The following is a 41,490-nucleotide window of genomic DNA, read 5'->3' as shown; positions in this document are numbered from 1 at the left end:
CGCCCCGCCGCCCGCCCCGCCGCCCGCCCCGCCGTCCGCGCCGCCGCCCGCCCCGCCGCCCGCCCCGCCGGTGCCCACCCCGCCGCCGACCCGCGGCGGCGCCGGCCGGTGGATCGCGCTGGCCGCAGTCGTGGTGCTGATCGTGGCCGGCGCGGGTCTCGCCTTCGCCCTCCTCCGGCCCGGCGGTGACCCCGACCGGGCCGGCGGCGACCACAAGCAGGCGAGACCCGCCGCCGCGGTCCAGGGCGACCTCGACGGTGACGGCTACGGCGACGCGGTGTGGATCGTCAACCTCACCTACGACCAGGCCGAGCAGATGACCGGCACCAGCGACGGGAAGGTATTCACGACGAAGGGCCTCACCGTCGAGCCGTACGGCGACGCGCACCAGGTCTGGTTCGACTGGGACGCCGACGGCCGCAACGAGCCGCTCACCTGGACCTACGACGACGACACCGACCGGCTCGCGCTGACCTCCACCGACCCCGACTTCCCGGGCGACCAGAGCATGGCGCTCGACCTGTCGTCCCTGCGCGACTACGGCCTCGACGTCCAGGTCGTTTCGGGGGACTTCGACGGCGACGGCGACCTCGACCTGGCCGTCGCGGGGCCCGACGACAAGGTCGTCGCGATCGCCGTCCTGCGCAACGACGGCACCGGGCGCTTCGCCGATCCGGAGCGCTGGCTGAGCCTGCCCAACGCGACGATCGACAGCACCACGCTCCACGCCGGCGACTTCGACGACGACGGCGACGCGGACCTGTGGGCGCAGCTGCCGTCGGAGCGGCTCGACGCCGACGACTACAGCGGCTACTACAGCGGAGCCGGCGGCCAGGCGCTGCTCACCTCGACGGGCACGGCCTTCGAGGAGGGCGCGGTGAGTGTCCCGCGTGACCGGGCCGACGCCTACCTGGTCGGCGACGTCGTCGGCGACGGCAGCGTCCGGCTGGTCGGCGTCACCGCCGACACCTACCGCGAGACGCTCAAGGTCACCGTCTACGACGTCAGCACGGGCAGCCTCGAGGCGGTCACCGGCTTCACCGGTCAGAGCAGGGTCGGCAAGCGCGCGCTGCAGGGCGCCACCCTGAGCGACGTCGACGGCGACGGCAAGGCCGACGTGGTCTTCGTCGTCAAGGGCTACGACGAGTCGGCGTTCGGCGGCGTCCAGGTGATGCGCTCGACCGGGTCGGTCTACGAGCCCGCGACGCAGTGGGCCGCGACGCCCGCGTGTCCGGAGGACACCTGCCGGATCGTGTTCCCCGACACGGCCGCCAACTGAGCGGCTAGAGCGAGGCCTTCAGCTCGGTCACGACCGAGTCGACGACCGCGACCAGGTCGCCGGAGGTCCGCTCGGCGACCGCCCGCTGCCGGACGTACGACGGCCCGCGGGTCGCGATGTCGAGCACCGACGCGAGCTCGTCGGTGCAGCCGAGCCGCTCCGCGGTCGGCATCAGTCGGGGGATCAGGTCGGCGAGGTCGTCGGTGACCAGTCGCTCGTTGGACTCCTCGTCGAGGATGACGATCGCGTCGACGCCGTACCGGGCGGCGCGCCACTTGTTCTCCTGCACGTGCCACGGCGGCATCGTGGTCAGCGTCTCGCCGGCCGCGACCCGGTCGTCGAGCCAGATCACCAGGCAGTGCATGAGGGCGACCAGCGCCTGCATGTCGTCGAGCGTGGAGACGCCGTCGCAGATCCGGTTCTCGAGGGTGCCGTGCTTCATCGCCGGGCGCAGGTCCCAGCGGATCTCGCTCAGCTCGTCGATCACGCCGGTGGTCATCTGGTCCGACGCGAACGCCTCGAACTCCTCCCACCGCTCGAACTGGAAGGGCAGCCCCGCCGTCGGCAGCTGCTGGAACATCAGCGCCCGGTTCGACGCATAGCCGGTGTCGACGCCCATCCAGATCGGCGACGACGCCGAGAGCGCCTGGAGGTGCGGGTAGTAGGTGAGCAGTCCGTTGAGCACGGCCAGCACCCGGCTCTGCTCGGGCAGGCCGACGTGGACGTGCACGCCCCAGATCAGCATCTGCCGCCCCCACCACTGGGTGCGGTTGATCAGCTCGGCGTAGCGATGGCCCTCGGTCAGCTGCTGCCCGGTCCAGGACGCGAAGGGGTGCGTGCCGGCGCCGTACAGGTCGAGGTCGAGGGCGTCCGCGGCCGCGGTGACGTAGCCGAGGGTGTCGCGCAGGTCGGTCATCGCGTCCGCGACCGTGTCGCAGACGCCGGTGACGACCTCGACCGTGTTCTTGAGCAGCTCCTTGTGGAGCTTGCCCGGGTCGGGCATCCGCGGCTTGGCGCGGGCGAAGAGGTGCGCGGCGTCGTTGCGCAGGTCGCGGCTGCGGCGGTCGACGAGCGCGAACTCCCACTCCACGCCCAGCGTGGGCTTCTCCGAGCCGTGGAAGTCGATGCGCACGCGCTCAGCGTAGGGGCTCATGCCTCGTCGAGCCCACGCACGAAGGCGCCGAAGCCCGGCAGCGTGAACCGGACCAGCCCGTGCCCCACCGGCTCGATGACGCCCTTCTCGATCAGCCGCTCGCGCGGGCCGCTGATCGAGCGGGAGTCCTTGCCCATGCCCGCGGCGATCGCGGCGCGGGTGACGTTGTCGAGCCCGGTCGCGGCCATCGCGGCGAGAAAGGCCTTCTCGGTCGGGGTCGCGACGCCCCAGCGGGCGCGGTGCATGGCGGTGAGCTGGCGCTGGGCGGCGGGCAGGCCCCGTCGTACGTCGGCCAGGCCGAGCTGGGCGCCCTGTGCGGGGGTGGCGGCGTCCCAGGTGCTGCTGCCGATGAGCTGCAGCAGGTAGGGGTGGCCCCGCGCCTCGTCGACGACGGCGTTGAGGGCCTGCGGGGACCAGGTGACGCCGGCGCTCGCGGCCGGGGCGGTCAGGACGGCGCGCGCGTCGACGTCGTTGAGGACGTCGAGCGGCACGAACGCGCTGCGTTCGCCGAAGGTCGCCGCGCGGGTGAGCGCCTCGGGCGTGACGGGCAGGCCGGCGGAGACGACGGCGAGGGGGTTGTCGGCGCGCTCGCCGTCGAGGTTCTGCAGGGTGTTGAGCAGGATCGACATGTCGTCGGGGAGGGCGACGTGGAGCTCGTCGACGAGCAGGAGCAGGCCGGCGCCGCCGCGCCGTCGTACCAGGGCGGCGGCGTCGTGGAGCAGCGCGCCGAGGGCGCCGACCGGCGCCAGGCCGAGCGTGTCGTCGGGCTTCTCGCGCGGGGGAGCGGCGACCTCCGCCTGGACCTTCGCGCCCGGCAGGCCGACCTCGAGGGTGACCCGCTCGAGTCGCCGGCGCCAGGTGCCGCCGGCGCTGCCGCGGGGCAGGACGTCGGCCCGCTCGAGGGCGGTGCGCAGGCTGCCGACCAGCTCGGGGAGCACCGGACGCTCGCGGGTGCAGGCCACCCAGGCCGTCACGAGGCCGAGCTCCTCGGCCCGGCGCTGGGCGGTGCGGAGCAGGGACGTCTTGCCGATGCCGCGCGGGGCATGGAAGACCAGCAGCGGCCCGCCGAGCTCGCCGAACGCCACGACCCGGGCGAGCATGCTCTCGATCTGGCGCAGCTCGGCGGCGCGGCCGGCGAAGACGCGTGGGACCTGGCCGGGCGTGTACGGGTTGGGGATCATCGCTCCTCCGAGCCGATACCTGTGGATACTTCGGCAAAGTATCAACTGGTATCGACAGATGGACGAACCCCCGGACGGCGTGCGTCAGGCGCCGGCGAGCGCGAGTCCGTCGCCGGAGACCAGCGCCGGATCGGGGCGTCGTCCCGACGCCAGCATGAGCAGCTCCTGGATCGGTCCGGTCACGGTCGGGCCGCGGCCGCGCTCCCAGTCGACGTCGGTGGCGACCATCCGCACGCCGCGGACCAGGCGGCCGGTGCCCATCAGCGGGGCGAGTCGTCGTACCCGATCGGCGGCGACGACCGCCGCCGCCGGCGCCATGGTGCGCTGCCGGCCGAGCGGCCGGACGATGTCCTGATGGTGGAGCAGCGCGTCGATGAGCGGCTCGACCGAGGTGGTGGTCGGCACGTGGTGGGTGCTCGTGGCGTAGCGCTCGAAGTCGGCGAGGATGCTCGCGCGGGTCTCCTGCGCGCCCAGCCGCTTCACCTCGCGGAAGATCATCGTGTTGTAGCCGCGGCCGAGGTTGCGGGCCAGCATCCCCGGCAGCTGGCGCCAGCCGATCTGCGGCGTGGAGATGACGTGGGCGGCGACGTCGTGCACCGACCAGCCCGGGCAGAGGGTGTCGTGGGCCCAGTCGGCCTCGTCGAGGTCGGCGAGCGTCGCGGCGAGCGCGGCCCGCTCGGCGTGGATGTGCGCCCAGATCGTCGCTCGGTCCATCTCCGCCTCCGCGCCCGCCTCGATGATGGTCAGTTTCCCTGACTGATATCGTCAGTCTGCCTGACCTGTTCGTCAAGGGCCGAGGAGGAGTCGATGGCTCGGAGGGACCCGCATCCGGGGCTGCTCATGTTCATCGGCGCCCGGTACGTCGAGCAGCGGGTCGCCGACGCGATCCTCGCCGCCGGCTACGACGACCTCACGCCCGCGATGGCGCGGATCGCCGCCCGGCTCGGCGACGACGGGATCCGGGTGACCGACCTGGCCGCGCAGGCGCGGGTGACCAAGCAGAGCGCGAGCGTGCTCGTCGACCAGCTCGAGCGGGCGTCGTACGTCGCGCGGGTGCCGGACCCGGCCGACGCCCGGGCCCGGCTGGTGGTGCTCGCGCCGCGGGGGCGCGCCGTCCAGCGCGTCGCGCGGCAGGTCGAGGCCGAGATCGAGCGCGAGTGGACCGACCACCTGGGGGCGGAGCGGATGGCCGCGCTGCAGGATGCGCTGGTCGCACTGCGTGAGGTCGCCGACCCCTATCGCTGACGTCGTCCCGGCCACGATTTCGCCGGGCCCGCCGCGCGAGGGTAATCTTCTCCGGTTGCCTCGGCGAGGGAGCACCCGCTTCTGTGACTCCGTGATCGACTGGGCCGGCTCGTGCTACGACGCCGCGCGCCCTGCCGATCATCGGGTGAGGGAAGCGCGGCGTTTCTCATTCTCCGCGGGCAGCCGCCACCCCAACGTCGAGAATCAGGAGTTCCCCATGAGCAGCGAGAAGATCACCGCCGAGGTCCGCACCGAGTTCGGCAAGGGCGCGGCCCGCCGCATCCGCCGCGAGAACAAGGTCCCCGCGGTCGTCTACGGCCACGGCAACGAGCCCGTCCACCTGACCCTCCCGGGCCACGAGACCATGATGGCGATCAAGCACGGCGGCGCCAACGCGCTCCTCGAGCTCGTCATCGACGGCACCGCGCAGCTCGCCCTGACCAAGCAGGTCCAGGTCGACCCGGTCCGCCGCGTTCTCGAGCACGTCGACTTCGTCGCCGTCAAGCGCGGCGAGAAGGTCACCGTCGACGTCCCCGTCCACGTCGTGGGCGACGCCGCCGCCGAGACCCTCGTCGTCACCGACACCCCGGCCATCCAGGTCGAGGCCGAGGCCACCCACATCCCCGAGCAGTTCGAGGTCGACGTCACGGGCGCCGAGGCCGGCACCCAGATCCACGCCAGCGACATCGCGCTGCCGTCGGGCGTCACCCTGCTCACCGACGCCGACGTCCTCGTCGTCAACGTGACCGCGGCCCAGACCGCCGAGGCCGCCGAGGCCGAGCTCGAGGCCGCCGAGGCCGAGGCCGGCATCGAGAAGGACGAGCCCGAGGCCGCCGCCGCCGAGGCCGCCGACAGCGAGTGATCCTCCGCCGACTCAGGTGGTTCCTGGGTCGACTGATCTCCCCGGCGCGGGCGACCGCGCCGGGGAGCACCGCCGTACCCGCTGAACCCGACGAGGAGAGCACCGTGAGCGACGCGACCAGCGCCGAGGTGTGGCTCGTCGTCGGGCTCGGCAACCCCGGCCCGACCTACGCCGGGCACCGGCACAACATCGGCTACCTGGTGGTCGACGAGCTCGCCCGCCGCATGGGCAGCGGCTTCCGCGCCCACAAGTCCGGCCGCGCCGACGTCGTCGAGGGCCGCCTCGGCGCCCCCGGCGTGCCCGCCCCGCGCGTGGTGCTCGCCAAGGCCCGCTCCTACATGAACGAGTCGGGCGGGCCGGTCAAGGCCCTCGCCACCTTCTACAAGGTGCCCGCCGAGCGGATCATCGCGATCCACGACGAGCTCGACATCGACTTCGGCACGCTGCGCATCAAGAAGGGCGGCGGCGACAACGGCCACAACGGCCTCAAGTCGATGCGCTCCTCGCTCGGCACCGGCGACTTCTACCGGGTCCGGGCCGGCATCGGCCGCCCGCCGGGTCGCCAGGAGGTGGCCGACTTCGTGCTGTCGAACTACTCGACCACGGAGCGCAAGGAGCTGCCGTTCCAGATCGACTCGGCCGCCGACGCCGTCGAGTCGCTGATCGCCGAGGGTCTGGAGAAGACCCAGTCGCGGTTCAACTCTTAGTTTGATGGCGCGAGCGCGGTCGAGGTCTCCGGTGGTCGCGGTCGCCTGGCGTCACGCGAGTCGGCTCCCGGAACGCCGCCTCCCTGCGCCTCCGGTCGCTCGTGCCTCGCTCCCTGCGGCTCCGGGCCGGCGACGCCCCGCGACGACCGACGCCGACGCGCGTCGCCGAGTCACCACCCCTCGGGCGCGCGTCTCGCGTAGCCGCCCCGTCGCTACTCTTGCGCCGTGACTTTCGAGCCCGGTACCCCCGCTCCCGAGGTCGTCGCCGACGACCATCTCTTCGCCGCCTGGCTGGCCGAGGCCGCGGGCCGTCGCCTGCTCGAGGTCCGCACCGAGGGCCTGGAGGGCAAGGAGCTCAAGGACGCCGGCGACCGCGCCGCCCACCTGCTCCTCATGGACCTGCTCGCCACCCACCGCCCCGACGACGCCGTCCTGTCCGAGGAGGCGCTCGAGAGCGCGGCCGACAAGGACGCCCGGCTCACCGCCGCCAAGGTCTGGATCGTCGACCCCCTCGACGGCACCCGCGAGTTCTCCGAGCCCCCGCGCGACGACTGGGCCGTCCACGTCGCCCTGTGGCAGGACGGCGAGCTCGTCGCCGGCGCCGTCGCCCAGCCCGCACTCGGCGAGACGTTCAACACCGGCCGCCCGCCCGTCATACCGGCCCGGACCTCGCAGCGTCCCCGGATCGCGGTCTCCCGCACCCGGCCCCCGGCCTTCGTCGAGGCGCTGGCCAAGGAGCTCGACGCCGAGCTGGTCCCGATGGGCTCGGCCGGGGTGAAGATGATGTCGGTCGTGCGCGACGTGGCCGACGCCTACGTCCACGCCGGCGGGCAGTACGAGTGGGACTCCGCCGCGCCCGTCGCGGTCGCCCGCGCGGCCGGGCTGTTCACCTCCCGCGTCGACGGCAGCGAGCTGGTCTACAACCAGGCCGACGTCTACCTGCCCGACGTCATCGTGTGCCGCCCCGAGCTCTCCGAGCAGATCCTCGCCTTCATCGCCACCCACGGTACGGACTGACCGGCGGGGAGATGACCGAGGCGGACGAGGAGGCGCGGCCAGGGCCGCGGATCGACTGGCCGGCGACCTTCGCGGGCGCCGGTGCGGCCGTCACGGTCGCCGTCCTGCTCTCCACGCTCGGCGCCGCGGGGACGCTCATCGGCGCCGCCCTCGGCAGCGTCGTCGCCACGGTCAGCACGGCCCTCTACAAGCAGGGCATCGAGTCGAGCCGGCGCCGGATGGCCGACGTCCAGGCGGCCGCGCTGCAGCGCGTCAACCTCGCCGACCAGAACGTACGACGGGCCGCCCGCCGCTCCGACCCGGCCGCGGCCGAGCGTGAGCTCGACCGTGCGCACCGCCACCTCGACGCCGCGGGCGACGAGCTGGCCGGTGGCGAGCCGGGCGGCGACGCGCCGGCCCTCGCGCAGCCGAGCCGTGGGCAGGCCCTGCCCTGGAAGCGGCTGGCCGTGGCCGCGGCGACCGTGTTCGTGATCGCGATGGTGGCGATCAGCGCGGTCGAGCTGATCGCCGGACGCAGCGTCTCGACGATCACCGGCGGCACGTCCGGGTCCGACCGGACGTCGATCAGCGGCGTGCTCGGCGGCGGCAGCGACAGCGGCCACAAGCCGCGCCGCCATCCGACCACCCCGACGCCGACGCCGACAGCGCCCGTGACCACGCCCACCGCCCCGGCCCCCGTCGAGCCCAGTGGTGCGGTCACCGGCCCCGAGACGCCCACGCCGACGCCGACGCCGACGCCGTCCGACTCGGCGAGCCCGGCGCCGTCCGACACCGCGACGCCGACGCAGAACCCGGCGCCGACGCCGTCCGACGCCGCGACGCCCTGAGCAACCGGCTTGCCTGAGGCGGGCCCGCGGGTGAGGGTGGAGGCGTGACGTCGTACATCTCGCACACCACCGTCGACTGTGCCAACGCCTACGAGCTCTCGGAGTGGTGGAAGCCGGTCCTCGGCTACACCGACCTCCCCGACGACCCGAACGAGCCGGGCCACGAGGAGTGCATGATCATCGACCCCGAGAGTGGCCACAAGCTGCTGTTCATCCAGGTCCCCGACCGCAAGGCCGCCAAGAACCGGGTCCACTTCGACCTGCGCCCGAGGCGCGGCACCGGCACCCGCGACGAGGAGCTCGAGCGGCTGCTCGACCTGGGCGCGACCCAGGTCGACGACCACCGCGGCATCTACGGGCCGGGCAGCGGGTGGGTCGTGCTGGCCGACCCGGAGGGCAACGAGTTCTGCATCCTGCGCTCGGACGCCGAGCTCGAGGGCTGAGCTCAGATCTAGAAGACGTTGAGGGGCCGGAACTGCACCGAGATGCGCGGGCCGGCCGCCGCGACCTTCGGTACGGCGTGCTCCCACGTGCGCTGGCAGGAGCCGCCCATCACGACCAGGTCGCCGTGGCCCATCTCGACGGCGAACGCCTCGTCGCGCCGCTCGGGGTCGCGCGGGCGCAGGTGGAGCCGGCGCGGGTCGCCGACGGAGACGATCGCGACCATGGTGTCGTGGGTGGAGCCCCGGCCGATGGTGTCGCCGTGCCAGGCGACGCTGTCGCGGCCGTCGCGGTAGTAGCAGCAGCCGGCCGTGCGGAAGGCCTCGCCGAGCTCGGGCGCATAGCGCTCGTTGAGCCGCTCGCGGGCCGCGGTGAGCGCGGGGTGGGGAAGCTCGTCGCCGATCATGTAGGTGTAGACGAGCCGCGGGACGTCGACGACCCGGTCGTACATCGCCCGGCGCTCGGCCCGCCACGGCACCTCGTTGACGAGGGTCGCGAGGACGTCGTCGGCGTCGGGCAGCCAGTTGCGTGCGACGTCGACCCAGGCGCCGGCGCTGAGGACGCGCCGCTCGCCGGTGTCGGCCGCGGGGGTGGCCGCGTCGAAGAGGCTGGTCTGGAAGTCGACCGTCATGGGCCTACGATAGCGCCGATTCGAACAGATGTTCGCACGCCGCGCGCTTCTTTCCGGCGAGCAGGCGAGGCAAAGAATCGGGCGTTTCCGGGACGCCCGCGACCGGCGCTCCTAGTCTCGAAGGGAGCAGCAGTCCAGGGGGGACGATGAGCCGGTCACTCAAGCATGTCGAGATTCGCGAATACGTCCGCGGTCTGGTCGAGGGCAGCGCCCCGGGGACGGCGGCGCCGTCCGAGCGCGATCTCGTCGACCGGTTCGGCGTGGCCCGGATGACGGTCCGCCAGGCGCTCGACGCGCTGGTGGGCGAGGGCGTGCTGGAGCGCTTCCCCGGACGCGGCACGTTCGTCGCCGGCCCCCGGCGTACGCCGACCGGGGTCGCCAGCTTCACCGAGGACATGGCCCGGCGTGGCATGGTCGCCGAGGCACGCACGCTCGCGGCCGAGCACGTCGTCGCCGGCGAGCGGCTGGCGCGGGCGCTGCAGGTCGTGCCCGGGACGCCGGTCGTGCACTGGCGGCGGCTGCGGATGGCCGACGGCCGCGTGGTCTGCCTGTCCGACGCCTACCTCGACCACGGCCGGATCCCCGGCCTGCTCGACGCCCTCCCCGCCAGCCTGTACGTCGAGCTCGGCGCCCGCGGCACCCGCCCGACGTGGGCCGAGGACGTGCTCACCGCCGGCATCGCGACGCCCGACGAGGCGACCCTGCTCGAGGTGCCCGGCGGCGCGGCCGTGCTGCGCCACAACCGCCGGGCGCTCGCCGGCGAGGTGGTGGTCGAGGTGTCGCGGACCGTCTACCGCGGCGACGCCTACACGATGAGCCTGCAGCTGAGCAGCTGACGCCCGCCGGCGTCAGGCGGGTCAGCGGGGTCAGGCGGGGTCAGGCGGGGTCAGGCGGGGGCAGGCGGGGTCAGGCGGGGTCAGGCGGGGTCAGGCGGGGTCAGGCGGGGTCAGGCGGGGTCAGGCGGGGCCGAGGCCGCCGAGCGGCGCGACGACCGCGCCGGACTCCTCGCACACCCAGGTCGGCTCGGGTCCGCCGAGGTCGGGCTCGATGTGCAGCGCGTGCGCCGGTCCGCCGTCGCAGGCGGTGCACACCGGCCACAGGCCCTCGCGCGCGCCGCGACCGAACTGGTCGGCGAGCGCGTCCTGGACGTCCTGGGCGACCAGCCCCGCCACGAACTCGGCTCCCGGCGGCCACTGACTCAACCACCACCGGCGCTCGGAGCAGGCCTCCTCGAGGGCGGTCACCGACGCCGGCGAGCCGAGCCCGCGGGCCTCGAGGTCGGCGAGCACCTGGGCCCGGGCCACGAAGATCGCGTTGTCGTCCACGGGCCCATTGTGACGGGCGGCACCTGAGGCGCAGCCCGGGCGTCGCGCTACAGCGACGCGGTGAGCTCGCTGAGCTCGCGGGCGACATTGGCGCGGGCCGCGTCCTCCCACTGCGCCCGGCCGTGCGGGGTGCAGAACAGCTCGGGGGCGTCGGTCAGCGCGCGCAGCACGTCGGCGCGGCCCATCGCGAAGACGTCGTCGGGCAGGTGCGCGTACTCGGTGCGGACGGCGGCGACGTACTCGTCGTAGCGCTCGCGGTCGGCGGCCAGGATCGACAGGTCGGCGTCGGAGAGCGCGTAGCCGTTGGCGTCGCCGGGCTCGGGCCGGTGGTGCTCGGTGAGGCGCACCAGCCGGACCACCTCGGCGACCGTGGCGGGGTCGGCGACCGCGGGCAGCGCCTGCTCGGCCCAGGTCGCCGAGCGCTCCTCGGCGTCGCGCTCGCCGTCGTAGACGGCGTCGTGGAACCAGGCGGCGAGCACCACGGGCGTGCGGTCGAAGGCCGTGCCCGCGGCGGCGAGCTCGTCGAGGCGCGTGAGCACCTCGACCAGGTGCCGGGTGCCGTGGTGACCGCGGCTCGGGTCGGCGTACGCCGCCCAGAGCTCGGCACGCAGGCCATCGGCGCCGGTCAGCGGCCAGGGCAGGTCGGCCTGGATGTTCGGGTCGGGATGGTCGTCCGCCATCGCTCCATTCAAACCGACCGCCCCGGCCGCTGTCATCGGCGGGTCGGCCTCACGCGCTCAGTCGCCCTTCACGTTGACGATCTGGCGCAGCGTGTGCCGGACCTCGACCAGGTCGGCGGCGTCGGCCATGACCCGGTCGATGTCCTTGTACGCCGCCGGGATCTCGTCGATGAAGGCGTCGGTGTCGCGGTACTCGATGCCGGCCATCGCCTCCCGCAGCTGCTCCCGGGTGAACGTCCGCCGCGCCTTCGACCGGGAGTACTCCCGGCCCGCGCCGTGCGGCGCGGAGTGGAGCGCCACCGGGTTGCCGAGCCCGCTGACGACGTACGACGCTGTGCCCATCGAGCCCGGGATCAGGCCCGGCCGCCCGAGCTCGGCGTTGATCGCGCCCTTCCGGGACAGCCACACCTGCCGGCCGAAGTGGGTCTCCTGCTCGGTGTAGTTGTGGTGGCAGTTGATCTCCTCGGCCCGCTCGACCTCGTCGGCCGACGCGAGGCCGACCCACTCGGCGAACTGCCGCACGACCCGGTCCATCATCTCCTCCCGGTTGAGCAGGGCGTACCGCTGCGCCCACCGCATCTCCCGGATGTAGGCCCAGAACTCGTCGGTGCCCTCCGCGAGGTAGGCGAGGTCGGGGTCGGGGAGCTTGATCCACCACTTCTCGCACAGGTCGCGGGCGACCTTGATGTGCCGCTGCGCGATCTTGTTGCCGACGCCCCGCGAGCCGGAGTGCAGGAAGAGCCAGACCCGCTGCTCCTCGTCGACGGTGACCTCGATGAAGTGGTTGCCCGACCCGAGCGTGCCCAGCTGCAGGTCCCACCGCTTCGCATAGCGGGCCGGCTCGAAGCCGGCCTGCTCGGCCAGCTCGGTGAGCTCGGCGAGCCGCCGCTCAGTGTGCTCCCTGCTGATCGTGCGATTGGCCGCGCCGGCCGAGAGCGGGACCGCCCGCTCGATGGCTTCCCGCAGCGGTCGCCGGTCGGCGGGGAGCTGGTCGGCGGTGTACTGGGTGCGCACGGCGATCATGCCGCAGCCGATGTCGACGCCGACCGCGGCCGGGATGATCGCGCCGAGGGTCGGGATGACCGAGCCCACCGTCGCGCCCAGGCCCAGGTGGGCGTCGGGCATCAGCGCGAGGTGGGGATGGATGAACGGCATCCGTGCCGTCGTCATCGCCTGGTCGCGCGTGCCCTGCTCGAGGATCGAAGCCCAGCTGAGGAGCTTCGGGGTGATCTTCTCCATCGTGTTTTCCTGCGTCGTAGCCCTTCTCGTGATCGTGGCCCGCAGGTGCGGGCCGACGAAAGACGCTACGGCCCGGGAAATGCGTTGCACACTGCATTTCCCGGGCCGTAGAAGGGCCTTGATCCGACGGGAGGTCAGACCACCGGTACGTGGGCGAGCGCCTCCGCGAGGTCGGCGTCCGACAGCGGGTCGTCCTCGAGCTGGCCGCCGAGGAAGGTCGCGTAGGCGCCCAGCTCGAGCAGGCCGTGGCCGGAGAGGCCGACGACGATCACCGGCTCGGCGCCGGTCTCGGCGGCGGCGAGCGCCTCGCGGCGGACCTGGGCGAGGGCGTGCGACGACTCGGGCGCCGGGACGATGCCCTGGGTGCGCGCGAACTCGACGGCCGCCTCGAAGCACTCGTTCTGGTGCAGCGCGACGGCGTCGATGTAGCCCTCGTTGACCGCGTGCGAGACCAGCGGCGCCATGCCGTGGTAGCGCAGGCCGCCCGCGTGGATGGGCGACGGGACGAAATCGTGGCCGAGGGTGTGCATCTTCATCAGCGGCGTGAGCCCGGCGGTGTCGCCGAAGTCGTAGCGGTACTCGCCGCGGGTGATGGTCGGGCACGAGCTCGGCTCGACCGCGAGGATCCGCGGGTCCTGGCTGCCGGCGAGCTTCTCGCGCAGGAACGGGAAGGCGAGGCCGGCGAAGTTCGAGCCGCCGCCCGCGCAGCCGACGACCAGGTCGGCGCCGGACTCGCCGGCCTTGGCGAGCTGGCGCAGCGCCTCCTCCCCGATGACGGTCTGGTGCAGCAGCACGTGGTTGAGGACGGAGCCCAGTGCGTACTTGGCGCCCGGGTCCTGCGCCGCGACCTCGACCGCCTCGGAGATCGCGATGCCGAGCGAGCCCGGGTGGCCCTCGGCGAACGCCTTGCCCGACTCGGTGAGCCGGCTGGGGGAGCGGTGCACCTTGCCGCCGAAGACCTCGATCAGCGTGCGCCGCTGCGGCTTGGTGTCGAACGACGCGCCGACCTGCCACACCTCGCAGGACACGCCGAAGAGCGCGGCGGCGTACGACAGGGCGGTGCCCCACTGACCGGCGCCCGTCTCGGTGGTGAGCCGGGTGATGCCGTTGAGCTTGTTGTAGTAGACCTGCGGCACAGCCGTGTTGACCTTGTGCGAGCCGGCCGGCGAGACGCCCTCGTACTTGTAGTAGATCCGCGCCGACGTGCCGAGCTTCTGCTCCCAGCGGCGGGCGCGGTAGAGCGGGCTGGGGCGGTACTGCCGGTAGACGTCGAGGACCGGCTCGGGGATCTCGACGTAGCGCTCGGTGGTGACCTCCTGCGCGATCAGCTCCGGCGGGAACAGCGGCGCCAGGTCGTCCGGCCCGACCGGCTCGCGGGTGCCCGGGTGCAGCGGGGGCGGCGGCGGGGTCGGGAGGTCCGCGACGATGTTGTACCAGTGGGTCGGCTGCTCGTCCGGGTCGAGGGAGTACAGGACCTGGTCGCTCATGGGGCGTCCTCTCAGTCAACGTTCTCGGGTGCTCGGATCCTAGGATCGATCCGTGACATCCGGGCGCTTACCCCTCATCCTCGTCCGCCTGGTGGTCGTGGCGGCGCTGCGGAGCGACCTGATCCGGGACGGCGCGCGGGCCGAGGTGGAGCCGCCTGCCTCGCCAGTCGGACAGTGACGTCGGCGATCGGCGCGGCGTAGGGCAGGATTCGGGGTGTGAGTGCAGAAGACGCCCGAGCCGAGCTCCACCGCCTCCGGTCGAGCATCGACAACCTCGACGCCGCCCTCGTCCACCTGCTGGCCGAGCGGTTCAAGTGCACCGAGACGGTCGGGCGGCTCAAGGCCCGCGCCGGGATGCCGCCAGCCGACCCGGCGCGCGAGGCGGTTCAGATCGAGCGCCTGCGCTCGATGGCGGAGAGCTCGGGGCTCGACCCGCACTTCGCGGAGAAGATCCTCAACGTGATCATCGCCGAGGTCATCCGCAACCACGAGCAGTTCGCTGAGGAGACCGAAGACTGAGCTCCGCCGCGGCGGCAGTGCTCTGAGGTCGCGGCGCGTTGATGCGTCTTCCGTTGTGACCCACGTTCTCAGAGGATGGGTGCCCCGGTGGTCGACGCGGAGCCCGAAGCCGTTCGGGCTGCGCCACTCGTAGGCGCCGGGACTCACGACTTCGTAGTGCCAGCGTGAATGGGTCTTGGCCCGGTGGTGGCGTCGGCAGAGCGGGACCAGGTTGCACGGGCAGGTCGGTCCACCGCGCCCGAAGGCCTTGGCGTGGTCGAAATCGCAGCGACGTGCTCTGCGGTTGCAGTGCTAGAACCCACCTGTGGTCGCGGAGCTCCACCTGAACGCGGTGGCGGGTCGGGGATCTCGTACGACGTGACGGGGATGTGGTCGGCGAGGTCGATCACCGGCCGCACGATGACGGTGGTTGCGGTCTGCAGCCACTCCTTGACCTGCTGGGCGCTCATGGGGCGGTCGTTCCACCGGCCCACGGGCCGATCGACGTAGGCGACGGCTTCGGCGTTGAGGCTCAGGGTCTGGGCGGCGATGCGCCCGGCACGCCACGGGGCCACCTTGCCGGCCATGACGGCCGCCCAGACGGTCGGGAGCCGCCAGGCGCAGGAGAGCACCTGCCCGACGTACGCCCGGCCGCCGTCGGACGAGCGCCCGGATGTCGGCCTCCTCGCGCAGCTCGTCGAGCACCGACGCGGTGCCGGAAGAAGCCGTCCCGAGAGCCATGAGAACATCCCATCACGACGGTCGGAGCCAATCCACTACCTACGCCACATACCCCTAGAAATAAGGGGAATCGACCCGAAAGCTGCCGGAACCGGCAACGCCGCCCGCGGCTGCGAACGTGAGGAGCGCGGCGACCTCCTCCGGCGCCTCGTACGGCGCCAGGTGGCCGACGCCGTCGAGCACCTCGAGGCGTCCGGTGGGCACGGCCGCGACCAGGTCGGCCATCACCGAGGGCGGGGTCGGCAGGTCGTCGGCGCCGGCGATCGCGAGCAGCGGCACGCGCAGGTCGCCGAGCCGCGGCCGGATGTCGAAGCCGGCCAGCGCCTCGCAGGCGCGGGCATAGCTCTCGGCGTCGACGGCGGCCAGGTCGGCGACCGCGTCGGCGATCCGCCGTTCGCGGTCCGCGGCCGCGAGGAGGGCCGAGCCGAACCAGCGGCCGGGCGACGACGCCACCATCGGCGCCATCCCCTCCGCGCGCACCAGGGCGGCCCGCTCGTGCCAGGCGGACGGCGCCCCGAACGCCGGCGCGCTGCACAGGACGGCGAGCGAGGTCACCCGGTCGGGGTGGTCGAGCGCGAGCTGCAGGCCGACCGCGCCGCCGATCGAGTCGCCGGCGTAGGCGAAGGGGACGTCGCCGACGACCTCGGCCACCGACGTCAGGACGGCGTCGGCCAGGGACGCCAGGGTGAATGCCGGCACCAGCCGGTCGACCGACGGGCTCGCGCCGTGGCCGGGCAGGTCCCAGCCGAGGATGTTCCAGCCGGGCAGAGCCGCGGCGACGCCCGACCAGAGCCGGTCGACCGTCGTACCGAGCGACGGGCCGACGACGAGCGGCGGACGCCCGGGAAGACCGCCGAGGTGCCGGATCCGCAGCGCGGGCAGCGGGGCCATCAGATCGCCGACGGATGCTCGGTCAGCGCGGTGACCTCGATCCGCATGTACGGGAACAGCGGCAGGGCCGAGAGGATCTCGTGCAGCCGGGCGTTCGACGCGACGTCGAAGATGCTGATGTTCGAGTAGTGGCCGACGATGCGCCAGATGTGCGCCCACTCGCCGCCGCGCTGGAGCTCCTGGGAGTAGGCGCGCTCCCGCGCGACCACGTCCTCGCGCAGGGCGGGGTCGAGGTCGCGCGGGATGTCGACGTCCATCCGGACCTGGAAGAGCATCAGCGGGTCGGGTCCAGCACGAAGCCGTAGTCGACGCTCACCGAGCCGTCGGCCTGCGGCACCGGCGCGAGCAGCAGCTCGGGCTTCACGGCCGAGGCGATGTCGTCGTCGTTGTGGACGTCGCCGGGGAAGTAGAGCTGTGCGGTGAGCAGCTCGTGGCCGGGCGCGGAGACCTTGACGTGCAGGTGGGCCGGACGCCAGGCGTGCCAGCCGGCGGCGGCGATGAGCTTGCCGCACGAGCCGTCGGTTGGGATCTGGTACGGCGCCGGCTGGATCGTGTGGATCTCGAAGGCGCCCGCGGCGTCGGTGCGGAAGTTGCCGCGCAGGTTCCACTCCGGGATGCCCGGGGCGAACTGCGAGTAGAAGCCGTCGGCGTCGGCGTGCCACAGCTCGACGAGCGCGTTCTCGAGGACGGTGCCGTCGGTGGAGGTGACGGTGCCGGTCCACACCAGCGGCGTGCCGGACTCGCCCTCGCGCATGTCGACGGTGCCCTTGCTGCCGTGCTCGGGAGCGTCGGGGACGTAGTAGGGGCCCTCGATGGTGCCCTTGCTGCCCTCGCGGTGGTCGGTGGCGACCTCCTCGACGACGTGCTCGACCCAGACGTCGAGGAAGAGCGGCCACTCGCCGTCCTCGCCGACGTTGATGAGCCACGCCTTCAGGGCGTTGTACTCGTCGTAGGTGACCTTCTCGTCGCGGATCGTGTCGTAGATCGCGTCGAGCACGCGGCGGGCGAGGCGGTCGACCCGCTCGGGCGCGGTGTGCGCGACGGCGGCGAACGGCGACTTGTCGGAGTGGAAGCGCTCGGTGGCGCTGGCGCCGGACGCGGCGGCGGTGGCGACCTCGGTGGTCATGGCGGTGTCCTCTCGGGTTGGGTGGTGCGGTTCAGATGTCGGTGCGGTAGCGGCGGAGCTTGTCGTTGTCGATCGCGACGCCGAGGCCGCTGCCGGGACGCAGCGCGAGCTCGCCGTTCTCGATGCGGAGCGGCTCGGTGAGCAGGTCGTCGCTCATGTCGAGGAAGTTCGACAGCTCGCCGGCGTGGAGGCTGCTGCGCTGGTGGGCGGCCCCGAACGCGACGGCGCAGATCGAGCCGAGCTGGCCGTCGATCTGGTTGCCCATCACCACCTCGAGCCCCAGGCCCTCGGCGAGATGGAGCACCCGCTGCGACCCGGTGAAGCCGGTGCGGGCGGTCTTGATGGAGACGGCCGTCGCGGAGCCGCCGAGCACCTCGCGGGTGACCTCGGCGGGCGTCGTGGCCGACTCGTCGGCGATGAACGGGACGTCGAGCTGCTGCACCAGCCAGCGCCGCCCGAGGACGTCGTCGGCGGGGCTCAGCTCCTCGGCGAACGCGAGGTCGAGGTCGCCCATCTGGCGCATCGCGCGGGCCGACTCGGACGCCGTCCAGCCGCGGTTGCCGTCGACGTACAGGACGACGTCGGGGCCGAGGCCCTCGCGCAGCGCGCGGACGACGTCGACGTCGAGCGAGACCGGCCGGCGGCCGACCTTGACCTTGAAGGTGGTGATGCCGTGGACGTCGCGCATCCGCTCGGCCTCCTCGACCATCGCGGCCGGCTGGTCGAAGCCGAGCATGTGGGAGACGCGCATCCGGTCGGTGTAGCCGCCGAGCAGCTCGGAGACCGGCAGCCCGAGGGTGTGGCCGAGGGCGTCCCAGACGGCCATGTCGATGGCGGCCTTCGCGGTCGGGTTGCCGACCGTGCGGCCCATCAGTGCGGCCATCTGCTCGCGGTCGGTGAGGGAGAGGCCCACGATCTGGGGCGCGAAGATCGTCTCGATCACGGCGATGATGCCGCGCTGCGTCTCGCCGTAGGTGAACGGACGCGGCGGCGCCTCGGCGACCCCGACCACCCCGTCGTCGGTGTGGACGCGGACCAGCACGTGGTCGGCGACGTGCACCTCGCCGCTGGCGAACTTCAGCGGCTTGACGTAGGGGATCCGGAACGGGATCGCGTCGATCGCGGTGATCTTCACGGGATGCCTCAGCTCGTGGGGGAGGGGTGCGGGGAGAAGAAGCCGTGCCGGTCGAGGACGTCGAGCGCGGCCGCCACCAGGGACGACGGCTCGTCGGCCCGCCAGGCGAGCGAGAGGTCGATGGTCGCGGCGTCGGCGACGTCGCGGAACACCACGCCCTTGAGCTGCATGCTGCGCACCGACTCGGGCACCAGGGCGACGCCGAGGTCGGCCGCGACCAGCGCGAGCAGCGCGGCGGTGCCGGGCGCGCGGTGGGTGACCTTGGGGGAGAAGCCGGCGCGCAGGCAGCTGGAGATCATCGCCTCGTTGACCGCCGAGCGGGTGTCGGCGTAGGCGACGAACTCGTCCGCCGAGACGTCGACGACCTCGAGCGCGGGCTCGTGCGCCAGCCGGTGGTCGGCGGGCAGGGCCAGCACGAGGGGCTCCTGGAGCAGGGTGCGGGTCTCGATCCGCGGCTCGGCGACCGGGCCGCGCAGCACGCCGAGGTCGAGCCGGCCGTCGAGCAGCCGCTCGACCTGGCCGGGCGTGAGCAGGTCGGCCTGCACCTCGAGGACGACGGCCGGCAGCGCCGCTCGCAGCATCCGCGACAGCCGGGCCAGCTGGGTGAACGCGCTGGTACCGGTGAAGCCGACGCGCAGCAGCCCGCGGCTGCCCTCGGCGATGCTGCGCGCGCCGAGCACGGAGGCGTCGAGGTCGCCGAGGATCCGACGCACCTCGCGGTGGAAGAACGCGCCGGCCGGGGTCAGCTCGACCTGGCGGGTCGTGCGCGCCAGCAGGACGACGCCCAGCTCGGCCTCGAGCCGTCGCACGGCCTGGGAGAGCGCGGGCTGGGCGAGGTGGAGCCGCTCGGCGGCCTGCCCGAAGTGCAGGGTCTCCGCGACGGCGTCGAAGTAGCGCAGCTGCTTGAGATCCATCGGGTCACCTCCTCCGGGCCGGGCCGACGTGGCGGTCGTCACGTCGTGCTTCCACGCTAGATCCGGGCAATCCAGAAGCACAAAGACCAAAAGCCGTCGCATTCATAACTCACGATTATGGATCGAGCCCCGGCCCAGGCCTAGGCAAACGTCTCGTGTGACGGCCGCCACGTCGTGCTTGAGTTCCCGGCATCGTCCGACGCAGACCCACCGGGAGGACCCCATGACCGAGATGCTGGACCGGATCGGCAGCGTGCTGGCCGACGCCGTCGTCGAGGAGCCGGAGGCCGGGATCTACCGCGCCAACCGGCGGATCTTCACCGACGAGGAGGTCTTCGAGCTGGAGATGAGGCACATCTTCGAGGGCAACTGGATCTACCTCGCCCACGAGAGCCAGGTGGCCGCCCCGGGCGACTACTTCACGACGTACATCGGGCGGCAGCCGGTCGTCATCACCCGCGACAAGGAGGGCGAGCTGCACTGCCTGGTCAACGCGTGTGCCCACCGCGGCGCGATGATCTGCCGGCGCAAGACCGACAACCGGATGACGCTCACCTGCCCGTTCCACGGCTGGACCTTCCGCAACGACGGCACCCTGCTCAAGGTCAAGGACCCGGACGGCGCCGGCTATCCGGCGTCCTTCGACACCGAGGGCTCGCACAACCTGACCAAGGTGGCCCGCTTCGACAGCTACCGCGGCTTCCTGTTCGGCAGCCTCAACGCCGACGTCAGCACGCTCGCCGAGCACCTCGGCGACACCACCAAGGTCATCGACATGCTCGTCGACCAGTCGCCCGACGGGCTCGAGGTGCTGCGCGGGTCGTCGACGTACACCTACGACGGCAACTGGAAGGTGCAGGCCGAGAACGGCGCCGACGGCTACCACGTCACCGCGACGCACTGGAACTACGCGGCCACCACCTCGCGGCGCAACACCGGCGAGTCCACCAACGCCACCAAGACGCTGGACGCCGGCCAGTGGGGCAAGTCGGGCGGCGGCTACTGGTCCTACCCCAACGGCCACCTGTGCCTGTGGACCTGGGCCGGCAACCCGCAGGACCGCCCGCTGTGGGACCGGATGGACGAGCTCAAGGAGCAGTTCGGCGACGCCAAGGGCGAGTTCATGGTCAAGGGCTCGCGCAACCTGTGCCTCTATCCCAACGTCTACCTGATGGACCAGTTCTCCACGCAGATCCGGCACTTCCGGCCGATCGCGCCGGACAAGACCGAGGTCACCATCTACTGCATCGCACCCAAGGGCGAGAGCGCCGCGTCGCGCGCGTGGCGGATCCGCCAGTACGAGGACTTCTTCAACGCCTCGGGCATGGCCACGCCCGACGACCTGGAGGAGTTCCGCTCCTGCCAGCTGACCTTCCGCGCCACCGCCGCGCCCTGGAACGACATGAGCCGCGGCGCCGAGCACTGGCTGACCGGGCCCGACGAGGTGGCCAAGAGCCTCGGCATGGACGGGGTGATCTCGGCGGGTGTGAAGAACGAGGACGAGGGTCTCTACCCCGTCCAGCACGGCTACTGGCGCGACACCATGCTCGCTGCCGTCGCGAAGGAGGCGGCCAAGTGAGCGCCACCCCCGTCGCCCCGATCACCAACGCCCTCGCCGCCGAGACGGGCGGGAGGCTGATCACCCAGAACGCGATCGAGCAGTTCCTCTACCGCGAGGCCCGCCACCTCGACGACCGCGAGTTCGAGAAGTGGCTCGAGTGCTACGCCGACGACGTCGTCTACTGGATGCCCGCGTGGACCGACGACGACGAGCTGGTGCAGGACCCGCAGACCGACATCTCGCTCATCTACTACCCCAACAAGGGCGGGCTCGAGGACCGGGTCTTCCGGATCCGCACCGAGCGCTCGTCGGCGACCTCGATCCCGGAGCCGCGGACCAGCCACAACATCAGCAACGTCGAGGTGATCGAGCGCCGCGGCGACGTGGTCGACGTGCGCTTCAACTGGCACACCATGTACTTCCGCTACAAGACGATCGACCCCTACTACGGCACGTCCTTCTACACCATCGACTTCTCCGGCGAGCGGCCGCTGATCCGCCGCAAGACCGTGGTGCTGAAGAACGACTACATCCACCACGTGGTCGACGTCTACCACTGCTGAGCCCTCCGACCCTGCCGATCCCTTCGATGCGGAGCTGACATGACTGTCGACACCGAGGTCACCACCCACCAGGTCGCGCTCTCCTTCGAGGACGGCGTCACCCGGTTCATCACCTGCCGCTCCGACCAGACGGTCGCGGACGCGTCGTACCGGCAGCGGATCAACATCCCGCTCGACTGCCGCGACGGCGCGTGCGGCACCTGCAAGGCGCACTGCGAGTCGGGGGACTACGACGGCGGCGCCTACATCTCCGACGCGCTGCCGGACGACGAGGCCGCGCGCGGCTACGTGCTGCCGTGCAGCATGCGGCCGCGCTCGGACCTGGTGCTGCAGATCGCGAGCACCTCGGAGATCGCGAAGACGCGGGCCTCGTCGTACCGGGCGACGGTGGTGGGCCTGGTCCGGCTCTCGGCGACGACCGTCGAGCTCGCCGTGGAGATCCCCGACCGCGGTGAGCTGGCGTTCCTGCCCGGCCAGTACGTCAACATCGCGGTGCCCGGTACCGACGTCACCCGGTCCTACTCCTTCAGCAGCGCGCCCCACGAGGAGCGGCTGACCTTCCTGATCAAGCTCACGCCCGGGGGAGCGATGTCGAGCTGGCTGGCCGAGCGCGCGGCCGTGGGCGACGAGCTGACCTTCACGGGGCCGCACGGCTCGTTCTTCCTGCGCGAGGCGTCAGCCGGCGGGGAGCGAAGCGACCGACGCCAGACGGAGCGTCCGGTGCTGCTGCTCGCCGGCGGCACCGGCCTGGCGCCGATCCTGTCGATGCTGCGCAGGATGCGGGCCGACGGCAGCACTCGCGCGGCGCACCTGGTCTACGGCGTCAGCACCGACGAGGACCTGGTCGCGCTCGACCAGATCGCCGACGTCGCCGCCGACCTGCCGGGACTCACCTGGGACCACTGCGTGTCCGACCCGGCCAGCACCGCGCTCAACAAGGGCTATGTGACGGGCCTGATCCGCCCCGAGCACCTGTACGACGGCGACGTCGCCGTCTACCTCTGCGGACCGCCGCCCATGGTCGAGGCGGTGCGGACCCACGTCGCCGACGCGGGCATCGAGCCGACCGGCTTCTACTACGAGAAGTTCGCGCTGGCCGTGCCGGAGAGTGCCGGGGTCGTCGCGGCGCCGGTCGGGGCGGACCCCGAGGACGAGCTGCTGTTCGCTCCCGCGGCACGGGGGATAGCGGGCCAGGAGCTCTTCGCGGCGCCGGAGCCCGCGCTGGAGCAGGCGTCTGAGCCGGAGTCGCCCACGGCGGCCGACGGCTACCAGATCGGCGAGGAGCACCCCGACGTCCAGTCCTCCGACGCGATCTTCGAGGCGCGCGAGGCGCTGGAGCTGGGTGCGCTGGAGCTGACGATCGGTCGCCTCGGATCGCAGCAGCTGGCGGGCTACCGGCTGCTCGCGGAGTCGACGCTGCCGTACGTCGACGGGGAGTGCTTCGTCGACGCGGCGGCCTACACCGAGACCAATGCGGCCTTCCACGACTACCTCTTCGTGCAGACCGGCAACGAGCACCTGCTGCAGGCCTACCAGGCGCTGGGCGTGAAGGGCCGGATGGCCGAGGTGCTGCGCAACGCGACCTGGTGCCATCCGCGCTGCGCGGTCGACCACGTCGACATCGTGACGGCCTTCGAGGCCGGCGATCGCGAGGCCGCGCGCGAGCTGATCGTGGCGCACGCGGAGCGGTCGAAGCAGACCATGCGGCGGGCGATGTCCGACGCGGTGGCGGCGACGAAGCCGCGGTTCGTCACGCCCGGCCGGTTCGCCGGCAAGGTGGTCGTGGTGACCGGCGCCGCGCAGGGGATCGGCGCGCAGGTGGCACGGCGGATCGCCGCCGAGGGCGGCACGCTCGTCCTCGCCGACCGCTCCGAGCTCGTCGCCGAGCTGGCCGGTGAGCTGGAGGCGCTGCCGGTGACGTGCGACCTCGAGACGTGGGCGGGCGCGTCGGCGCTCGCGACCGCGGCCGTGGAGCGGCACGGGCGAGTCGACGTCCTGGTCAACAACGTCGGCGGCGCGATCAACTTCAAGCCGTTCACCGAGTTCAGCGCCGAGGAGATCGCGGCCGAGGTCGACCGCTCGTTGATGACGACGCTCCTCGCCTGCCGCGCGGTGCTGCCGGGCATGGTCGACGCGGGCAGCGGTGTGATCGTCAACGTCTCGTCGGCCGCGACCCGCGGCATCCACCGGATCCCGTACTCCGCGGCCAAGGGCGGCATCAACGCGATCACCGCCTCCCTCGCCCTCGAGTACGCCGACCGCGGGATCCGGGTGGTCGCGACCGCCCCCGGCGGCACCGAGGCGCCGCCGCGGCGGATCTCGCGCGGCACGCCGGAGCCGCGCACCGACGAGGAGCGCGCCTGGTTCCAGGCCCACATCGACCAGACGCTCGGGTCGTCGTTGATGGGCCGCTACGGCACGCTCGACGAGCAGGCGGCCGCGATCACCTTCCTCGCGTCCGACGAGGCGTCGTACATCACCGGCACGGTGCTGCCCGTCGCCGGCGGCGACCTCGGCTGAGGCGCAAGCCCTACGGTGGCCCTGTGAGCCCTGGCCCGCCCCTGGTGCCGACCCGGCGTCGCGCGCTCGACGACCTGGTCGGGTCCGCGGCGCGGCTGGTGCTCGTCACCGCGCCGCCCGGCGGCGGGCTGAGCACCTTCGTGCGGGCCTATGCGGAGGCCGCGCCCGCGACGCACCGGCTGCTCGCGCTGCCCTGGGAGGACGCGCCGGGCGCGGCCCTCGCGGGTCGGACGCCGGCAGCGGGCGACGTCGTGGTGCTGGAGGACGCGCAGCACGCCGATCCCGCGTCGGTGCAGGCGTTGGTCAGCGCCGCCCGGGCTGCGGACGGTCCGGTCGTCGTGCTCGGCTGGCGGGTCCCCGGCGAGGGCCTCTTCGAGAGCGTGCGGTCGGCGGCCGACACGGTCGTCGCGCTCGACCGGCTCGCCGCGCAGGACGTCGCCGCCCTCGCCGAGCAGCGCGGTCTCGTGCTGCCGGCCAGCCAGGTCGACCGGCTGCTGGCCCACGCGGACGGGCGGATGCGCCATGTCGTCGAGCTGCTCGACGAGGTGCCCGCCGCCGACTGGACCGTCTCCTTCTTCGCCCTCCCCGCACCGGCGACCGCGGCGCGTGCGGTCCGCGCGCCGCTCGCCGGGCTCGCCGACGACGGGCGCGCGCTGGTCCGCGCGGCGGCGGTGCTGGAGGCGGCCGACCGGCAGGCGCGGGCGGTCGCCGTCAGCGAGGCCGGGCGGGTCGCGGGCCTCGACGCGACCGTGGCGGCCGTCGACGACGCCGGACGGGCGGGGTTGGTGGGCGTGCTCGACGAGCACGCGATGTGGATCCGCCTGCCCGATCCCGTCGTACGACGTGCGGTGCTCGACGAGCTCGGGCCGGCCGGCCGCGCCGAGCTGCACGAGCGGGCGGCCGGTGTCGTCGTCGATCCCGCGGTCGCCCTGCACCACCGGTGGTTCGCCGCGCCGCGGCCGGACGCCGAGCTCGCCGACCGGCTCGATGAGCTCGCCTCCGAGCGAGCCCGCCAGGGCGCGTGGGCATCGGCGGCCGACCTGCTGGTGCTCGCCTCGCGGGCGAGCGTCGATGCCGAGGCCCGCGGCGCCCGGCTGGTCCGCGGCGTCGATGCGCTCGTCGGTGCGGGGGAGGTGCCGCGGGCGTCGCGCTATCTCACCGAGCTGGAGTCGCTGCGCGAGACGCCGCTGCGCAACGCCGTCCTCGGCTATCTCGCCGTGGTGCGGGGCCGCCCGGCCGAGGCGGAGAGCCGGCTCGGCCGCGCGTGGGAGCTGGTCAACCCGCGCCGCGACGCCGACACCGCCTCGCTCATCGCGCAGCGCTACGTCCTCCACCACCTGGCCCGCTGCCGTCCGCGGGAGCTCGTCGCATGGGCCGACCGCGCGATGGATCTGGTCGAGCCGTCGGCGCCGACCGCCGTCGAGGCGGCCGCGATCCGCGGGCTCGGTGTCGCGCCGGTCGACGGCATCGACGTCGCGCTCGAGGGCTACCGGACGCTGGTCGGCGAGGTGCCCGAGGGCCCGGTCGCGCAGCGGGTCACGATGGCGTCCGGCTGGCTGCACCTGGCCGCCGACGACCCCGACCGGGCGCGCGAGGAGCTCCAGAGCGCCCTGACGACGGACTTCCTGGGCGGCTCGCGGCGCATCTCGCTCTGGGCGCACGGGTGGCTGGCCCGCGCGCAGTTCCAGACCGGCGACTGGGACGACGCGATGCGCACCGCCACCGCCGGCCTGGAGATGGCGCAGCGCTCCGGGATGAGCCTGCTCGTTCCGCTCCTCGCGTGGACGCGCACCCAGGTGCTCGCGCTGCGCGGAGACTGGGAGGCGGCCGAGCAGTCGCTGCGCGTCGGTGACGCCGCCGGCCGCGACTACGAGCTGATGCGGGTCCCGGCGGCACTGGCGCGGGCGGCCTACTGCGAGGCGCGTGCCGACTACGTCTCCGTCGTGCGCGCGCTCGCGCCGCTGACCCAGCCGTGGGCGCGGGAGTGGGTCGAGCAGCCGGGCTACTGGCCGTGGCCCGACGTCTACGCCAACGCGCTCGTCCTGGTCGGGCGTGAGGACGATGCCGACGCCTTCCTCGCCCGCCACGAGGAGCGCGCCGCCGACGCCGGACACGTCTCCGCCACGGCCCGCCTCGCCTACGCCCGCGGCCGCTGGCAGGGCGTCCGGGGCGACCTCGACGCGGCGCGGCAGTCGTTCCAGCGGGCGATCGCGCTGTTGGAGCCGCTGCCGCTGCGCTACGACCGGGCGCGCGTGCACTTCGCCTTCGGCCAGACCCTGCGCCGGGCCGGGCGCCGGGCCGAGGCCGACGCCGTCATCAGCACCGCACGCGACATCTACCTCGCGCTCGGCGCCGCGACGTACGTCGCCCGGTGCGACCGCGAGCTCGCCGCCGGAGGCGTCAACGCAGCGCGCAGCCAGCGCGAGTTCGACGACCTCACGCCCCAGGAGGAGGCCGTCGCCGGGCTGGTCGCGCAGGGCCGCAGCAACAAGGAGGTCGCGGCCGAGCTCTTCCTCTCGGTCAAGACCGTCCAGTACCACCTGACCCGCATCTACGCGAAGCTCGGCGTCCGTTCGCGCGCCGAGCTCGCCGCCCGGAGGCCGTGATGACCGCAGAGGTCGCCGACGACCGGGCCGAGGCCTTCCCGTCCTGATGCGGGTCTGGTTGTCTTCCGTCATGGGGCCGAGCGCGCGGGACGTGGCGCGCGACATCGGCCCGACCGAGGTCGCCGACGGCGTCGTCGGCGCCATCTTCGCGATGACCGGGCCGGTCGCCGTCATCCTGACCGCGGCCGCCGCAGCCGGGCTCGGACCCGACCTGGTCAGCTCGTGGATCTTCGGCGTCTTCGTGCTCAACGGCGTGCTGACGGTGGTCGCCTCGTGGGCCTACCGGCAGCCGCTGGCGTTCTTCTGGACCATCCCCGGCACCGCACTGGTCGGGCAGGCGGCCACACACCTGCCCTGGTCGGACGTCCTCGGCGCCTACCTCCTCACCGGCGTGCTGCTGGTGCTGCTCGGGCTGTTCGGGCGGGTCGACCGGCTGATGGCGGCGCTGCCGACGCCGGTGGTGATGGCGATGGTCGCCGGTGTCTTCCTCGGCTTCGGCACCGGCCTGGTCGCCGCCGTCGGTACGACGTGGCGCGTGGCGGTGCCGATGGTCGCGGCGTTCGTGGTGGCGGCACTGGTCCGGCGGATCGGCGCGCTGGTGCCGCCGGTCGTCGCCGCGGTGCTCGTCGGCGCGCTCGCCGTCGTCGTCACCGGCACGGGGCGGGCGGTCGCCTGGCCCGACAGCCCGTTCGCCGCGCCCGTCCTGCAGTCGCCGACCTTCTCATGGGCGGCGATCGCCGAGCTCGTGCTGCCGCTGGCCGTGACCGTCGTCTTCGTCCAGAACGCCCAGGGGATGGCGGTCCTGGCGGCAGCGGGCCACCGCGCGCCGATGCGCTTCGTGACCGTCGCGTGCGGTCTGTGGTCGCTCCTGGCGGCCGCGGTCGGGGCGGTCAGCAGCTGCCTGACCGGCCCGACGAATGCGCTGCTGACCGCGTCCGGCCGACGCGAGCGGCACTACGCCGCAGGCATCGTCTGCGGCATCGTCGCGACCTGCTTCGGCGTCATGGCGCCGGTCGCCGTCGCGCTCCTCGGCGCGGCGCCGGCGGCCTTCATCGCCGTCCTGGCGGGGCTCGCGCTGCTCCGTGCGCTGCAGGGCGCCTTCGCGACGGCGTTCTCCGGTCCGGACGTCACCGCGCCGCTGCTGACCTTCCTGGTCACCGCGTCGGGCGTGACCGTGCTCCACCTCGGCGCCCCGTTCTGGGGGCTGGTGACCGGAGTCGTCGCGACCTGGCTCGCCGGACGCGCGGCCCGCTCAGCGCAGCGTCAGCCAGAGCCCGACGACCGTCGGCAGCAGTCCGAGCAGTAGCCACGGGCTCAGCGGCGAGCGCTGGTGGATCGCGCGCCCGGCCGCGACCGCGAGCACGCCGAAGGCGCCCGCGATGACGTTGAGCCCGATGCGTGCGGCGCTCGCCGAGGCGGGCACCTCGACGGCGGCGACGACCAGGCCCGCGGCCAGGTGGGCGATCGTGAAGACCGCGAGGGTCGACATGACCCAGCGCTGCACGTGCGTGAGCGCGCGGTCGTCGACCGGCCGGACCGGGTGCGCCGGGTCCATCAGGTGCCGCCGCCGCCGCGGCGCGGTGTCCGTGGTCATCGTCAGACCTCCACCGGCGCGCCGATCAGCGAGCCGTACTCGACCCACGAGCCGTCGTAGTTGCGTACGTCGGGCAGGTCGAGCAGCTCGTGCAGCACGAACCAGGTGTGGGCGCTGCGCTCGCCCACGCGGCAGTAGACCGTGACCGGCCTGCCGTCGAGCGCGAGCCCGGCGCCGCCGTACAGCGCGCGGAGCTCGTCGTCACCACGGAAGCTGCCGTCGTCGGCGGCTGCCTGCGACCACGGCACGTTGACCGCGGTCGGCACGTGCCCCGGGACCTGCGGCTGCTCCTGCGGGAAGTGCGCCGGCGCGAGGATCTCGCCGCTGAACTCGGCGGGGGAGCGCACGTCGACGATCTCGCGCACGCCGATGCCGGCGATCACGTCGTCGCGGAACGCCCGCAGCGCGGGGTCCGCGAGGCCGGCCGTGTAGGTGGTCTCCGGGCGGTAGGTGACGACGTCGCGACGGGGCACCTGCCGCAGATCGGTCGACCAGTCGAGGCTGGTGGAGCCGGGGATGTGGCTGACGCCGTGGGCGGCGGTGTTCTCGTCGACCTCGATCACGATCGCGCCGGGCGCGCCGGGCGCGCCGGGGCGCTGCTCGAGCCAGTCGCCGTCGACGAGGACATCGGTGCGGGCCATGGTGCTCTCCTCTTGGTTTGTGTGGCAACAGTTTGTACACCAACTATTGCTACACTAACAACATGCCCACGCCCTCCGATTCCCGTCCGCGGCTCGAGAATCCCCTGGCGCTCGACCAGCAGGTCTGCTTCGCGCTGGCCATCGCCTCGCGCAGCGTGATCGCGCTCTACCGGCCGCTGCTCGAGCCGTTGGGCCTCACGCACCCGCAGTACCTGGTGATGCTCGCGCTGTGGGAGAGCGAGCCGCTGCGCGTCTCCGAGCTGTCCCGGCTGCTCGAGCTCGACCCCGGCACGCTGTCGCCGCTGCTCAAGCGGCTCGAGTCGGCGGGCTACCTGCGCCGCGAGCGCGACCCGCGCGACGAGCGCGCGCTCGCCGTCGTCCTGACCGAGAAGGGGAGGGCCCTGCGCGACGACGCCGAGGCGATCCCGCCGGCGATCGTCGAGCGGCTCGGCATGCCCGTCGAGGAGCTGATGGAGCTGCACGGCCGGCTCACGGCGGTGATCGCCGCCGCTACCCGCTGACCAGCTCGCGCAGCACCTCGAGGGTGCGCAGCAGGTGGGGCTCGGTGCGCTCGGCGCGATGGGCGACGGCGAGCTCGACCGTCGGCGCCGGCCGCGCGAGCGGGACGTAGTCGACGCCCGCGAGCGCGAGCGCCCGCACCGGCTCCGGTACGACGGCCACGCCCAGGCCGCCGGCGACGAGCGTGATGAGCGTCGAGGTCTCGCCGACCTCGTGCCGGATCCGCGGGGTCAGGCCGGCCTCGGTGAAGAGGGTCCGGACGACGCCGTACATGGCGGATCGGCGGCCCGCCGAGTGCACGATCAGGTCGGCGTCGGCGAGGTCGCCCACCCGCAGCCAGCGCCGCCGGGCCAGCCGGTGCGTCGCGGGCACCGCGACGACGAGCCGCTCCTCGCGCAGCGGCGTCACGCTCAGTGACCCGTCGGCGACCGGCGGCCGCAGCAGGGCGAGGTCGATCCCGCCGTCGCGCAGCGCGTCGACCTGGTCGGCGACGAGCATCTCGCCGCGGAAGGCGAAGTCGACGCCCGGCAGCTCGTCGGCCAGCCGTCGCGAGAGGTCGGGCAGCAGGCTGTACGTCGCCGACCCGACGCACCCGATCGCGAGCCGGCCGACCACGCCCGCCGCCACCTGGCGTGCCTCGTCGGCGGCGGTGCCGACCTGGGCCAGGATCTCGCGAGCGCGCGCGAGGTACGCCGTCCCGGCGGCGGTGAGGTCGACCCGGCGCGTGGTCCGCTCGAAGAGGGTGACGCCGAGCTCGGCCTCGAGCCGGCGGATCTGCTGCGAGAGCGGCGGCTGCGCCATGTGCAGTCGCTCGGCGGCGCGACCGAAGTGCCGCTCCTCGGCGACGGTCACGAAGTAGTGCAGGTGGCGCAGGAGATCCATATCGGCGGTCGTCTCAAATGTGTCGAATACTGATCCTTCACAATATCAACTTCCCGACCTAACGTCGGTGCCGTGAGCTCTTACGTCTACGCAGCGGTCCGCACCCCGTTCGGCCGGTTCAACGGCGGCCTCTCCGGCGTCCGCACCGACGACCTCGGCGCCGCCGTCGTCTCCTCGGTCCTCGCCAGGGTCCCGGGCCTCGACCCGGCGGCCATCGGCGACATCGTCTGGGGCAACGCCAACGGCGCCGGCGAGGACAACCGCAATGTCGGCCGGATGGCCGCACTGCTCGCCGGCCTTCCGGTCAGCGTCCCCGCGACCACGGTCAACCGGCTCTGCGGCTCCAGCCTCGACGCCGTGATCATGGGCTCGCGCGCGATCGAGACCGGCGACGCCGACATCGTGCTCACCGGCGGTGTCGAGTCGATGACCCGGGCGCCGTGGGTGCTGCCCAAGCCCGACCGCGCCTTCCCCGTCGGCGACGTCACCGCGGTCTCGACCGCGCTCGGCTGGCGCCTGGTCAACCCGGCGATGCCGAAGGAGTGGACGGTCAGCCTCGGCGAGGCCAACGAGCAGCTGCAGGAGCGGTTCGGCATCTCCCGCGAGCGGCAGGACGAGTTCGCCGTGCGCTCCCACCAGCTCGCCCACGAGGCTTGGGAGAAGGGCTTCTACGACGACCTCGTCGTCCCGGTCGACGGCACCGAGCTGACCCGCGACGAGGGCATCCGCCCCGGCAGCACGCCCGAGTCGCTGGCGGGCCTCAAGCCGGTCTTCCGCAAGGACGGCACCATCACCGCCGGCAACGCCTCGCCGCTCAGCGACGGCGCGTCCGCCGTCCTGCTGGGCTCGGCGGCCGCCGCCGACCGGATCGGTACGACGCCGCTGGCGCGGATCGCCGGCCGCGCGGCGTACGCGCTGGAGCCGCAGTCCTTCGGCTATGCGCCGGTCGAGGCGGCCAACGCCGCCCTCGCGCGGGCGGGCATCACCTGGGACCAGGTGGGCGCGGTCGAGCTCAACGAGGCGTTCGCCGTCCAGTCGCTCGCGTGCGTCGACGCCTGGCCGATCGACCCCGAGATCGTCAACCAGCGCGGCGGCGCGATCGCCCTCGGCCACCCGCTCGGCGCGTCCGGCGGCCGGCTGATCGGGACGCTCGCGAAGGTGCTCCGCGAGAGCGGGCAGCGCTGGGGTGTCGCTGGCATCTGCATCGGGGTCGGCCAGGGGCTGGCCGTCGTCCTCGAGAACGAGGGCGATCACTGATGGCCCGCACCGCGATCCTCGAGTCGACCGACGAGGCCGTGGCCGGCATCGAGGACGGATCCACCGTCCTGGTGGGCGGATTCGGCCTCGCCGGCATGCCGTTCGACCTGATCGACGCGCTCATCCGGCAGGGCGCGAAGGAGCTCACCATCGTGTCCAACAACGCCGGCAACGGCGAGGTCGGGCTCGCCGCGCTGCTCAAGGCCGGGCGGGTGCGCAAGGTGATCTGCTCGTTCCCGCGGCAGTCCGACTCCTACGTCTTCGACGAGCTCTACCTGTCCGGCAAGCTCGAGCTCGAGGTCGTGCCGCAGGGCAACCTCGCCGAGCGGATGCGCGCCGCGGGCGCCGGCATCGGCGCCTTCTACAGCCCCACCGCCGTCGGCACGCCGCTCGCGGAGGGCAAGGAGACCCGGGAGATCGACGGGCGCACCTACCTGCTCGAGTACCCGATCCGCGGCGACTACGCACTCGTGTCCGCCCACCGCGCCGACCGGCTCGGCAACCTCGTCTACCGCAAGACCGCCCGCAACTTCGGGCCGGTCATGGCCGCCGCGGCGACCACGACCATCGCCCAGGTGAGCTCGGTCGTGCCGACCGGCGAGCTCGACCCCGAGGCTGTCGTCACGCCGTCCATCTACGTCGACCGCGTCGTGTGCGTCGAGGCCCGCCACTACACCGTCCAGGGAGCACGATGACCATCGAGAACCTCGACCGCGGCCCGCTGTCGATGGACGAGCTGGCCGAGGTGATCGCGGGCGACATCCCCGAGGGCTCCTTCGTCAACCTCGGCATCGGCCAGCCCACCAAGATCGCCGACCACCTGCCGGCCGAGCGGGGCGTCATCCTGCACACCGAGAACGGCATGCTCGGCATGGGCCCGGCCGCCGTCGGCGACGAGGTCGACGCCGACCTCACCAACGCCGGCAAGGTGCCGGTGACCGAGCTGCCCGGTGCGTCGTACTTCCACCACGCGGACTCGTTCGCCATGATGCGCGGCGGCCACCTCGACGTCTGCGTCCTCGGCGCCTACCAGGTCGCCGCCAACGGCGACCTCGCCAACTGGCACACCGGCAAGGCCGACGCCATCCCGGCCGTCGGGGGAGCGATGGACCTCGCCATCGGCGCCAAGGACGTCCTGGTGATGATGGGCCTCTTCGGCAAGGACGGCTCGCCCAAGCTGGTCCCGACCTGCACCTACCCGCTCACCGGCGTCGGCTGCGTCAGCCGGGTCTACACCGACCACGGCGTGTTCGAGGTCGGCGGCCCGGAGGTCGTGGTGCGCGCGACCTGGGGGATCTCGGTCGCGGAGCTGCGTGACCGGCTGGGGATCGCGCTGGTAACAAGGGAGGCGTGACCTCCGACGACGACAGCCAGGTGCTGCGGCGGTTCTTCTCCGCCGAGGGCCGGCTGCTCGACATGCCCACCCGCCACGCGAAGCGCCGGCTCGTGCTCGACCACGTCGCCCAGCGCTTCGAGCCGGGCCGCCGCTACGACTGGCGCACCGTCGACGCCCTCCTCAAGGAGGTCTACGACGACCACGCCGCCCTGCGCCGCTACCTCGTCGACGACGGCTTCCTGAGCCGCGAGGGCGACGTCTACTGGCGCAGCGGCGGCTCGGTCGACTTCTGAGCCCCCGCGTCCCGGAAGTTCCCCGGTTCGCCCGTGGCGAACGCCGGAACAGGCGGGCCGTCGTCGGCATTGGAGGGGCATGACGAACCCGATCCAGCTTCCGGTGCTGTTCCTCTCCGATGTGGTGGTGCTCCCCGGGATGGTGGTCCGGGTCGAGCTCGACGAGCCCGCCCGAGCCGCCATCGACGCCGCCCAGATGCTCAATGGGCCAAGCGCGCCTTCGGTGCCTGAGGGGGCGGCAAGCCGCCAGACGGGCGCCTCTCGGCCCGCGGCCGGTGCTTCCCGCGAGTCCGGCAAGGCCGCTCAGGTCCTGATCGCACCGCGCTTCGAGGACCGCTACGCGTCGTACGGCGTGGTGGCCACCGTCGAGAAGGTCGGCCGCTTCTCCGGCGGCGAGCCGGCCGCCGTGCTCAAGGCCGGTGGCCGGGCCCGCATCGGCAGCGGCGTGACCGGTCCGGGCGCGGCCCTGTGGGTCGAGGTCGAGCCGGTCGACGGCGGCGCCGTGGACGACGAGGTCCGCGCGCTCGCCGAGGACTACCGCAAGCTCGTGGTCGGCCTGCTCCAGCGCCGCGAGGCCTGGCAGGTCGCGGACCAGGTGACCCGCATCGACGACCCGGCCGCGCTGGCCGACACGGCCGGCTACGCGCCGTACCTCTCCGACGACCGCAAGCGCCGGCTGCTCGAGACCCCCGAGGTCCGAGAGCGCCTGCGGCTGCTGGTCGAGTGGACCCGCGACGTCGTCGCCGAGTCCGAGGTCAGCGACAAGATCGACGCCGACGTGCGGGAGTCGCTGGAGAAGTCGCAGCGCGAATACCTGCTGCGCCAGCAGCTCGCCGCGATCCGCAAGGAGCTCGGCGAGGGCGACCCCGAGGGCAGCGACGACTACCGCTCCCGGATCGAGGCGGCCGACGTCCCGGACGCCGTCCGTGAGGCGCTGCTGCGCGAGCTCGACAAGCTCGAGCGCTCCAGCGATCAGAACCCCGAGGCGGGCTGGATCCGCACCTGGCTCGACACCGCGCTCGACCTGCCGTGGTCGGTGCGCACCGAGGACGACACCGACGTCGTCGCCGCGCGCGCCGTCCTGGACGCCGACCACCACGGCCTCGACGAGGTGAAGGACCGGATCACCGAGTACCTCGCCGTCCGTGCCCGCCGCGCCGAGCGCGGACTGGAGGTCGTCGGCGGTCGCGGCTCGGGTGCCGTCGTCCTGCTGGCGGGGCCTCCGGGCGTCGGCAAGACCTCGCTCGGCGAGTCGGTGGCACGGGCGCTCGGCCGCAGGTTCGTGCGCGTCGCCCTCGGTGGCGTGCGCGACGAGGCCGAGATCCGCGGCCACCGCCGGACCTACGTCGGCGCGCTCCCCGGCCGCATCGTGCGGGCGATCAAGGAGGCCGGCTCGATGAACCCGGTCGTGCTGCTCGACGAGGTCGACAAGGTCGGCTCCGACTACCGCGGCGACCCGGCGGCAGCCCTGCTCGAGGTCCTCGACCCCGCGCAGAACCACACCTTCCGCGACCACTACCTCGAGCTCGACCTCGACCTGTCCGACGTGCTCTTCATCGCCACCGCCAACGACGTCGGCTCGATCCCCGCAGCGCTGCTGGACCGGATGGAGCTGGTCTCCATCGACGGCTACACCGAGGAGGACAAGGTCGCCATCGCCCGCGACTTCCTCGTGCCGCGCCAGCTCGAGCGGGCCGCCCTGGCGGCCGACGAGGTGACGATCAGCGACGAGGCGCTGCGCGAGATCGCCGCCAACTACACCCGCGAGGCCGGCGTGCGCCAGGTCGAGCGGCTGCTCGCGAAGGCGTTCCGCAAGGCCACCGCGCGGCTCGCCACCGGCGACGTCGCGCGCGTCGACATCGGCGTCGATGCGCTGGTCGACCTGATCGGCCGGCCGCGGTTCACGCCCGACGTCGCCGAGCGGACCTCGGTCCCCGGCGTCGCCACCGGCCTCGCCGTGACCGGCATGGGCGGTGACGTCCTGTACGTCGAGACCTCCGTCGCCGCCGGCGAGCCCGGCCTCACCGTCACCGGCCAGCTCGGCGACGTGATGAAGGAGTCGGCGCGAATCGCGCTGTCGTGGGTGCGCTCGCACGCCGACGAGCTCGGCATCCCGGGGGCGGCCTTCGAGCGGTCGATCCACGTGCACTTCCCGGCGGGCGCCGTACCGAAGGACGGGCCGTCGGCGGGCGTCACCATGGTCACCGCGCTCGTCTCGCTGCTGACCGGTCGCCCGGTCCGCTCCGACATCGCGATGACCGGCGAGGTCACCCTCTCCGGCCGGGTGCTCCCGATCGGCGGCGTGAAGCAGAAGCTGCTCGCCGCCCAGCGGGCCGGCGTCGCCGAGGTGTTCGTCCCCGAGCGGAACCGGCCCGACCTGGACGACGTCCCGGCCGAGATCCTGGAGCGGCTGACCGTCACCCCGGTGGGCGAGGTCACCGAGATCCTCGCCCGGGCGCTGGTCGCGGCGCAGGAGGGTGTCGCCGCGGCCTGAGCGGACGCACTCCCGTCCGCTCCACAACGGCGGGGGCCACCTGTTCTCCACAGGTGGCCCCCGACTCGTGCCCGCCCGGCTGCGGCGGCGCTGGTCAGCCGCCGGGCTCAGGTGCCGGCGAGCTCGTCACCCGCATCGACGATCCGGTACGCGTAGCCCTGCTCGGCCAGGAAGCGCTGCCGGTTCTGGGCGAACTCGGCGTCGACGGTGTCGCGCGCGACGATCGTGTAGAAGTGCGCGATCTTCCGCTCGCCGTCCGGGCCCGGGTCGCCGGGGCGGAGCAGGCGGCCGAGGCGCTGCGCCTCCTCCTGGCGCGAGCCGAACGACCCCGACACCTGGATCGCGACCTCGGCGGTGGGCAGGTCGATGGAGAAGTTGGCGACCTTCGAGACGACGAGCAGGCCGATCTCGCCCGAGCGGAAGGCATCGAACAGGCGCTGGCGCTCCTTGACCGGGGTCTGGCCGGTGATCACGGGCGCGTCGAGGGCGGTGGCGAGCTCCTCGAGCTGCTCGAGGTACTGGCCGATCACCAGGGTGGGCTGGCCGGCGTGCCGGGCGACCAGCGAGCGGACGACGCCGACCTTCTCGGGCGTGCAGGCAGCCAGCCGGTAGCGCTCCTCCGGATCGGCGGTGGCGTAGGTCATCCGCGACACCTCGGGCAGTGAGACCCGCACCTCGATGCAGTCGGCCGGCGCGATCCAGCCCTGGGCCTCGATGTCCTTCCAGGGGGCGTCGTAGCGCTTGGGGCCGATGAGGGAGAAGACATCGCCCTCGCGGCCGTCCTCGCGCACGAGGGTCGCGGTCAGGCCGATCCGCCGGCGGGCCTGCAGGTCGGCGGTCATCCGGAAGATGGGGGCCGGAAGGAGGTGCACCTCGTCGTACACGATGAGTCCCCAGTCGCGCGCGTCGAAGAGCTCGAGGTGGGGATAGACGCCCTTCCGCTTGGTCGTGACGACCTGGTACGTCGCGATGGTGACCGGGCGGATCTCCTTGACGGTGCCGGAGTACTCGCCGATCTCGTCGGCGGTCAGCGACGTCCGCCGCACCAGCTCGTCCTTCCACTGCCGCGCGCTCACGGTGTTGGTGACCAGGATCAGCGTGGTCGCCTTGGCGTGGGCCATGGCGGCGGCGCCGACCAGGGTCTTGCCCGCGCCGCAGGGCAGGACGACGACGCCGGAGCCGCCGTGCCAGAACGACTCCGCGGCGTCGGCCTGGTAGTCGCGCAGGGTCCAGCCGTCCTCGGCGAGCTCGATCGGGTGGGCCTCGCCGTCGACGTACCCGGCGTAGTCCTCGGCCGGCCAGCCGAGCTTGAGCAGCGCCTGCTTGAGGTTGCCGCGCTCGGAGGGATGGACCGCGACGGAGTCCGGGTCGAGCCGGGCGCCGAGCATGCCGGCGACCTTCTTGGCGCGCAGCACCTCCTCGAGCACGGGGCGGTCGGTCGAGGTGAGCACGAGTCCGTGGGTCGGGTGCTTCTCCAGGCGCAGCCGGCCGTAGCGGGCCATGGTCTCGGCGACGTCGACGAGCAGGGCATGCGGGACGGCGTAGCGCGAGTAGGTGAGCAGGGTGTCGACGACCTGCTCCGCGTCGTGCCCCGCAGCCCGGGCGTTCCACAGCCCGAGCGGCGTCAGCCGGTAGGTGTGGATGTGCTCCGGCGAGCGCTCCAGCTCGGCGAACGGGGCGATGGCCTTGCGGCACTCGAGCGCCTGCGGGTGGTCGACCTCGAGCAGGAGGGACTTGTCCGACTGCACGATGAGGGGCCCGTTCGTCACCGCACGAGTCTAGATGCCCGGTGGGCGGGTGCTAGGAGCCGACGGGGACGACGCGGCTGATCCGGTGCACGGCGTAGCGGCGCTCGGCGTCGAGGTCGTCGGCCTCGGCGTCCGCGTCGCGGGCGGTGAGCTGGCCGCCCTCGACGACGAGGGGGCAGACGGTCCGCTCCGAGACCACGCCCTGGTTGTCGGTGAACCCGATGAGGACGGCGCCGCGGCGCTCGATCGCGTCGCGCAGCGCGGAGAGCACACCGCCGCCGGCCATCGACGCCGACGCCGGCCGGGAGCGCGCTGCCTCGTCGCCCTCGCGCAACGTGCTCACGGCGGCGGCGACCTGCGCCGACTGGCGGGCGGCGGCCCGGGCGGCGTCGGCGACCTCGCGCGTCCGGGGGGTCCGGGCGCGCAGCGACTCGGGCGCGCCGACCCGGACGACCCCGTCCGGGCCTTCGACGACCGGGGCGACGCCGAGCTCGCGCAGCCGGGGAAGCAGGATGTCGATGGAGACGGTGGAGACGAGGACGGTCGGTGCGATCCGCTGGAGTCCGAGGGCGCCCGCCTTGGGGTGGTTGACGAGGGCGGCGAGGGCGGCCTCGTCCTCGGACCGGACGAAGGACGACGCGACGCCGACCCGCAGCCGGCCGAAGCTGCGGACGACGTCGTCGATGAGATAGCTGAGCGGCTGGGGCACCGGCGTCCGCGAGGCGGCGAGGACGAAGGCATGCAGCTCGGCCGCGGTCCAGCCGGCGTCGAGCGCGCGTCGTACCGAGTCGGCGGTGAAGCGGTAGACGGTGGCCGCGCCGTGGGAGTCGACGTCGGCGACCTGCTGGAGCCGGCGGGCCAGGTCCGGCTCGAGGGGCCCGGGGGCGACGGCGGTGAGGTCGGCCTGCAGCAGGACGTGGTCGACGGGCGGCGGGAGCAGGTCGGCCAGGGTAGGGGTGGGGTCGTCGCCGTCGAGCAGCACCCGCGCGTACGACGCCAGCGCGTCGGCGCCGGTGAGCCCGAGGACCGCCGCCTCGGCGACGGCCCAGGCGACGAGGTCCGGCCGGGTCCGGGGACGGCGGGGCCGGTCGTAGGCGATCCGGGCGACGAGCGAGGGGCGGCCGGTGCCGGCGGCGAGCCCGTGTCCGTTGGGCAGCTCGGCGAGCACGCCGAGCGCCATCGTCTTCGCCTCCGGCATCCCCGCGGCGGACAGCTCGGGCGTGAGCGCGTTCCAGGGCTTCTGGTCGGGGCCGCGCTCGCCGACGAGCGAGGGCAGCCGCGGACTGCCGAGCCACGCGCGGGCCAGGGCCGTCCAGCGCTCGGCGGTCGGCAGCTCGCGCCAGTGGTCGAACTCCACGGTGGGGACCCAGACCGCGTTGCCGTCGGCGTCCGCCCGGGTGCCGATCAGGCCGGCCTCGTGGGCGACCTCGATGATGAGCGCCGCCTCGCCCTCGCCGACCTGCAGCTGGGCGGCGGTGGCGCGCAGCTCACGGACGCCGAGCCCGGTGGTGCGCAGGGCGGCGGCCGGCCGGGTGCCCCATCCGTCGAGGAGCAGCTCGGTCCGCCGGACGAACTCGGTCGCGGCGCCCAGGGCCGCGCTGACCGCCAGCCGCGGCGAGCGCTCCTCGGAGGCGACGCGGGGCGCGACGTCGACCGGCTCGGTGGTGGTCCGGCCGCCGCGCAGGGCGAGTCCGACCTCACCGGGTACGACGAGCAGCCCGGGCAGCAGCGAGCCGCCGGGGAGCAGCAGGCGGTGGGCGATGAGCAGCTCGGCCGGTGTCTCCGCGTCCTCGGGGGAGAGGCCGATGCGGGCGCTGCCGGACTGCGCCGTACCGCCCTCGGCGACGACGTGGTCGAGCAGCGCGCGGGCCTTCTCGGGCAGCGTGTCGAGGATCGCGACGATCTCGTCGGCGGGGCGCGGCGACGCCGAGCGCGGGCGGAGTCCGCTGACGCCGGCCTCGGGTCCGCCGATCATCGCGTCGGAGACGACGCTGAGCGGACGCAGGCCCTCGGGGGAGTCCCAGGCGAGCGCGAGGTCGCGCAGGCGGGCGATTACCGCCATGACGTACGACGGCTCGGCGTCGACGATCGCGACGAGTTCCCGATCCGTGGTTTGGCCGGCCACCACGAGGGCATCAAGCACCGAAAGCTCGCCTCGGGTGAGGCCGTCGAGCGCGCGTGCGATCGAGTTCCTCACCGCGGCGCGCGAAGCGAGTTGTCCGAAGTCGTGAGGGGCAGGGGTGGCCAGGTCGGGACGTTCGATGAGCAGGCGTCGGATCCGCTCGTCCGGCCACGACCGCAGTTGGTCGGCCAGCGACCGGTGTCCACTCGGTCCCGCTCCCACGAGGGCAACGCTACCGACGGTCGTCGCGTGCACGGCGGGAGCCTGCGCCGGATGACCCACGTCGAGCTCCACCACGGGGCCGCCACCGACGTCGGGCTGGTCCGCCAGGTCAACGAGGATGCCTTCCTCGCCGACTCCCCGGTCTTCGTCGTCGCCGACGGGATGGGCGGGCACGACCGGGGCGACATCGCCAGCTCGTTCGTCGTCCAGGAGTTCAGCCGGCTCAGCCCGGGGAGCTACGACGTCGAGCGCGGGACGTCCGTCGTCGACGCCACCTTCCAGACCGTCCAGGACCGCCTCCTCGCCTACGACGCCGAGCAGCGCGCCGCCGGCGCGGGCGACACCTTCGCCGCCGGCACCACCGCCGTCGTCGCCCTCCTCGTCGCCGCGTCCGACGGACCGCGCTGGCTGCTCGCGAACGTCGGCGACTCTCGCATCTACCGCTTCACCGACGGTGAGCTGGAGCAGATCAGCGTCGACCACAGCGTCGTCCAGGAGCTCGTCGACGCCGGTCGGCTCACGCCCGCGGCGGCCGCCGTCCACCCGAGCCGCAACATCATCACCCGCGCCCTCGGCGGCGCCGCGATGCCGAGCAGCGTGAGCGGCGCGGCCGACTACTTCCTGCTGCCGCTGGCCGCGGCCGAGCGCCTCGTCTTGTGCTCCGACGGCGTGAGCGGGATGGTGGACGACCCGGGCATCGCCGCGATCCTCGCCCGGTACGACGACCCGCGCGACGCGGCCGACGCACTGGTCGCGGCCGCGGTGGCCGCGGGCGGCCACGACAACGCGACGGCCGTCGTGGTGGATGTGGTGGGATTGGCGCACGAAGATCCGTACGACCCGGCCGCGCAGCGACTGAGTCTGGAGCAGAAGTTGGGAGCACTCCCATGAGCGAGATCGCGAACGGCGCCGCCGGCGCCTGGTCCTACCGCGCGGGTGGCTGGTACGCCGTGTTCGGCAGCAACGCCGTCATCGTCCTGCCCGCCTCGCAGAAGGACCAGGTGGTCGGGCTCTGGGCGCTGGTCGACGGTGGCGCGGGCTTCGACGAGGTCCTCGACGGGCTGCTCGCCGCGGGCCTGAGCAAGATCCCCGGCTTCGTCCTCGCCGGCATCGACGCCGGTCGCTTCCTGCTGCGCGGCGACGGCGTCGTCGCGACCTTGACCACCGGCGCCGGTGACTCCGCGGAGACCGTCACGGTCGACGGCGCGCAGAGCCACACCTGGGTCGAGCGGGCTGTCGAGGGCGTGACCGCGCTCAGCATCAGCCTGCCCGCCGCCGAGACCGACGAGGGCACCGTCGACTTCCCGATCGACACCGGTCTGGTCCGGGTCGGCCGGATCGACCGCCCCGCCGTCTCCGGAGCGCCCGCCGCCGCCCCGCCCGCCGCCGAGCCCGCCGCCGCGGCGGTCGTGGCCGGCGCCCACCTGGCCGAGGAGCCTGCGCCCGCGCCCCTCGATGAGCCCGCGCCCTTCGACGAGCCCGCGCCCGTCGAGGAGCCGGCCGCGTTCGACGACAGCCCGGCGACCGAGGTCATGGAGGCGATCCCGGACGACATCCCCGACCCGCTGACCGACCCGATCGGCGAGGCGCCGAGCGAGCCGGCTCCCGAGGGATGGGTCACGCCGTGGGACGAGCCCACCGGGCCGCCGCCGTCGATGCCCGCGCCGTCGGTGCCGCCGCCCTCGATGCTCCCGCCGCCGCGCCTGCCGCCGCTGCCGTCGGACCTCCCGCCCGTGCCGCCGACCCCGCCGCC

The 41,490-nt window shown here is 73.4% G+C and carries 40 protein-coding genes and 1 pseudogene; 22 read left to right on the top strand and 19 right to left on the bottom strand.

All coding sequences use genetic code 11. The features are described 5' to 3' along the window. Positions 1–1,279, top strand: a 1,279-nt coding sequence (locus AB4880_RS25555; protein WP_367922053.1) for an FG-GAP-like repeat-containing protein, incomplete at its 5' end; no start/stop codon positions are given. 4 nt (positions 1,280–1,283) lie between these two features. Here AB4880_RS25555 and AB4880_RS25550 read toward each other — a convergent pair. The 3 genes from AB4880_RS25550 to AB4880_RS25540 form a co-directional block, all read right to left on the bottom strand. Then, positions 1,284–2,432, bottom strand: coding sequence for a glutamate--cysteine ligase (locus AB4880_RS25550; RefSeq protein WP_367922052.1), 1,149 nt, complete (start codon positions 2,430–2,432; stop codon positions 1,284–1,286). Next, the gene (locus tag AB4880_RS25545) at positions 2,429–3,613 is read right to left on the bottom strand and encodes an ATP-binding protein (RefSeq protein WP_367922051.1); all 1,185 of its coding nucleotides are present in this window, start codon (positions 3,611–3,613) and stop codon (positions 2,429–2,431) included. Before AB4880_RS25545 ends, AB4880_RS25550 begins: the two co-directional genes overlap by 4 nt. 84 nt (positions 3,614–3,697) lie before the next feature. Continuing rightward, positions 3,698–4,327 (bottom strand): maleylpyruvate isomerase family mycothiol-dependent enzyme, encoded by a 630-nt coding sequence (locus AB4880_RS25540; protein WP_367922050.1) that lies wholly within the window; start codon positions 4,325–4,327, stop codon positions 3,698–3,700. 93 nt (positions 4,328–4,420) lie between these two features. Here AB4880_RS25540 and AB4880_RS25535 point away from each other — a divergent pair, with 93 nt between their 5' ends. The 6 genes from AB4880_RS25535 to AB4880_RS25510 all read left to right on the top strand — a co-directional run bounded on the left by AB4880_RS25535 (position 4,421) and on the right by AB4880_RS25510 (position 8,714). Further along, positions 4,421–4,858, top strand: a complete 438-nt coding sequence (locus tag AB4880_RS25535; RefSeq protein WP_367922049.1) for a MarR family winged helix-turn-helix transcriptional regulator — start codon at positions 4,421–4,423, stop codon at positions 4,856–4,858. Positions 4,859–5,075: 217 nt separating this feature from the next. After that, positions 5,076–5,720, top strand: coding sequence for a 50S ribosomal protein L25/general stress protein Ctc (locus tag AB4880_RS25530; protein WP_367922048.1), 645 nt, complete (start codon positions 5,076–5,078; stop codon positions 5,718–5,720). A 104-nt stretch (positions 5,721–5,824) separates the two neighbouring features. Next, positions 5,825–6,427, top strand: coding sequence for an aminoacyl-tRNA hydrolase (gene pth / locus AB4880_RS25525; protein ID WP_367922047.1), 603 nt, complete (start codon positions 5,825–5,827; stop codon positions 6,425–6,427). Positions 6,428–6,652: 225 nt separating this feature from the next. Then, positions 6,653–7,444, top strand: a complete 792-nt coding sequence (locus tag AB4880_RS25520; protein ID WP_367922046.1) for a 3'(2'),5'-bisphosphate nucleotidase CysQ — start codon at positions 6,653–6,655, stop codon at positions 7,442–7,444. Between the two features lie 11 nt (positions 7,445–7,455). Next, on the top strand, positions 7,456–8,271 hold the full coding sequence (locus tag AB4880_RS25515) for a hypothetical protein (RefSeq protein ID WP_367922045.1): 816 nt from the start codon (positions 7,456–7,458) through the stop codon (positions 8,269–8,271). Between the two features lie 44 nt (positions 8,272–8,315). Beyond that, a complete protein-coding gene (locus tag AB4880_RS25510; RefSeq protein WP_367922044.1) occupies positions 8,316–8,714 on the top strand; it encodes a VOC family protein in 399 nt (132 codons plus the stop codon). An 8-nt stretch (positions 8,715–8,722) separates the two neighbouring features. Here AB4880_RS25510 and AB4880_RS25505 read toward each other — a convergent pair whose 3' ends face one another. Next, positions 8,723–9,343: an alpha-ketoglutarate-dependent dioxygenase AlkB gene (locus AB4880_RS25505; protein WP_367922043.1), complete on the bottom strand. Its 621-nt coding sequence runs from the start codon at positions 9,341–9,343 to the stop codon at positions 8,723–8,725. A 146-nt stretch (positions 9,344–9,489) separates the two neighbouring features. Here AB4880_RS25505 and AB4880_RS25500 point away from each other — a divergent pair, with 146 nt between their 5' ends. Beyond that, complete coding sequence (locus AB4880_RS25500) at positions 9,490–10,179, top strand: GntR family transcriptional regulator (RefSeq protein ID WP_367922042.1); 690 nt, start codon at positions 9,490–9,492, stop codon at positions 10,177–10,179. A 120-nt stretch (positions 10,180–10,299) separates the two neighbouring features. Here the strand turns inward: AB4880_RS25500 and AB4880_RS25495 are convergent, their stop codons facing one another. From AB4880_RS25495 to AB4880_RS25480, 4 genes are all read right to left on the bottom strand, one after another. Further along, complete coding sequence (locus tag AB4880_RS25495) at positions 10,300–10,668, bottom strand: DUF8819 family protein (protein WP_367922041.1); 369 nt, start codon at positions 10,666–10,668, stop codon at positions 10,300–10,302. A gap of 47 nt (positions 10,669–10,715) precedes the next feature. Beyond that, positions 10,716–11,348, bottom strand: a complete 633-nt coding sequence (locus AB4880_RS25490) for an HD domain-containing protein (RefSeq protein ID WP_367922040.1) — start codon at positions 11,346–11,348, stop codon at positions 10,716–10,718. Between the two features lie 57 nt (positions 11,349–11,405). Next, on the bottom strand, positions 11,406–12,587 hold the full coding sequence (locus tag AB4880_RS25485; RefSeq protein ID WP_367922039.1) for an RtcB family protein: 1,182 nt from the start codon (positions 12,585–12,587) through the stop codon (positions 11,406–11,408). A gap of 134 nt (positions 12,588–12,721) precedes the next feature. Then, on the bottom strand, positions 12,722–14,074 hold the full coding sequence (locus AB4880_RS25480; protein ID WP_367922038.1) for a TrpB-like pyridoxal phosphate-dependent enzyme: 1,353 nt from the start codon (positions 14,072–14,074) through the stop codon (positions 12,722–12,724). A 216-nt stretch (positions 14,075–14,290) separates the two neighbouring features. Between AB4880_RS25480 and AB4880_RS25475 the strand changes: the two genes are divergently transcribed. Continuing rightward, complete coding sequence (locus tag AB4880_RS25475) at positions 14,291–14,593, top strand: chorismate mutase (protein WP_379228697.1); 303 nt, start codon at positions 14,291–14,293, stop codon at positions 14,591–14,593. A 143-nt stretch (positions 14,594–14,736) separates the two neighbouring features. Here the strand turns inward: AB4880_RS25475 and AB4880_RS25470 are convergent, their stop codons facing one another. The 6 genes from AB4880_RS25470 to AB4880_RS25445 all read right to left on the bottom strand — a co-directional run bounded on the left by AB4880_RS25470 (position 14,737) and on the right by AB4880_RS25445 (position 19,379). After that, positions 14,737–15,159, bottom strand: coding sequence for a hypothetical protein (locus AB4880_RS25470; protein ID WP_367922037.1), 423 nt, complete (start codon positions 15,157–15,159; stop codon positions 14,737–14,739). A gap of 208 nt (positions 15,160–15,367) precedes the next feature. Continuing rightward, positions 15,368–16,204, bottom strand: a complete 837-nt coding sequence (locus tag AB4880_RS25465) for an alpha/beta fold hydrolase (protein WP_367922036.1) — start codon at positions 16,202–16,204, stop codon at positions 15,368–15,370. Next, on the bottom strand, positions 16,204–16,479 hold the full coding sequence (catC, locus tag AB4880_RS25460) for a muconolactone Delta-isomerase (RefSeq protein ID WP_367922035.1): 276 nt from the start codon (positions 16,477–16,479) through the stop codon (positions 16,204–16,206). The genes AB4880_RS25465 and catC overlap by 1 nt, the downstream gene beginning before the upstream one ends. Next, positions 16,479–17,330 carry a catechol 1,2-dioxygenase gene (catA, locus tag AB4880_RS25455; RefSeq protein ID WP_367922034.1) on the bottom strand — a complete coding sequence of 284 codons (852 nt, stop codon included), beginning with the start codon at positions 17,328–17,330 and terminating at the stop codon, positions 16,479–16,481. Before catA ends, catC begins: the two co-directional genes overlap by 1 nt. A gap of 31 nt (positions 17,331–17,361) precedes the next feature. Beyond that, a complete protein-coding gene (locus AB4880_RS25450; protein ID WP_367922033.1) occupies positions 17,362–18,465 on the bottom strand; it encodes a mandelate racemase/muconate lactonizing enzyme family protein in 1,104 nt (367 codons plus the stop codon). A gap of 8 nt (positions 18,466–18,473) precedes the next feature. Then, positions 18,474–19,379 (bottom strand): LysR substrate-binding domain-containing protein, encoded by a 906-nt coding sequence (locus tag AB4880_RS25445; RefSeq protein WP_367922032.1) that lies wholly within the window; start codon positions 19,377–19,379, stop codon positions 18,474–18,476. A 223-nt stretch (positions 19,380–19,602) separates the two neighbouring features. On the opposite strand from AB4880_RS25445, the gene benA reads away from it, so the two are divergent. From benA to AB4880_RS25420, 5 genes are all read left to right on the top strand, one after another. Continuing rightward, a complete protein-coding gene (gene benA, locus AB4880_RS25440; RefSeq protein WP_367922031.1) occupies positions 19,603–20,958 on the top strand; it encodes a benzoate 1,2-dioxygenase large subunit in 1,356 nt (451 codons plus the stop codon). Continuing rightward, positions 20,955–21,503 (top strand): benzoate 1,2-dioxygenase small subunit, encoded by a 549-nt coding sequence (gene benB, locus AB4880_RS25435; protein ID WP_379228694.1) that lies wholly within the window; start codon positions 20,955–20,957, stop codon positions 21,501–21,503. The genes benA and benB overlap by 4 nt, the downstream gene beginning before the upstream one ends. A gap of 39 nt (positions 21,504–21,542) precedes the next feature. Next, a complete protein-coding gene (gene benC, locus AB4880_RS25430) occupies positions 21,543–24,023 on the top strand; it encodes a benzoate 1,2-dioxygenase electron transfer component BenC (protein WP_367922030.1) in 2,481 nt (826 codons plus the stop codon). Between the two features lie 23 nt (positions 24,024–24,046). Next, a complete protein-coding gene (locus AB4880_RS25425; RefSeq protein ID WP_367922029.1) occupies positions 24,047–26,629 on the top strand; it encodes a helix-turn-helix transcriptional regulator in 2,583 nt (860 codons plus the stop codon). 70 nt (positions 26,630–26,699) lie between these two features. Further along, entirely contained in the window at positions 26,700–27,935 is a 1,236-nt protein-coding gene (locus AB4880_RS25420; protein ID WP_367922028.1) for a benzoate/H(+) symporter BenE family transporter, read from the top strand. On the opposite strand, the gene AB4880_RS25415 is transcribed toward AB4880_RS25420, so the two are convergent. Continuing rightward, a complete protein-coding gene (locus tag AB4880_RS25415; RefSeq protein ID WP_367922027.1) occupies positions 27,882–28,223 on the bottom strand; it encodes a hypothetical protein in 342 nt (113 codons plus the stop codon). The genes AB4880_RS25420 and AB4880_RS25415 overlap by 54 nt on opposite strands. 2 nt (positions 28,224–28,225) lie before the next feature. Then, a complete protein-coding gene (locus AB4880_RS25410) occupies positions 28,226–28,864 on the bottom strand; it encodes a sulfurtransferase (protein WP_367922026.1) in 639 nt (212 codons plus the stop codon). 62 nt (positions 28,865–28,926) lie between these two features. Between AB4880_RS25410 and AB4880_RS25405 the strand changes: the two genes are divergently transcribed. Then, a complete protein-coding gene (locus tag AB4880_RS25405; RefSeq protein WP_367922025.1) occupies positions 28,927–29,385 on the top strand; it encodes a MarR family winged helix-turn-helix transcriptional regulator in 459 nt (152 codons plus the stop codon). Here the strand turns inward: AB4880_RS25405 and AB4880_RS25400 are convergent. Further along, positions 29,375–30,265 carry a LysR family transcriptional regulator gene (locus AB4880_RS25400; RefSeq protein WP_367922024.1) on the bottom strand — a complete coding sequence of 297 codons (891 nt, stop codon included), beginning with the start codon at positions 30,263–30,265 and terminating at the stop codon, positions 29,375–29,377. The genes AB4880_RS25405 and AB4880_RS25400 overlap by 11 nt on opposite strands. 72 nt (positions 30,266–30,337) lie before the next feature. Here AB4880_RS25400 and AB4880_RS25395 point away from each other — a divergent pair, with 72 nt between their 5' ends. The 5 genes from AB4880_RS25395 (at position 30,338) to lon (ending at position 35,645) form a co-directional block, all read left to right on the top strand. Continuing rightward, positions 30,338–31,522, top strand: coding sequence for a thiolase family protein (locus AB4880_RS25395; protein ID WP_367922023.1), 1,185 nt, complete (start codon positions 30,338–30,340; stop codon positions 31,520–31,522). Continuing rightward, on the top strand, positions 31,522–32,217 hold the full coding sequence (locus AB4880_RS25390; RefSeq protein ID WP_367922022.1) for a 3-oxoacid CoA-transferase subunit A: 696 nt from the start codon (positions 31,522–31,524) through the stop codon (positions 32,215–32,217). Before AB4880_RS25395 ends, AB4880_RS25390 begins: the two co-directional genes overlap by 1 nt. Then, positions 32,214–32,876, top strand: coding sequence for a 3-oxoacid CoA-transferase subunit B (locus tag AB4880_RS25385; protein WP_367922021.1), 663 nt, complete (start codon positions 32,214–32,216; stop codon positions 32,874–32,876). Before AB4880_RS25390 ends, AB4880_RS25385 begins: the two co-directional genes overlap by 4 nt. Next, complete coding sequence (locus AB4880_RS25380) at positions 32,873–33,151, top strand: DUF2087 domain-containing protein (protein WP_367922020.1); 279 nt, start codon at positions 32,873–32,875, stop codon at positions 33,149–33,151. Before AB4880_RS25385 ends, AB4880_RS25380 begins: the two co-directional genes overlap by 4 nt. A gap of 79 nt (positions 33,152–33,230) precedes the next feature. Beyond that, the gene (gene lon, locus AB4880_RS25375) at positions 33,231–35,645 is read left to right on the top strand and encodes an endopeptidase La (protein ID WP_367922019.1); all 2,415 of its coding nucleotides are present in this window, start codon (positions 33,231–33,233) and stop codon (positions 35,643–35,645) included. A 107-nt stretch (positions 35,646–35,752) separates the two neighbouring features. Here lon and AB4880_RS25370 read toward each other — a convergent pair whose 3' ends face one another. Next, positions 35,753–37,414 carry a DNA repair helicase XPB gene (locus AB4880_RS25370; RefSeq protein WP_367922018.1) on the bottom strand — a complete coding sequence of 554 codons (1,662 nt, stop codon included), beginning with the start codon at positions 37,412–37,414 and terminating at the stop codon, positions 35,753–35,755. Between the two features lie 31 nt (positions 37,415–37,445). Next, entirely contained in the window at positions 37,446–39,536 is a 2,091-nt protein-coding gene (locus AB4880_RS25365; RefSeq protein WP_367922017.1) for a helicase-associated domain-containing protein, read from the bottom strand. Between the two features lie 252 nt (positions 39,537–39,788). Between AB4880_RS25365 and AB4880_RS25360 the strand changes: the two genes are divergently transcribed. Together AB4880_RS25360 and AB4880_RS25355 are read left to right on the top strand one after the other, a co-directional pair. Then, positions 39,789–40,628 (top strand): PP2C family protein-serine/threonine phosphatase, encoded by an 840-nt coding sequence (locus AB4880_RS25360; protein ID WP_367922016.1) that lies wholly within the window; start codon positions 39,789–39,791, stop codon positions 40,626–40,628. Beyond that, a pseudogene (locus tag AB4880_RS25355) lies at positions 40,625–41,490 on the top strand (hypothetical protein); the annotation flags it as partial. The gene AB4880_RS25360 and the pseudogene AB4880_RS25355, both read left to right, overlap by 4 nt.

The organism is Nocardioides ginsengisoli (genome assembly GCF_039537225.1).
In the GTDB taxonomy this organism is placed as follows: Bacteria; Actinomycetota; Actinomycetes; order Propionibacteriales; family Nocardioidaceae; genus Nocardioides; species Nocardioides ginsengisoli.
This window is presented reverse-complemented; position numbering and strand designations above follow the sequence as displayed.

What these genes read in the sequence shown, in the direction of transcription:
- AB4880_RS25390 (WP_367922022.1), top strand. Translation starts at nt 31,522, where the DNA reads ATGGCCCGCACCGCGATCCTCGAGTCGACCGACGAGGCCGTGGCCGGC.
- AB4880_RS25445 (WP_367922032.1), bottom strand. Translation starts at nt 19,379, where the DNA reads ATGGATCTCAAGCAGCTGCGCTACTTCGACGCCGTCGCGGAGACCCTG.
- AB4880_RS25550 (WP_367922052.1), bottom strand. Translation starts at nt 2,432, where the DNA reads ATGAGCCCCTACGCTGAGCGCGTGCGCATCGACTTCCACGGCTCGGAG.
- benA (WP_367922031.1), top strand. Translation starts at nt 19,603, where the DNA reads ATGACCGAGATGCTGGACCGGATCGGCAGCGTGCTGGCCGACGCCGTC.
- AB4880_RS25530 (WP_367922048.1), top strand. Translation starts at nt 5,076, where the DNA reads ATGAGCAGCGAGAAGATCACCGCCGAGGTCCGCACCGAGTTCGGCAAG.
- AB4880_RS25535 (WP_367922049.1), top strand. Translation starts at nt 4,421, where the DNA reads ATGGCTCGGAGGGACCCGCATCCGGGGCTGCTCATGTTCATCGGCGCC.
- AB4880_RS25515 (WP_367922045.1), top strand. Translation starts at nt 7,456, where the DNA reads ATGACCGAGGCGGACGAGGAGGCGCGGCCAGGGCCGCGGATCGACTGG.
- catC (WP_367922035.1), bottom strand. Translation starts at nt 16,479, where the DNA reads ATGCTCTTCCAGGTCCGGATGGACGTCGACATCCCGCGCGACCTCGAC.
- AB4880_RS25490 (WP_367922040.1), bottom strand. Translation starts at nt 11,348, where the DNA reads ATGGCGGACGACCATCCCGACCCGAACATCCAGGCCGACCTGCCCTGG.
- AB4880_RS25505 (WP_367922043.1), bottom strand. Translation starts at nt 9,343, where the DNA reads ATGACGGTCGACTTCCAGACCAGCCTCTTCGACGCGGCCACCCCCGCG.
- AB4880_RS25500 (WP_367922042.1), top strand. Translation starts at nt 9,490, where the DNA reads ATGAGCCGGTCACTCAAGCATGTCGAGATTCGCGAATACGTCCGCGGT.
- AB4880_RS25420 (WP_367922028.1), top strand. Translation starts at nt 26,700, where the DNA reads ATGGGGCCGAGCGCGCGGGACGTGGCGCGCGACATCGGCCCGACCGAG.
- benC (WP_367922030.1), top strand. Translation starts at nt 21,543, where the DNA reads ATGACTGTCGACACCGAGGTCACCACCCACCAGGTCGCGCTCTCCTTC.
- AB4880_RS25415 (WP_367922027.1), bottom strand. Translation starts at nt 28,223, where the DNA reads ATGACCACGGACACCGCGCCGCGGCGGCGGCGGCACCTGATGGACCCG.
- AB4880_RS25480 (WP_367922038.1), bottom strand. Translation starts at nt 14,074, where the DNA reads ATGAGCGACCAGGTCCTGTACTCCCTCGACCCGGACGAGCAGCCGACC.
- catA (WP_367922034.1), bottom strand. Translation starts at nt 17,330, where the DNA reads ATGACCACCGAGGTCGCCACCGCCGCCGCGTCCGGCGCCAGCGCCACC.
- AB4880_RS25540 (WP_367922050.1), bottom strand. Translation starts at nt 4,327, where the DNA reads ATGGACCGAGCGACGATCTGGGCGCACATCCACGCCGAGCGGGCCGCG.
- AB4880_RS25465 (WP_367922036.1), bottom strand. Translation starts at nt 16,204, where the DNA reads ATGGCCCCGCTGCCCGCGCTGCGGATCCGGCACCTCGGCGGTCTTCCC.
- AB4880_RS25485 (WP_367922039.1), bottom strand. Translation starts at nt 12,587, where the DNA reads ATGGAGAAGATCACCCCGAAGCTCCTCAGCTGGGCTTCGATCCTCGAG.
- AB4880_RS25470 (WP_367922037.1), bottom strand. Translation starts at nt 15,159, where the DNA reads ATGGCCGGCAAGGTGGCCCCGTGGCGTGCCGGGCGCATCGCCGCCCAG.
- AB4880_RS25360 (WP_367922016.1), top strand. Translation starts at nt 39,789, where the DNA reads ATGACCCACGTCGAGCTCCACCACGGGGCCGCCACCGACGTCGGGCTG.
- AB4880_RS25410 (WP_367922026.1), bottom strand. Translation starts at nt 28,864, where the DNA reads ATGGCCCGCACCGATGTCCTCGTCGACGGCGACTGGCTCGAGCAGCGC.
- AB4880_RS25545 (WP_367922051.1), bottom strand. Translation starts at nt 3,613, where the DNA reads ATGATCCCCAACCCGTACACGCCCGGCCAGGTCCCACGCGTCTTCGCC.
- lon (WP_367922019.1), top strand. Translation starts at nt 33,231, where the DNA reads ATGACGAACCCGATCCAGCTTCCGGTGCTGTTCCTCTCCGATGTGGTG.
- AB4880_RS25385 (WP_367922021.1), top strand. Translation starts at nt 32,214, where the DNA reads ATGACCATCGAGAACCTCGACCGCGGCCCGCTGTCGATGGACGAGCTG.
- AB4880_RS25405 (WP_367922025.1), top strand. Translation starts at nt 28,927, where the DNA reads ATGCCCACGCCCTCCGATTCCCGTCCGCGGCTCGAGAATCCCCTGGCG.
- AB4880_RS25400 (WP_367922024.1), bottom strand. Translation starts at nt 30,265, where the DNA reads ATGGATCTCCTGCGCCACCTGCACTACTTCGTGACCGTCGCCGAGGAG.